At 47.5% G+C, this 43,702-nt stretch carries 35 protein-coding genes and 1 tRNA gene; 14 read left to right on the forward strand and 22 right to left on the reverse strand.

Annotated features, from left to right (window positions below):
• Positions 1 to 334: 334 nt before the first annotated feature.
• Entirely contained in the window at positions 335 to 1,315 is a 981-nt protein-coding gene (locus GGU45_RS01870) for a GlxA family transcriptional regulator (protein ID WP_435221498.1), read from the reverse strand.
• A gap of 161 nt (positions 1,316 to 1,476) precedes the next feature.
• Here GGU45_RS01870 and GGU45_RS01875 point away from each other — a divergent pair, with 161 nt between their 5' ends.
• Together GGU45_RS01875 and GGU45_RS01880 are read left to right on the forward strand one after the other, a co-directional pair.
• The gene (locus GGU45_RS01875; RefSeq protein WP_435221500.1) at positions 1,477 to 1,971 is read left to right on the forward strand and encodes an SRPBCC family protein; all 495 of its coding nucleotides are present in this window, start codon (positions 1,477 to 1,479) and stop codon (positions 1,969 to 1,971) included.
• Between the two features lie 185 nt (positions 1,972 to 2,156).
• Positions 2,157 to 2,606 (forward strand): SRPBCC family protein, encoded by a 450-nt coding sequence (locus GGU45_RS01880; RefSeq protein WP_435221502.1) that lies wholly within the window; start codon positions 2,157 to 2,159, stop codon positions 2,604 to 2,606.
• A gap of 8 nt (positions 2,607 to 2,614) precedes the next feature.
• Here GGU45_RS01880 and GGU45_RS01885 read toward each other — a convergent pair whose 3' ends face one another.
• Together GGU45_RS01885 and pncB are read right to left on the reverse strand one after the other, a co-directional pair.
• Entirely contained in the window at positions 2,615 to 3,301 is a 687-nt protein-coding gene (locus GGU45_RS01885; RefSeq protein WP_435221503.1) for a murein L,D-transpeptidase catalytic domain family protein, read from the reverse strand.
• Between the two features lie 280 nt (positions 3,302 to 3,581).
• Positions 3,582 to 4,766, reverse strand: coding sequence for a nicotinate phosphoribosyltransferase (pncB, locus tag GGU45_RS01890; RefSeq protein WP_435221504.1), 1,185 nt, complete (start codon positions 4,764 to 4,766; stop codon positions 3,582 to 3,584).
• A 273-nt stretch (positions 4,767 to 5,039) separates the two neighbouring features.
• On the opposite strand from pncB, the gene purE reads away from it, so the two are divergent.
• Entirely contained in the window at positions 5,040 to 5,555 is a 516-nt protein-coding gene (gene purE, locus GGU45_RS01895; protein ID WP_435221506.1) for a 5-(carboxyamino)imidazole ribonucleotide mutase, read from the forward strand.
• A gap of 185 nt (positions 5,556 to 5,740) precedes the next feature.
• Here purE and bshC read toward each other — a convergent pair whose 3' ends face one another.
• Positions 5,741 to 7,342, reverse strand: a complete 1,602-nt coding sequence (gene bshC, locus GGU45_RS01900; protein ID WP_435221507.1) for a bacillithiol biosynthesis cysteine-adding enzyme BshC — start codon at positions 7,340 to 7,342, stop codon at positions 5,741 to 5,743.
• A gap of 70 nt (positions 7,343 to 7,412) precedes the next feature.
• On the opposite strand from bshC, the gene purU reads away from it, so the two are divergent.
• The gene (gene purU / locus GGU45_RS01905; RefSeq protein ID WP_435221509.1) at positions 7,413 to 8,246 is read left to right on the forward strand and encodes a formyltetrahydrofolate deformylase; all 834 of its coding nucleotides are present in this window, start codon (positions 7,413 to 7,415) and stop codon (positions 8,244 to 8,246) included.
• Positions 8,247 to 8,410: 164 nt separating this feature from the next.
• Here purU and GGU45_RS01910 read toward each other — a convergent pair whose 3' ends face one another.
• From GGU45_RS01910 to GGU45_RS01945, 8 genes are all read right to left on the reverse strand, one after another.
• The gene (locus tag GGU45_RS01910; protein WP_435221510.1) at positions 8,411 to 8,674 is read right to left on the reverse strand and encodes a GlsB/YeaQ/YmgE family stress response membrane protein; all 264 of its coding nucleotides are present in this window, start codon (positions 8,672 to 8,674) and stop codon (positions 8,411 to 8,413) included.
• Between the two features lie 110 nt (positions 8,675 to 8,784).
• Positions 8,785 to 9,783, reverse strand: coding sequence for a chorismate synthase (locus GGU45_RS01915; protein WP_435221512.1), 999 nt, complete (start codon positions 9,781 to 9,783; stop codon positions 8,785 to 8,787).
• Positions 9,784 to 9,977: 194 nt separating this feature from the next.
• The gene (aroA, locus tag GGU45_RS01920) at positions 9,978 to 11,333 is read right to left on the reverse strand and encodes a 3-phosphoshikimate 1-carboxyvinyltransferase (protein WP_435221513.1); all 1,356 of its coding nucleotides are present in this window, start codon (positions 11,331 to 11,333) and stop codon (positions 9,978 to 9,980) included.
• Positions 11,334 to 11,380: 47 nt separating this feature from the next.
• Positions 11,381 to 12,397, reverse strand: a complete 1,017-nt coding sequence (gene aroB, locus GGU45_RS01925) for a 3-dehydroquinate synthase (RefSeq protein WP_435221515.1) — start codon at positions 12,395 to 12,397, stop codon at positions 11,381 to 11,383.
• A 148-nt stretch (positions 12,398 to 12,545) separates the two neighbouring features.
• A complete protein-coding gene (locus GGU45_RS01930; RefSeq protein WP_435221516.1) occupies positions 12,546 to 13,637 on the reverse strand; it encodes a chorismate mutase in 1,092 nt (363 codons plus the stop codon).
• 34 nt (positions 13,638 to 13,671) lie between these two features.
• Positions 13,672 to 14,523 carry a prephenate dehydrogenase gene (locus GGU45_RS01935; protein ID WP_435221517.1) on the reverse strand — a complete coding sequence of 284 codons (852 nt, stop codon included), beginning with the start codon at positions 14,521 to 14,523 and terminating at the stop codon, positions 13,672 to 13,674.
• A complete protein-coding gene (locus GGU45_RS01940) occupies positions 14,510 to 15,715 on the reverse strand; it encodes a pyridoxal phosphate-dependent aminotransferase (protein WP_435221518.1) in 1,206 nt (401 codons plus the stop codon). Before GGU45_RS01940 ends, GGU45_RS01935 begins: the two co-directional genes overlap by 14 nt.
• Positions 15,706 to 16,560, reverse strand: coding sequence for a prephenate dehydratase (locus GGU45_RS01945; protein ID WP_435221520.1), 855 nt, complete (start codon positions 16,558 to 16,560; stop codon positions 15,706 to 15,708). The genes GGU45_RS01940 and GGU45_RS01945 overlap by 10 nt, the downstream gene beginning before the upstream one ends.
• Before the next feature lie 459 nt (positions 16,561 to 17,019).
• On the opposite strand from GGU45_RS01945, the gene GGU45_RS01950 reads away from it, so the two are divergent.
• Both GGU45_RS01950 and GGU45_RS01955 read left to right on the forward strand, forming a co-directional pair.
• Positions 17,020 to 18,702: an OmpA family protein gene (locus GGU45_RS01950; RefSeq protein WP_435221522.1), complete on the forward strand. Its 1,683-nt coding sequence runs from the start codon at positions 17,020 to 17,022 to the stop codon at positions 18,700 to 18,702.
• A gap of 55 nt (positions 18,703 to 18,757) precedes the next feature.
• Complete coding sequence (locus GGU45_RS01955; protein WP_435221523.1) at positions 18,758 to 18,976, forward strand: hypothetical protein; 219 nt, start codon at positions 18,758 to 18,760, stop codon at positions 18,974 to 18,976.
• A gap of 59 nt (positions 18,977 to 19,035) precedes the next feature.
• Here GGU45_RS01955 and lipB read toward each other — a convergent pair whose 3' ends face one another.
• A complete protein-coding gene (gene lipB, locus GGU45_RS01960; RefSeq protein WP_435221524.1) occupies positions 19,036 to 19,776 on the reverse strand; it encodes a lipoyl(octanoyl) transferase LipB in 741 nt (246 codons plus the stop codon).
• 110 nt (positions 19,777 to 19,886) lie between these two features.
• On the opposite strand from lipB, the gene GGU45_RS01965 reads away from it, so the two are divergent.
• Positions 19,887 to 20,945 carry an RluA family pseudouridine synthase gene (locus GGU45_RS01965; protein ID WP_435221526.1) on the forward strand — a complete coding sequence of 353 codons (1,059 nt, stop codon included), beginning with the start codon at positions 19,887 to 19,889 and terminating at the stop codon, positions 20,943 to 20,945.
• Positions 20,946 to 21,070: 125 nt separating this feature from the next.
• On the opposite strand, the gene GGU45_RS01970 is transcribed toward GGU45_RS01965, so the two are convergent.
• From GGU45_RS01970 to GGU45_RS01980, 3 genes are all read right to left on the reverse strand, one after another.
• Entirely contained in the window at positions 21,071 to 23,485 is a 2,415-nt protein-coding gene (locus tag GGU45_RS01970) for a glycoside hydrolase family 3 N-terminal domain-containing protein (RefSeq protein WP_435221527.1), read from the reverse strand.
• A 340-nt stretch (positions 23,486 to 23,825) separates the two neighbouring features.
• On the reverse strand, positions 23,826 to 24,608 hold the full coding sequence (locus GGU45_RS01975) for a DedA family protein (RefSeq protein ID WP_435221529.1): 783 nt from the start codon (positions 24,606 to 24,608) through the stop codon (positions 23,826 to 23,828).
• Between the two features lie 9 nt (positions 24,609 to 24,617).
• Positions 24,618 to 26,090 carry a dicarboxylate/amino acid:cation symporter gene (locus GGU45_RS01980; protein ID WP_435221531.1) on the reverse strand — a complete coding sequence of 491 codons (1,473 nt, stop codon included), beginning with the start codon at positions 26,088 to 26,090 and terminating at the stop codon, positions 24,618 to 24,620.
• A 174-nt stretch (positions 26,091 to 26,264) separates the two neighbouring features.
• Between GGU45_RS01980 and GGU45_RS01985 the strand changes: the two genes are divergently transcribed.
• The 4 genes from GGU45_RS01985 (at position 26,265) to GGU45_RS02000 (ending at position 29,982) form a co-directional block, all read left to right on the forward strand.
• Positions 26,265 to 27,953 carry an amino acid permease gene (locus GGU45_RS01985; RefSeq protein WP_435221532.1) on the forward strand — a complete coding sequence of 563 codons (1,689 nt, stop codon included), beginning with the start codon at positions 26,265 to 26,267 and terminating at the stop codon, positions 27,951 to 27,953.
• Between the two features lie 96 nt (positions 27,954 to 28,049).
• Complete coding sequence (locus GGU45_RS01990; RefSeq protein WP_435221533.1) at positions 28,050 to 28,772, forward strand: YebC/PmpR family DNA-binding transcriptional regulator; 723 nt, start codon at positions 28,050 to 28,052, stop codon at positions 28,770 to 28,772.
• Positions 28,773 to 28,791: 19 nt separating this feature from the next.
• Complete coding sequence (ytxJ, locus tag GGU45_RS01995) at positions 28,792 to 29,124, forward strand: bacillithiol system redox-active protein YtxJ (protein WP_435221534.1); 333 nt, start codon at positions 28,792 to 28,794, stop codon at positions 29,122 to 29,124.
• A 21-nt stretch (positions 29,125 to 29,145) separates the two neighbouring features.
• Entirely contained in the window at positions 29,146 to 29,982 is an 837-nt protein-coding gene (locus GGU45_RS02000; protein ID WP_435221535.1) for an amidohydrolase family protein, read from the forward strand.
• A gap of 54 nt (positions 29,983 to 30,036) precedes the next feature.
• Here GGU45_RS02000 and GGU45_RS02005 read toward each other — a convergent pair.
• Positions 30,037 to 30,110: transfer RNA gene (locus tag GGU45_RS02005), tRNA-Met, on the reverse strand.
• A 529-nt stretch (positions 30,111 to 30,639) separates the two neighbouring features.
• Here GGU45_RS02005 and GGU45_RS02010 point away from each other — a divergent pair.
• Entirely contained in the window at positions 30,640 to 31,998 is a 1,359-nt protein-coding gene (locus GGU45_RS02010; protein ID WP_435221536.1) for a Gfo/Idh/MocA family protein, read from the forward strand.
• A 171-nt stretch (positions 31,999 to 32,169) separates the two neighbouring features.
• Here GGU45_RS02010 and GGU45_RS02015 read toward each other — a convergent pair whose 3' ends face one another.
• The 5 genes from GGU45_RS02015 to GGU45_RS02035 form a co-directional block, all read right to left on the reverse strand.
• Positions 32,170 to 32,826, reverse strand: a complete 657-nt coding sequence (locus GGU45_RS02015; RefSeq protein ID WP_435221538.1) for an MgtC/SapB family protein — start codon at positions 32,824 to 32,826, stop codon at positions 32,170 to 32,172.
• 100 nt (positions 32,827 to 32,926) lie between these two features.
• The gene (locus tag GGU45_RS02020; protein ID WP_435221539.1) at positions 32,927 to 35,440 is read right to left on the reverse strand and encodes a DNA gyrase/topoisomerase IV subunit A; all 2,514 of its coding nucleotides are present in this window, start codon (positions 35,438 to 35,440) and stop codon (positions 32,927 to 32,929) included.
• A gap of 32 nt (positions 35,441 to 35,472) precedes the next feature.
• Positions 35,473 to 36,327: a DUF1835 domain-containing protein gene (locus GGU45_RS02025; protein ID WP_435221540.1), complete on the reverse strand. Its 855-nt coding sequence runs from the start codon at positions 36,325 to 36,327 to the stop codon at positions 35,473 to 35,475.
• Between the two features lie 109 nt (positions 36,328 to 36,436).
• Entirely contained in the window at positions 36,437 to 37,594 is a 1,158-nt protein-coding gene (gene dnaJ, locus GGU45_RS02030; RefSeq protein WP_435221542.1) for a molecular chaperone DnaJ, read from the reverse strand.
• Position 37,595: 1 nt separating this feature from the next.
• Positions 37,596 to 38,150: a nucleotide exchange factor GrpE gene (locus GGU45_RS02035; RefSeq protein WP_435221544.1), complete on the reverse strand. Its 555-nt coding sequence runs from the start codon at positions 38,148 to 38,150 to the stop codon at positions 37,596 to 37,598.
• Positions 38,151 to 38,349: 199 nt separating this feature from the next.
• Here GGU45_RS02035 and GGU45_RS02040 point away from each other — a divergent pair, with 199 nt between their 5' ends.
• Complete coding sequence (locus GGU45_RS02040) at positions 38,350 to 40,752, forward strand: hypothetical protein (protein WP_435221545.1); 2,403 nt, start codon at positions 38,350 to 38,352, stop codon at positions 40,750 to 40,752.
• Between the two features lie 109 nt (positions 40,753 to 40,861).
• Positions 40,862 to 43,240: a hypothetical protein gene (locus GGU45_RS02045; RefSeq protein ID WP_435221546.1), complete on the forward strand. Its 2,379-nt coding sequence runs from the start codon at positions 40,862 to 40,864 to the stop codon at positions 43,238 to 43,240.
• Positions 43,241 to 43,702 lie beyond the last annotated feature (462 nt).

The raw sequence follows: 43,702 nt of genomic DNA on the forward strand, positions 1-43,702 counted from the left end.
GGAACAAGCGTGTTTTATTTCACGGCCAACTGGTACGCCAGAAGCAAGAATACTATGCTGTTGCTGCCACTAAGACACAAAGCATACACGAAAAAAAAAACAACCTTCCCTTGGTGTTTCTTAGTACCTCCTGTGTTTGCCACAGAAGCTCTGAGATTCTGAGGATTTTGGAACCTTTGTAAATAAAAAGGAAGGCCAGCGCCATACCATTAAGAACTTCTGTGTTTCGGTGTTTCAGTGGCAATGACACAGAATCTTTGTGGCAGGAAAACCACGATGCTCAAAGACCCGCACTATAAAGCCTGCTGCTGGATATCGGGCGGTACCGGCAGGATCATACAGAATACTCCGGCTTTTGATACCGGCTTTTGTAATCCTGCGGCAGCAGCCCTGTCACCTTCCGGAATACGTCCCTAAAGGTTTTATCATCGGTATAGCCTACATCCATCATTACTTCAAATACGGTTTTGCGTCCCCGTTCCAGTTCTTTCTTTGCGGCTTCTACCTTTACACGCTGCAGGTATTCTACGGGAGTATTGCCGGTTGCTTTGATAAACCGCCGGTCAAAATTCCGGCGGCTGGTCGCCAGTTGCAGCGCCAGCTTTTCGAAAGAGATCCGGGTATCCAGATGCTCTTCAATATAGGTTTGCGCATCGCGGATGAGCTCATCATCGTGCGTCTTCTGTACCTGGAAGATGGTAAACGGAGACTGCGTGGTGCGGTCCACATCAATCTGAAAAACCTTTGAGCAAAGGATCGCGATGGAACGATCAAACAGTTGCTCTACCAGGTACAGCACCAGATTCAAAAAAGAATAAGCCCCCCCATTGGTGTAGATACCATTTTCGTGCGTGATGATTTTACCGGTAGCAATGCGAACCTCCGGAAACATGCGCTCAAATTCTTCCTTTTTATTCCAATGGATAGAGCAGGCCCCATTGTTGAGCAGGCCCGTTGCGGCCAAAAGAAAGCCTCCCGAACACATGCTGGCTACTTCTGCCCCGGTTTTGTATTGCAGGCGGATCCAGCTAAGCAATTCCTGGTTTTGCCGCACGGCCTCTTCATAAGCGCCCAATACGGCAGGAATCAGCACGAGGTCCGTGTGCCGGATGGAACGGATATCGGTTGGCCGGATAGCCAGATAACCATTGTGCGATCGTACTTCGGAAACAAAGCCGGCAATATCAATGTTCAATAAAGACGGATGACCGGCGCTTTTCCAGTATTCGTTGGCGCGGTAAAGGATGTCATAAGCCCCGCCAATGGTATTCACATTGACCATGCAATCCGGCACCACGATTGTTACCTGTTTCATACACAACAATTTTTTACAAAAGTACTAAACCTTTATGTCCAAATCCCCCCGGATCAAAGTCTATTTTACACGGCTACAATATCCAATTAAGACAATAGCTTTGCCTTATGTTCAGCAACACGGAATCAGATCCGTTTATTTTTAAACCTAAAAAATCAGCTATGCAACAGAATGATTTTACTACAACGATACGGGTAACCGAAACACCGGAACAGGTCTTTAATGCCATAAATAATGTGCGCGGATGGTGGAGCGAAGAAATATTGGGACCAACCGCCCATTTACACGATGAATTTCTTTACCACTACAAAGACGTGCATATCTGTAAACTAAAGTTAATTGAAGTGGTTCCGGGCAAAAGAGTGGTATGGCTGGTACTGGACAACGCCTTTAACTTCGTCAACGATCAAAGCGAGTGGAACGACACAAAAGTAATCTTCGACATTACAGTTAAGGATGGCCATACAGAATTGCATTTTACCCATCAGGGCCTGGTTCCTTCACATGAATGTTATGCTATTTGTCATGATGCATGGACCAACTATATCCAAAACAGTTTGTACCAGCTGATCACAACCGGCAAGGGCGGGCCCAACGCCAGGGAAGGTGGCTTCAATGAGGAGTTGCTCAAAAAATGGAAGATGCAGGCAGTATAAAACAAATTCAGGCGCAGTATGTACCTTTAGTGACAAAATGCGCCTTTATTTCCAGCTGAATAAAATATAAAACGCAGCCGCGAACAGTTGCCCCTATGTAAAAGAGGCCCACAGGAACACGCAGCAAAAAACGCCTGCCAAACGAAAGGTTTCAACAATATCATACCAATAAATACATTTCTATTATGACTGATCATCATTTCTCCGTTTCCATTATAACGGATCAAACGCCGGAAACGGTATTTAATGCGGTCAACAACGTACGTGCATGGTGGACCGAAAATCTTGAGGGTCAAACCCTTCATAAAGACAATGTGTTTGAAGTACGCTTTGGTGATGTTCACTATTCGCGACAACAATTAACCGAAGTGATCCCTGGTAAAAAAGTAGTATGGCTGGTTACTGACAGCCGGCTTAATTTTCTGCAAAACCAGTCGGAATGGAACCAGACCCGGGTTTGTTTTGAAATTTCGGAGCAAAAAGGCCAAACGGAACTGCGCTTTACCCATGAGGGGCTGCAACCCGGTGTAGAATGTTTTGACGCCTGCTCCAATGCCTGGTCGGATTTTATCAACGGCAGCCTGCGTAACCTGATTACCAGTGGCAAAGGAAACCCTGCCCTGAAGGCAGGCTGATCTGTTTTTTAAACCGCCTCATAGAAGAACTTCGGGTGATAGCTGCTGTTATAAATAAACAACACGGAGCCTTCCTTGATCGTTTCAATAATCGGCAAATTGAGCTCAACCGGCACTGCCGGGCATCCAAAACTGCGGCCAAGATATCCCAGTTCATCGATGCTCGACTGGCTTACATAGCGGGCCCCATGCAGTACAATCGCGCGCTGCATGGCCTTGTCGTTTAACCCCGGCTCCATGCCTTTTAACTTTAATGAGTAGCCGTTACCTCCATAATACGGTACGTCCGTAAGATAAAAACCAAGGCTGCTTTTATTGGAAGAAAGGGTGTTGCTAAAAGAAGTAGCCATCAATGCACCGGACCTGCGGCCATGCGCTGCCCAGGTATTAAAGAGTAATTTAAAGTTTTTGAGATCGAGGATATACAGGCGCTTGTTCACACTGGGCTGATCAAAATCAACAATTGTAATAATAGAATCATTCCGTACCTGGCCCTCTGCTTTCAGCTCCTCCAAACCCTCAAGGGCATAGGCAAAGGCCTTTTCAGAAAGCCCCTTCAGATCCAGATGCAGGCTATCATAAACCAGGGCAGACCGGTTCGCCTTCCACCCCAGCGACATGGGGTACAACGTTAAAAAGCTCAAAGCTTCCTTTGCCGGTGCAACAGCGGGAGCATGCCACGAAATATTTGTCACAGCTACAATTAAAAACGCCAGTGGTGTTATTTTTTTTACAATAAAAGCCCTCATCATTAAAAAATTCCTTTTTTAAATCAAAAAAAAGATATGGGTTTAAAATGATCCTAAATGAATCATACGGCGGATGCAAATCCAGGCCCGGCAGTGACCGGATGTTTTGGAGTGTTCAAATAAAATTTCCTCACAAAACCAGCGCAAAGGTACAGTTGCAACAGCATTTTTCTGTTAGAAAAAGCTTAAATAAGACATTTAATATAATTAAATTTATATATTTCTGTCACTCAATATCTAAAACTTCTTTTGCCAGGCGGATCATGGCCGGTTCGCCACTATATTTCCCTTTTTCATCCGAAAGCTTAACAGTAGGCACCCATCTTTTTTCATCAAACTGAACAGCCGTTAGCTTCATTACAATATTCATTGGCTCCAATCCCACATCATTGGTAAGGTTGGTACCAATTCCAAACGAGATACCAATGTGGCCCTTTGTAGCCCTTGTAATTTCTGCTACCTTTTCTGTATTGAGTCCATCGGAAAAAATGATGAATTTATAGGCGGGATTAATGCCCAGTTTTTTATAATGAGCAATGACCTTTTCTGCGTAACCGATAGGGTCGCCGCTATCGTGCCGCACGCCGTCAAAAAGCTTTGCAAACTTTTTATCAAACTGCTCAAAGAAAACATCATTGGTATAGGTATCGGACAAGGCCACTCCCAGGTCGCCGCGGTACACATCCGCCCAGTGCTCCAGGCTAAGTGCATTGGCCATGGTAAATCCATACTTTGCCGCGTGAAACATAAACCACTCATGCGCATGGGTGCCTATAGGCTTTGTTTTTGAACGCATGGCAAGATAAACGTTGCTGGTGCCTACAAAACTATTTTCACCCTGCCGGCTCAGGGTATCTACCACCAGCTGCTGCACTTCGTAGGAATGCCGGCGCCGGGTGCCAAACTCGGCTACGGGCACATCCAGATCCTTATAGATGCTTATTTTTTTGGCAGTATTTTTAACCACCTGTTCATCGGTATCCCGCCGCTGTTGTGTAAGCTGGTAATACAGTTCGCTGACCAGGAACAGCAGGGGCACTTCCCATAAAATAGTACGAAACCAATATCCCTCCACGGCAATTTCCAGCCGTTCTCCTTCCTGCAGGATGTTCACCTCAGCAGGATTATATGCATATCCTGCCAAAAAATGGAGGTAGGCAGCATTCAGATAAGGACAGTTGACAGCAAGATACCGGTACTCTTCGGGGGTCAGCTTCAACGTTGCCATCCGGTTTACCTGTATACGCAATGCATCGCCAAACCCCGGGGGAAATACATGCGCGCCCCGGTTGATGAAGGTGTATTTTGCCTTTACATCGGGAAACAACTGCATCACCGCGCACTGCATAGTAAATTTATAAAAATCATTATCAAGGATGGAGGGGGAAGGAAAATGCGGTTCAATATTCATGTATCAAACCTACAGTTTAATTTGAAGATTTGAAAATGTGGAAATATGGAAATATGGAAATGTGGAAATGAGATTCGGGTAGTGACGGAGTTTTCGTTTTTTAGTTTGAGGTTAGGGATTTGAGGTTTGACGTTGGGTACTAACTGAATCTTTCGTATACTAAGGTTTAAAGTTCCAGGTTTAAGGTTGGGCCATTAACGGGTTTTTCGTATAGTTAGTAGGTTTGTCGAAATCAGAAATCAGAAATCAGAAATCTTTACCGTTCTTTGCATCATGGCTATACAGGTTGGTATTATTATGGGCAGCGACAGTGATTTACCGGTAATAGAACCGGCAGCTGCCGTTCTGAAAACATTCGGCATCGATTATGAGGTAACGGTGGTTTCCGCACACCGCACCCCCCTACGTATGGTGGAGTATGCTCAAAAGGCAAAGGAACGGGGTTTGAAGGTTATCATCGCCGGCGCCGGCGGGGCCGCACATCTCCCGGGAATGGTAGCATCCATCACCTCCCTGCCGGTAATCGGGGTGCCGGTAAAATCGAGTAATTCGATTGATGGGTGGGATTCCGTACTCAGCATTCTGCAAATGCCCAACGGCGTGCCAGTGGCTACCGTGGCCCTCAATGCTGCAAAAAATGCGGGGATTCTTGCCGCACAAATCATTGGTGCTGCGGATGAGGCCGTTTATCAGAAGATGGTCCATTACAAACAGGAAATGGAAGCTGAAGTACTGCAGAAGGTAGAGCGGTTAAAAGGATCCGGACAACCGAATACATTTGATTCCTGATGCTTGAAATTTTGTTTTTCAGCTATCAGTTAGCATTTTTTAGCTTCAGCCGGTCACTTCAGGAATTAAAGATTGGGTACCAAATATGGAACCGGAACCCAACCTGGAACTTTATCCCGATTCCCGGGAAAACCAGAAACAGGCTTTCGGCCTCTGGCGCTGCGCTTTGAGCACTTTGAAATACGCTATACCGTTTCCAGTACCACAAACTCCTGCTCCAGTCCCAGCGAGTGTTTATAAAGGGTGTCGATCAACCGGCTCCCATACCGTGCATAAAACGGGATAAAATTTTCGATACGCTCCTGCAGGTTATTCAATGGAAACAGCTGTTCCTTTAATTTGACTGCCTGGTTCATGGCATCCTGGTGATTCCTTTTTTCAGCACGGAGCATTTTCTTACCCAGCTCGGTAATCCGTTTTGTGGCCGTAGTTTCCAGCGCCTCTATATGCCTTAATAAAGTAGCATCAATGGGGCCTGCCTGCGCCTCAAGGCCCGCGTATAGCAGCTTTATACCTGCAAGCGCGCCTTCCATATCCAGGTCGTTTGCCGAGTGTGCCCTTATCCAGTCATTCTTCAGCTCATGCAGCGGCTTAAATAACTGCGGCGTCCCAAAGCCCAGTTTTTTTACAAGGGCCGCCTGCTTCCCGTTGAGCAGCAAAAATGAATTTCTCAGTACCAATAACGGGTAGGGCACTTTATAGTATTCAAATATTTTTTTTAGCTGAATCCAGTAGGCCAGTTCTCCACCGCCCCCTACAAACAAAAGGTTGGGCAGGATCATTTCCTGAAATACCGGGCGCAGGATCACATTGGGACTAAACCGCTCCGGGTGCGCGTCTACCTCCTGCATCATTTCTGCCTCGGAGAATATATAGGGCGTATCCACTACCTGCCACTGGTTGCCCGAACGCTCGATCCGGTGGCGTCCTTCATCGGTTAAATAAAAGAGATTGATATCGCGGCTATGGGCCTGCACTTTATAGCCGGCAGCCGTTAATTCTGAAGCCGTGGCCTGCACCAATGCCGCGGAACGGCTGTTTCTTAACTCATCTTTAAACAGGTGCGCCGCAACGGATTTCAACTCCGGATTGTCGGGTATTACCACGATCAAACCAAAACGCTCAAACAGAAAATGCACCAATCCAAAAGTAGCATCCTGTATGGAAGCGCCCGGCGTATAACAGGCTCGCAATACCGCTCCGATCTCCCTGCCATAAGGCTCCACGCCTGTTTGCGCTTCAATCCGGTCGACCAGCTCCAACAGGGCTTTATCTACCTTCATACGCCCTACAGCGCCGGCCTGGGCAGTATTCCAGGTCATTTTTTGCCCGTCTATAAAAAGATGTCCCAGCTCGTCAAGATCAGCATCCTCGCTTCCCATATAGTATACGGGCACAAAATCATACTGCGGATATAATGCTTTGCTTTGCGCTGCAAGCTTAATGGCGTGCAGGATTTTGTAAATGAAATAAAAGGGACCTGTAAAAATATTGGGCTGGTGTGCCGTAATGGTTGTAAACGTGGTTTCCTTTTCCAATAGGGCCAGGTTGGCCGTTACTTTATCCGACAATGGCACCGCGCTGTATTGCTGTTGCAGTGCCTGTACCAGCAACTTGCGGTTGGTGGGTACCTGCCGCCGCCGCTCAATAGCGTCTGCTATCGCCGGAGCCGAGGGGAAACCATTATAAAAAGGTTGTAATTTTTCATCTTTACTCAAATAATCCAATGCCAGTTTTGTAAAAAAACCGGTTTCTGCGTAAGAAAGATTTAGGGTCTTACAGTCCATACATTGATATTGCAATCCAAAATGAAAATACAATAACATTTTTAAAGTGAAATAGTTTTATTTTTAGCCAATGATCATTTTAATACAATGTACCGACCAGGTGGGGCTGGTAGCCGCTATTTCCAAAGTGATGGCAGACGCGGCGTTCAATATCATTTCCATGAGGGAATACGTGAATGTGGAGGCTAATCGTTTTTATCTTCGTGTGGAGGTAGCCGATCATAGTTTTAATACATCGCATATTGAGGCTGCGCTACAGCAGGTGCTCCCTGCCGGAAGTACGATCTTTATCAATACCGATGTTAAAAAAAAGGTGGCCGTTTTGGTAACCAAAGAATATCATTGCCTGGGCGACATCCTGCTGCGCAACTATTTCAATACCCTGGATGCTTCTGTTGCCTGCGTCATTGGCAACCACGAAACCCTGCGGTCGCTTACCGGGAAGTTTGATATCCCTTTTCATTATGTGGATCACCAGGACCGTTCAAAAGAGGATTTTGAAACGGCATTGGCGGGCGTGCTCAACCACTACCAGTTTGACTATATCATTCTTGCAAAATTTATGCGGATCCTGTCGCCGCAATTTGTAGCCGCATATCCCCACCGGGTGATTAATATTCATCACTCCTTTTTACCCGCATTTATCGGCGCCAGTCCATACCGCCAGGCTTATGAGCGGGGAGTAAAGCTGATTGGAGCAACGGCCCATTTTGTTACCGATGTACTGGATGAGGGACCTATTATTACACAACAGATCATTCCTGTTAACCATGCGCATTCGGTAAAAGACATGGTAACCCTGGGCAAAGAAATTGAAGAATCCGTTTTGGCAAAAGCCTTACAGCTGGTGTTGCAGGATCGGGTAATTGTAGATGGCAATAAAACCGTGGTTTTTGAGAACTAAAAAAGCAACGGTATCAAAGCTGAAAGCAAATCAATGCCGGGAAGGCGGAAATGCGGAAAGATATTGTTTTTCAAATGTCTTTAACTTACCGTATCGCCGTATTCCCGGCAAGGTATCATTTTTGAGCCCATGTTCTCCCGGGCATTAAAAACAACCACCCTTTATCAGGAGGCCTTCTTTACAAAAACCTTCTGGTAAATGAACAGCAGGACCACGGCTCCGCCGATGGCAAATAAGAAACCCATAAAGGACCAGTTGGCGCTAATGTCAATATTGAGCAACCCGGCAACGAATCTTCCCAGGAAAGCGCCGCCAATACCAATAAGGCTTGTAACGATCCAGCCGCCGGGGTCCTTGCCCGGATGAATGGCTTTAGCTATAAGACCTGCAATTAATCCAAAAATGATCCAGGAAATCAGATGACCCATAGTTTTTAAGTTTTAATGATAGAAAATTAAGTTGCGACACTTAAAGTTACTACAAAAAAACATGCCAAAGAAGAATTTACGCTTAAGGGAACAGGGTAGTTATCAACAGGTTACCCCCCAATAACACGTTCTATTTTTCCTGCCTGCATCATAAAATCAGCCAGGGCAATGGCCGTAACCGCTTCCACAATTACGGGCGCACGCAGGGCTACACAGAGATCATGGCGGCCTTTGACGGAAAAATCTTCCATCTGGCCTGTTTCCCAGTTTAGGCTGTGCTGTGGCTTGGGTGTGGATGCCGTTGGCTTTATGGCGATGCGAAATACCAGCTCATTCCCATTGGTGATACCGCCAACGATACCTCCTGCGTGATTGGTTGTGGTTTTCCCATCGTTATTTTCGATGGGGTCGTTATGTTGTGAACCGAACATTTTTGCTGCGGCAAAGCCCGTCCCAAACTCCACTCCTTTTACCGCTGGAATAGTAAACAGCAAATGCGCCAGCACCGATTCAACAGAATCAAAATAAGGTTCACCCAAACCTACCGGCAATCCATTTACACGGCATTCGATCAGGCCGCCCACTGAATCCTTGGCTTCAATAGCCTTTTGTAATCCGCTTTCGGGATCGGGGTCGCCGCCTATTTCGGTAATCCTTGCTTCAATGGAAACATCCCTGAGCAGTTTTTTGGCGATGACGCCGGCTGCCACCAGTCCTGTGGTTAAACGGGCACTAAAATGCCCGCCGCCACGGTAGTCCTCAAACCCGCCAAATTTTTTATGGGCCACAAAATCTGCATGTCCGGGCCTTGGAAAGCTTCTTAATTTTTCATAGTCACCGCTGCGGGTATTTTTATTTTCAAAATAGATCATTACCGGAAATCCGGTAGTTTTTCCGTTAAACACACCGCTTTTAAACATCGGTATATCGTCCTCCTTCCTGGGTGTAGCGCCTTTTTGGTTGCCCCCTTTCCTACGTTCCATATCCGGAAGAAAATCCTCCACCGGCACGTCCAGTCCCGCAGGGATCCCGTCCAGCACTACACCTACACATTCCCCGTGGGATTCGCCAAAGATCTGTACCCTGAATAATTGTCCGAATGCATTCATTGTTTTTAGATTTGAGATTTGAGCGCGCTGCTATTATACTTCTTACCGGATGGATTTGTGCATTGATTTTCGCGCGAAGACGCTATGGAGCAAGGACGCAACGATTTTTACTGGACATTTTACCCGGTACGGAGTATAGCAACACCCATTTCTTATTAACTACTCCCTATTAACTACTAACTATTATCCATTGACTATTGCCCGTTTTTATCCGAATAAATTTCGTTCAGCGCCTTCCTGTACTCCAATCCACCGGTAACCGTTGCTCCCAGTTCCTTTAAATGATCATAGAAATCGGGATACGATTTATTGATAGCCTCTGCATGTTCAATCGTTACCGGGCCATCGGCTTTTAATGCCGCTGTGGCACAAGCCATCGCAATCCGGTGGTCATGGCGCGAATGTACTTCGGCTCCTTTAACCGGTCCTCCATGCACGCGCATGATATCGCCATCCAGGTCAACCCGGATGCCCATTTTACCAAACTCCTCCTGTAGGGTAATACCCCGGTCGCTTTCTTTATGCGCCAGCCGGCTCACCCCTTTTATGGTAGTAACTCCTTCGCAATTGGCCGCCAGCGCCACCAGCGGAGGAAAGAGATCGGGGCAATCCGTGGCGTCAAATTCAAACGCCCGCATTGCCGCTGCGTGCAACACAATCCCCTTTGCCTCCATAGCCATACCCGCTCCGGCAGCCATTAAGGCTTCTATGATTTTTTTATCGGCCTGGGTGCTGGTTTGCTGAAGCCCCTGCACACGGATATCTCCTGCAATAGCCCCTGCTACCAACAAAAAAGCGCCCCCGCTCCAGTCGCCTTCTACGGTGTAGTTGATTGTTTCAGGTTCCAGGTTTAAAGTTTCAGGTTCCCTGCCGGAAAATGTGAACGTTTCATAATTGTTGTTTTCCGGCACCTGCAAGCCAAATTGCTGCATTACGTTTAACGTAAGATCAATATAAGGTTTGCTTTTGAGATCCTTTACCTTAATGGTAACGGGTTCTTTTACCGGAACAGCGGAAAATGCCATCAGCAAGCCCGTAAGAAACTGCGAACTAAGCGAGCCATCGATCAGGATCTCTTTGGGTTGTAAGGGACCATTGACTTTTAACGGCAACTTACCGCCGTTGGAATGAATGGAAACGCCCAATTGCGGCAGTATCTGATCAAAAAAATCCATAGGCCGGGTTACCAGGCTTCCTTCTCCGTTAATGGTCACCTCATTTTTGCACAGTGCCACAATGGGAGTAAACATCCTGATGCTTAAACCGCTTTCGCCGCAATGGACCGCCGCTTCTTTTGATACAATAGCGGCAGGGTTGCTTAAAAAGGAGCTTTCAATTTCAACGGTATCACGGTCTATTTCCTTAATGGTTGCCCCTAATGATTTGATGATGCCCATAGCGGCAATATCATCATTACTATGCCCGGGATTTTTAATTACCGCTTTTTGCGTTGAAAGCAGCGCTGCTGCGCAGGCCCGTTGCATGGAGCTTTTGGACGCTGCCGCATAAATGTTGCCCGACAATTTTGAAGGATGTATCGTTATATTCATTTATTCGAGATTTGAGCTATCAGCATTTAGCTTCCAGCGTTCAGCATTTATAGTTTATTGATCATTTTTTCCAGCTGCTTCATCGGGATAGCTTTTATAATGCCCTTGCCAATTTTATCGAGCAATACAAAATTCATTTCTTTCCGTTCCCGTTTCTTATCCATTTTCAGACTGTCAAACACTTTTTTGCGGTCAAAATCGGCATAAGTCGGCAACCCGTATTGTTCCAGAAGGGTTACCACAGCCGCCGTTTGCGTAAAACCGGTCAGCGCCTCAGAGATCTGGCAGGCATAGGTGGTGCCGATGGCCACGGCTTGTCCATGCATGAGTTCATACTCTTTTTCCAGGGCATGCCCAATGGTATGTCCCAGGTTCAGCAACCGGCGATCGCCTTTCTCAAACTCATCCTTCTGTACCACTTTGGTTTTTATCAGTGCATTCCGCTGAATTAAGCTGCTCAGCTTCTTCTTATCTTTTTGATAAGACGAAAGTGACTCCTGCTGAAGCTGCTTAAACATGGGTGCATCTTTGATACAAGCGTGTTTAATGATTTCTGCAAAGCCATTCTCCCATTCATTCTGAGGAAGCGACTGTAAAAAAGCCACATCATGCAGGATAAAAGAGGGTTGCCGGATGACGCCTACCAGGTTTTTATACCGGTCTACATCAATACCGTTTTTCCCCCCAATGGATGCGTCTACCAGCGCCAGTATGGAAGTTGGTACAAAACCAAAACGGATGCCCCGCATATAAACGGAAGCTATATAGCCCGTAAGATCGGTGATCACGCCTCCTCCAACACCTACCAGTACCGTTTGCCGGTCGGCTTCCATTTTTATAAGGGTGTCAATCACTTCATCTACCGTAGCCTGCACCTTGTATTCCTCGCCCGGCTTCAGCACAATTACGTTCAGACCTTTAAAAACAGCCGGGTGTGCCTTAAAAATGTTTTCATCGGTAATGATCACCAATGATTTTTTATCTGCGATCCTGGTTACCTGCTTCAAAGAGCTGTCGAAATAAAAATGCGTGGAAGCGTTTGAAAATTTAATGACTTTTTCCATTTCTTTTGTGGGTAGTGAAATATTTTTGGTGAAATGTCTTAAGTGAGACGTTTTAGTGAATGAGTGTCATCAATATGAAGGGGATAGTTCATAGTTCACGAAGCAGCTACTGCCGGGCATGAACTATGAACTATGCATGATTGATCCGTTATTGCGCGTCCATTATATTTTTCTGATGATTGATGCTTTCCAGGTGCACGGCATCCAGGTACTTCATGATAAAGTCTTTGCTCAATCCCAGTTTTTCACCTTTCGCCATCATCTTATCGAGGATCTCCTGCCACCGGTTGGTTTGCAAAATGGTAAGGTTATTTTCCTTTTTGTACTGACCAATCTTATCAGCGATCTTCATACGCTGGGAAATGATCTGCAGCATTTCATCATCGAGATGGTTGATCTGCTGACGGAGTTTTTCCAATCCGCCCTGCAATTCAGAATTGTCTTTGCTCTCTTTTCTCCATACAATTGCCTCCAGCATCTCTTTCAGGCGTTCGGGTGTTACCTGCTGCTTGGCATCGCTCCAGGCGTTGTCCGGATCGATATGCGACTCAATCATCACACCATCATAATCCAGGTCAATCGCTTTTTGCGCAACATCGAACAGTCCATCACGGTTACCACAGATATGCGAAGGATCGTTAATGATCGGAAGGTCGGGGAAACGCAGTTTCATTTCAATGGCCAGGTGCCACATGGGTGCATTACGGAACTGTGTATTACCATAAGAAGAAAATCCACGATGGATCAAACCGATGTCTTTGATACCGGCACGGGCGATTCGCTCCACACCTCCACCCCAGAGCTCCAGATCGGGGTTAATCGGGTTTTTCACCAGCACAGGTACATCCACCCCTCTTAATGCATCGGCCACTTCCTGCACGCTAAACGGGTTTACCGTGGTACGCGCACCAATCCAGAGGATATCCACATCAAAAGTCAATGCGGCTTCTACCTGTTTGGCAGTAGCTACTTCCACCGCAGTGGGCAGCCCGGTAGCTTTTTTTGCCGCCTGCAACCAGGGCAGGCCTTTGGCACCGATGCCTTCAAACATTCCCGGCTTGGTTCTGGGTTTCCAGATGCCGGCGCGCAGCGCATCTACTTTACCGGTTGCAGCCAGTCGCTGTGCCGTAGCCAATACCTGTTCTTCTGTTTCAGCGCTGCAGGGCCCGCTGATAACGATGGGGCGTTTTGCCCATACCTGTTGTGTTTTTTCCTTATCCGTCATTTCAAGAGTTTTCATTTTTCCTGTGATTTTTTGAATGTTTATGTTGTTCTTATTTGATGATGCGCCTTATCTTGTTAGCATCCGCAATCAATGCCTGTAAGCGGCCGCTGTTATCTGTTTGTATGGATTCTTTAAATTTTGTAAGCTGGTCGATATGCTCCGTCAGCACATCAATGATATTCTCCTTGTTTTGTAGAAAGATGGGCACCCACATATCCGGGTTACTCTTGGCCAGCCGCACGGTACTTTCAAAACCGGCAGAGGCAATTTCAAAAATGGCGCTCTCTACTTTTTCTTTTTCCAGCACGGTATTGGCCAGTGCAAAGGAGGTAATATGACTGATATGGCTTACATAAGCTACGTGAAGATCATGGGCCTTCGCCTCCATTTCCACCACCCGCATCCCGATTTTGGTATACATCTTCTTAACCCACTCCAGGGCATCCGCATCCGATTCATCGGAGTTGCAGACAATCACCGCCTTTCCTTCAAAAGCGCCGCGCACGGCCGATTTGGGACCGCTGTACTCCGTACCCCACATCGGGTGGGTGGCTACAAAACGGCCGCGTTTGGGATGCTTTTGCAGCACATCAATCACCGATCCTTTTGTAGAGCCCATATCCATTACGATCTGGTTTGTCACCTTATCCATGATCTGCGGAAGCAAGTGCACCATTTTATTTACCGGTATGGCCAGGATGACTACATCCGCCGCGGCAATCGCTTCATCGAGGGGTAATAATTCATCCACCAGTTCATACTCCAGCGCCTGCGCCGCGTGCTCCATACTGGCCTCCACACCAATAAGCCGGGAAGAGAGTTTCTTCTCGTGCAGCTGCAACGCTATTGAGCCACCGATGAGGCCCACTCCAATAATTGCCACTCTTTTACGATTGTCCATTGGTTCCGCTCATTTCTGATTTCTCATTTCTGATCTTCCCTATCTGCGCACTTATGCGGGTGATGGCTGTATCAAACCGCTCAATAGAACCGCATAAGCTGATCCGGATATACCCGTTGCCCGCCGCCCCAAAGATACCACCCGGAGTTATAAACACATCTGCATTATATAATACGGCATCTGCCAGCTCATAGCCATCTTTATATCCTGCAGGAATGGCCGCCCACATAAACAATCCTACCTGCTCCTTTGAATAGGTGCAACCCAGGAGGTTCAGCAGTTCATACACTTTCTCGCGCCGTGCCCTGTAAACGGCATTTACTTCATCATGCCAGTCCTGGCCCAGGCTTAAGGCCGTTGCCGCCGCCAGCTGCAGGGGCAAAAACATACCGCTGTCCATATTACTTTTAAAACGCAGCACTTCATTAATACGGTCCGCGGCCCCGCAGAGCACTCCTACGCGCCAGCCCGCCATATTATGCGACTTACTGAGCGAGTTGAGCTCTACAGCCACCTCTTTAGCCCCTTCAATAGCCAGGATGCTTGACGGGTGATCGTTCAGAATAAAGCTATAGGGATTATCATGCACCAGCAGTATATGATGCTTTTTTGCAAAAGCGATCAGCGCCTTCATTACTTCCGGGCTGGCCTGCTGGCCGGTAGGCATCTGCGGATAATTAACAAACATGAGCTTTACACAGGAAAGATCGTTTGCCTCTATCGCAGCAAGATCGGGCTGATAGTTATTTTCCTCCTTCAGTTCATAATCCATACACACACCTCCGGCAATGGCTACATTGCTCCGGTAGGTTGGGTAGCCCGGGTTGGGCACCAGGGCGGCATCACCCTCATTAAGATAGGTCATGCAGATGTGCATAATACCTTCTTTACTTCCGATGAGGGGCAGTATTTCGGTATCCGGATCCAGCCTTACACCATACCATCGCTGGTACCAGTCTGCAAAAGCCTGACGTAAAACCGGACTGCCTTTATAATTTTGATAACCGTGTACATTGGTCTTCTCCGCCTCTTCCTGCAGGGTCTTAATCACCTCCGGGTGCGGCGGCAGGTCGGGGCTGCCAATACCCAGGTTAACGATGTTTTTACCCTGTTGATTCAGGTTGTCGATTTCTCTCAGTTTTTTAGAGAAGTAGTACTCCCCTATGCCTTGTAATCTTCTTGCTATTTCCATGAGCCTCTTTTATAAATGCCATAAACTTTTAACCCGGTAGTCACAGGTTTAACCTTGTCCATCACTTTTTCAAAGTCTCTTATTTGCTCAAACTCCATATCGGCATGAAACTGGTACCGGAACTGCGATCCCGGAATGGGAAAGCTCTGCAGTTTGGTCAGGTTTACTTCTTCTTTTGATATAATGGAAAGCACTTTGGCCAGACTTCCCTTGGAATGATCCGTATGAAAATTGATGGAAGCCTTATCACCTTCCACGGCTGTTGCCAGGTCTTCTTTACGCCGCAGCACAAGAAAACGCGTATAATTATTTTTTAAGGTTTGAATTTTGGGAGCGATGATCTTTAGCCCGTAAAGCTCCGCGGCCAGTTTACTGGCAATGGCGGCAATATGCCGGGCCTTATGCTGTGCAATATGCCGGGCGCTCAGGGCGGTGTCGTCCGCATCCACCAATTTCCACCGAAACTGGTCGAGGTATTCATAGCACTGCTGCAGGGCCATGGTATGCGAATGCACTTCCTTAATATCCTCCAGCTCCACATCCGGGTTTACCAGCAAGTTCTGGTTGATCTGCATATATACTTCACCAACAATCTTCAGATCGCTGCCCTGCAGTAAATTATAATTTGGTAAAATGCTGCCTGCGATCGAATTCTCGATTGCCATTACACACCCGTTTGTACGGCCGGGATCCTTTGCCGCTGCAATCACCTCTTTAAAGGTATCGCAACATTCAACCGTCACATTTTTTTTAAAAAACTGGTTGGCAGCCTCCTGGTGAAAACTTCCTTCGTAGCCCTGTATGGCCATGTGTACTGTGCTGCCTGGCGTTGCATCTTTTGTCATTGTTGCTCAACTATTACGATTACAAAAAAATCCCGGCCTTTTTCGCCGGGATCCTCTTTTATTCTGAATGATTTTTGTTACAAAATTATTTCGACAAAAGCATACCCGGCTTCCCGCTAAAAAAGAAGAAGCTAAAATAAAACCAGGTATAGAATTTTGTTGATTTCATAAACGAGGCTCAAAGATAAAACGAAAATTTAAATTTCAAAATAAATATTTAAAAAATATTCTACAACTAACGATAGTTTTTGATAAAGTTCTATTTTGAGGGAACTCACCCAAACCGCCGGGGGAAACCAAACGCCAGCAAAGTATACAGAAATTGTTTCTTATTATTTTTTTAACAAATTGACCATAAATCATATATTTGCATGTCACTATATATTTGTAGCTGTTTCTGTATACCCTAAATGGGGTAGCCCGTCAGTTATAAAGTTATATATCAAAACCCAAAAAAATATGAACCATTCCAAAACCCTTCTTTTAGCCTTGGCTATCTGCTCCTATGGCAGCTCAAAAGCCCAGGTTAGCGGAACCCATCCTTACACAGCGCCGCACCCCATTTACGGGCCGGTTTCTGTTACCGATTCGCAGTATTATTCGAAGAAAAAGCAACAGCAGTTCCGCGATTTTGTAACGGGACAAACCGATTTTCCTCCCAAACCAAGAGATATGTGGGAAATTGGTATTAAAGGCGGTCTGTTCAGTGTTAATGGTGATGTACGTTCAGAAAAGCTGAGCCCCGGTTTTGGTCTCCATGTTCGCAAATCTTTGGGGCATACCCTTTCGCTGCGATTGGAATATATGTATGGCATTGCCAAGGGACAGGACTGGCGTCCATCTTCCGGTTATAAATTTACCGGCATGAACAACCCCTGGTATTATCGTTATCAGCGCAACAGCGTACTGCCCGGAGGTGATGTTTGGAACCCGATCAACTTCCCCAAAGTTTACTACAACTATAAGACTACAGTACAGGAGTTGAGCCTGCAATTGATTGCCAATCTTCATAATATCCGTTTTTACAAAGCACAAACAGGCGCTACCTTCTATGCATTGGGCGGTGTGGGCGTTACTACCTGGGACGGTCGTGTAAACGCGATGCATGAAGTACGGGGCGATGCAGAAAGCGCTGCATACGATTACAGCACGATTACGGCTACCGGCAAGAAAGATGTGCTGAAGCAGCTGAAAGACCTGCAGGATGATATGTATGACACGCCTATTGAGGCGGACCCCAGCATTCGCTATTCTCATGTATTTGCCGGCTCTGTTGCCGCTTCTGTTACAGGAGGTGCGGGTGTAGCCATTCGTTTGAGCCCCCGCTTTAATATCGCACTGGAAGACCGGGTTATCTTTAACGGATCGGATCTGCTGGATGGTCAGCGCTGGACGGACCAGGGAACTTTGACCCCCGATAAAGATTTCATGAATTACCTTACTTTAGGTCTTAACTATAACATCGGCTCCAAAAAGAGAAGGGTAGAGCCTTTATACTGGCTGAACCCGCTGAATTATGCTTATGGCGAGCTGCGCCGTGTACCGGAGATCGTGCTGCCTGATACTGACGGAGATGGCGTAACCGACCAGTTTGACCAGGAACAAACTCCTGCAGGCTGCCCGGTTGACACCCATGGTGTAAGCCGCGATACGGATGGCGATGGTGTTCCTGATTGTAAGGATAAAGAACTGGTTACTCCTACTTATTGCCAGCCGGTTGATGCTGATGGCGTTGGAAAATGCCCCTGCCCCGATGATTGTAAAGTGGCAGAGCCGGAATGCGCTACCCTCCTGGGTGCCTTACCCGGTGTAACATTTAAAGCCAATTCCAATACGCTTTCTTCCGATGCTACCGCCTCACTGGCAGTTGTAGCAGCTAAATTAAGAGCAAATCCGAATTGTAAAGTAGTGGTTGTTGGTTATTGCGCCGCTACCAAACGCCAGCAGCAATTAAGCTGGGACCATGTAAATAAAGTAATCACCCATTTACAGGAAAAAGAAGGCATCAGCGGAGACCGTTTCATCTTCTCCTCTGGCCAGGAAGGTGGCGACTGCAACGCGGTAGATATCCGTGCAGCAGCTCCCGGCGAGGACGGACCCAATACTGTGGCTCCTCCCCACCCCAACCTTCGCAAAAAATAGTCACTTTTTGCTATAACAAATACGTCCCTGCCCATTTGGGCGGGGATTTTTTTTGATGAGATTAGAGGCTGGATACTGGATGCTGGATACTGGATACTGGGTACTGGATGCCGGATGCCGGATACTGGATGCCGGATGCTGCCGGGAATGCCTCATCGCCTGCTCGGACCGGTACCGACAGGAGTGGCATACCAGTAACTATTGCGGTTTGTACAAGCCCGGCGTACGAAATTACCGCCGCGCTGCGGCTACGGGAAGTTTGGGGCGCTTATAGCGTTATAAGGGTTAACGGCGCGCTGCGCCTATTGTGCATTCTAAACAGTTTCTTGCTCCTTACTTATGCAGGAGGCGGATCTCAAATACCTCCTCGAAGTTGTTCCTTAGTTGTTGTTTTACTTCTTCCATATCCAGCTCCCTGCCCAGTTCTTTTTGCAGGGAGGTAACCTGTTTGTTTTGGATACCGCAGGGGATGATGAAATTAAAATATTCCAGGTCGGTATTTACATTCAGCGCAAAGCCATGCATGGTGATCCACCGGCTGGTGCGTACCCCGATAGCGCAGATCTTCCGCTCCCTTCCTTTTAAGAAGGGATCCAGCCAAACCCCCGTTTCGCCCGGGGAGCGCTCTCCTTTTAAACCATAACCGGCAAGGGTGCGGATCACTACTTCTTCAATATTCCGCAGGTAACGGCCAATATCCGTATAAAACCGTTCAAGATCAAAAATGGGATACCCCACCATCTGTCCCGGCCCGTGATAGGTAATATCCCCGCCCCGGTTGATCCTGAAAAATTCGATTCCCCTTTTTGCCAGGTGTTCTTCACTCAGCAGCACATTTTCTATATGTCCGCTTTTGCCCAGGGTATACACATGCGGATGCTCCACAAACAGTAAATGGTTTGAGGTTTGCCCCGATGGTAATCGGGAGACGCTTGATGTTTCGCCCCTATCCAACGCCTCACGCAACGCGGTTTTAACCGCCACATTTTCCTGCAATAATTGCTCCTGGTAATCCCATGCATCTTTATACCGCATGGTACCCATATCCTTAAACAATACTTCCTGATGTTTCATAATCGATAGGCAAAATTACCAAAGAAAAGCGGATGTCTTACATTTGCAGGCAAGACAGTTTTCCGGTTGTGCCGGAACAACCTCTTACGGGTCTTACTAAATTTGAAGCAATGGCAATGAATGAAACCGAGGCGCCGGATGATTTTTTGACGGGCACAGATAGCAGTGACGAACTATACGAAAAGTTTGTATATAAAACTGATAAAGGACAGGAGCCTTTCCGGATTGATAAATACCTGATGAACCGGATAGAGGGCGCTACCCGCAACAAGATCCAGCAGGCCATCCGTAACAATATGGTACTGGTAGATGGTAAGGAGGTAAAACCCAACTATAAACTAAGGGGTACCCAGGAGATTGTTGTGTATACCGATATGGCCCCGGATGAAAATGAAATCATCCCGCAAAACATCCCGCTCAACATTGCCTATGAAGATGCGGCGGTTTTAATCATCAATAAAAACCCCGGCATGGTGGTGCATCCCGGATCGGGCAATCCCGATGGTACGCTGATCAATGCGGTAGCCTTTCATTTACAACAACAAAATGCGGCCATTACTGAAGAATCTCTTCCCCGGTTTGGGATGGTGCACCGGATCGATAAAAATACCAGCGGACTTTTAGTGCTGGCTAAAACAGAAAAAGCGATGCGCTCGCTGGCAAAGCAGTTTTTTGATCATACCGTAAGCCGGAAATACATTGCCCTGGTTTGGGGGGATGTGGAGGAAGACGAAGGTACCATTATTGCTCATGTAGGCCGGAATCTCCGTTTCCGCAAACTGTTTGAGGCCTATCCTGAAGGCGATCACGGCAAGGAGGCGATCACACATTATAAAGTGCTGGAGCGTTTTGGCTATGTAACCCTGGTGCAGTGCATTTTGGAAACCGGTCGCACTCACCAAATCCGCGTTCACATGAAATACATCGGGCATCCCCTTTTTAATGACGACTTTTATGGTGGCGATAAGATTGTAAAAGGGACAGTATATGCCAAATATAAACAGTTTGTAGACAATTGTTTTGAGCTTTGCCCGCGGCAGGCCCTGCATGCCAAAACACTGGGCTTTGTACATCCGGATACCAACGAGGAGATCCTTTTCGACAGCGCCCTGCCCCAGGATATGGAAGCTGTGATCGAAAAGTGGCGACGGTACACAAACCGACTTTAGTAATTTGAAAATGTGAAAATGTGAAAATGTGGAAATGTGGAAATTAGGGAATGAGATCGTACATCGAGTATAAAAACGGATCCAACGTGAAGCTTTAAACCTTGAACCAAAAAACGCCTCCGGCGTTATTCCAGTTCGATCCGCTTTTTAAGCCGGATATCTTCAGACGAGCTGCCCACCATAATATCGAATGCCCCCGGTTCTACTACAAAGTTCATATTCTTATCGAGCAGCGACAAATCATCGGGGCTGAGTTTAAAATGTACCGTTTTAACTTCTCCGGCATTTAAAGATACCCGTTCAAATCCCCGCAGGATCGATTCATAGGTAGTAACACTGCTCACAATGTCTTTTACATACAACTGCACTACTTCGTCTCCCCCGACAGCTCCCGTATTTTTTACCTGTACCGAAACCCGGATATCGGATTGCGTTTTACCCCTTTCCGGCGACACCTGTAAGTCTGTATACTCAAAGCTGGTATAGCTGAGGCCATAGCCAAAGGGATATAAAGGGCCCACAACCGCTGTTTTGCCATAACCATTGGGCCCATCGCCTGGCTGGCCTGCATGGGATGCCGGTTTAAAGGGAAAGTTCAATTCAATTTGCCCGGTTGTTTTCGGGAAGGTCATCGTTAACTTTCCGCCCGGATTATAGGCCCCAAAAAGCGCTTCGGCAACAGCTGTCCCTCCCTGCGGGCCGGGAAACCATGCTTCAAGAATCGCATCGATGTAGCGGTTTTCCCAGTTAATTGTCAGCGGCTGGCCGTTGATGAGTACCATCACCACGGGTTTGCCTGTTTGCTTCAATGCCTGCAATAATTTCAGTTGCCTCCCGGGCAGGTTCAGCCCGGTACGGGACAGGCTTTCGCCTACCCGTTTATCATCTTCCCCCACCACAGCTATCACCACATCGGTTTGTTTTGCCGCTTCCACCGCTTTGTTGATCGCCGCTGTTTCTTCGCTGGTCAGGGAGGTTTCGATGATCTCGCTCTCCGGCCAGGTAGCATCTGCCACCTCACATCCCTTTATATATTGTATAGCCGCCTTATCACCCACATAATTCCGGATCCCTTCCAGCACGGAGGTCACTTCTTTATTAGAGGGGCCATAGCGGCTGATGGCATGACTTTTTTCATCGGCCAGCGGCCCGGTCACCAGGATCTTTTTATACTGATTGACGGAGAGCGGCAGCAATGGTTGTGTTTGTCCCCTGGCCGGTGCATTTTTGAGCAATACCAGCGACTCCCGGTTTAGCTGTAATGCTACGGCTTCCGATTCCTTTGTAGCAACAGTCCGGTCTGCCTGCTTTGGATCATTCACGTAGGGATGATCAAACAAACCCAGCCTGAATTTTACCCTCAGCACTTCTGCCACACGTTGGTTCAGGGTTTCCATGGACAGGCTTCCTTCTTTTACCAGTTCGCGCAATGGCCGTATAAAGGTTTCGGGCGGATCAAATTCCGTGCGTACATTCAGCCCGGCTTCCATCACCATCTTTACCGCTTCTTTGTAATCCTTTGCCACATGGTGCTTTTCCGATACGAACTCCACCGCCCTGCTGTCGGATACCACATAACCATTAAATCCAAATTGCTGTCGCAACAGCTCCGTTAAAAAATAATGGCTGGCCGTTACCGGCATGCCGTCCCAATCGTTATAACTGCTCATAATCCCCATCGGGTGTGCATTAGCGATCACTTTTTTAAACGGGTACAGGAATAGCTGGTGCATTTCCCTGGGTGCCACGTGCGGGTCGGTACGGGCATTGCCATCGCGCCCGCCCTTAGGAATGCTGTATACGGCAAAATGTTTTAAGGTAGATGCCACACCGTTCTCCTGGATGCCGGCGGCCATTTCCGTTCCCAATTGGGCCACCAGAAACGGGTCTTCCCCATAGGTTTCCACCACCCTTCCCCAGCGCTGATCGCGGGCTACATCCAGGATGGGCGCATACACGTTGGTATAGCCCAACGCCTTTGCTTCTTTCCCCACGATCTGCCCCATTTGCCGTACCAGGTTCCGGTTCCAGGAGGACCCGATTCCGATGGGCGCCGGAAAAGCGGTAGCATGGTCGTGGTTCAAACCATGTATGCCTTCATTGGTAAAATCTACCGGGATCCCCAGACGGGTTTCTTCGATAAACCATCGCTGTACATTGTTGATGGCTTCTGCGTGCCGGCTAAACGGATAAGAATATTTTGTCTGCGCCTTTTTGTTACGGGCCAATCCGTTCAGCATTTCATCAATATTGGCAATCCCATCCTTCCAGATCTCGTTTTTCCAGCCGGGTGTGGGTTGCTCATCTTTTAAAACCCTGCCAAAACCATATAAGGTAGCCGTTTGACAGGTTTTTTCATCAACGGTCATCCGGGCCAGCAGGTCTTTTACCCTTGTCTCCAACGGGGCAGCAGGGTCTTCATAAACATCCTTTTTCCCGTTTTTATTAAAATCGATCCAGTCTTTATGGTAAATGCTTTTTTGCGCAAACAACGTGGCAGATGCCGCCAGCATTGTAAAGGCCGTAACAATATATTTCATCAAATAATTTTTGCAGTAGTGCAAGATAAATAATCCGGGTAAGCAACAAAACCGTTCGTCATTCTCTTTCTGATTCGTGAGGACATGAATCAGGGCGGGAGACCGGGGAAACTTTATGAAGTGTTAGAAACTCAGACAAATGGGAACAGCATTGCGCAAAAGAATGAGGCTGTCTCAAAAGTCTTTATTTTGTCATGCCGTCCCGATAACGATCGGGATTGTTTCGGTATCTAATAATAATTATCTATCAATAGATTCTGAAACAAGTTCAGAATGACAACACACTATTAAGTGACTTTTGAGACAGCCTCTTCTTTATTTATATGCTATAGGAATGCAATTATTCAACATTTTCGGCGGCGGAATCCAGCGCCCTTTTTGCGGCTGCAGCAGCTTCCTTTTCCTTTGCCTTTTTCTTGCCGCTCATCAGTTTAAGGATCACCGGTGCGGTGGTTACCACTACAATTCCTAATACAATGTATTCCAAATGCTGCTTCAGATCGAACTGGAACGCGCTCATCAGCCATTTTTGCAGAAAATGCCCGGCAAATAACATGGAAAACACCCAGGCCACACAACCTACAATATTATAAAAAGTAAACTTGGCCCTGTTCATACCAACGATACCTGCAATGATTGGTGCAAAAGTGCGGATAAAGGGCAGGAAGCGCGCAACAATGATCGCCCCGCCACCGTGTTTTTCATAAAAATCGTGTGCCTGCTCCAGGTAACGGCGTTTAAAAAAGAAATTCTCTTTCCAATGGTACATGGCCGGCCCTACTTTGCGACCGGTCCAGTAGCCCACCATATTACCCACAATCCCGCAAAAAGCAATCAGCGCCCAAAGCACAACCAGGTCAACCCATTCGTTCTGGACATGTCCTAAATTAAATAATTTCAGGAACTGATATGTCAGCCCCGGTTCGGCAGTAGCTCCTTCTCCTATTTTATGGGCGTAGATCCCTGCAATAAATAAAAGCGTGTCTCCCGGAAGAAAAAATCCGGCAAACAGGCCGGTTTCCGCAAACACCACAAAAAGTAACAGCCACAGACCACCATTTTCAATATACCACTGCGGTTGCAACAAATCCGTCCAGCTAAAGCTGTTTAAAAGTTCGATCATTATTTGGTTTTAATTATCCTCTACAAAATTCAGGGCTTTTTGTTCATCAAATTCTCCTTCCCATCGTGCAATTACACAACTTGCCAGGGTATTTCCAATTACGTTAACAGATGTTCGGGCCATATCCATCAGCTCATCAATCCCATAAATGGCCATGATCGGCCACAGGGGTAAATTAAAAGTATGCGCCGTGGCGATCAGGATCACCAGTGAAGCGCGGGGCACAGCGGCCACCCCTTTACTGCTCAGCATCAGCGATAAGCCGATCATCAGCTGCTCGCCAAATGACAGATGAATACCTGCAGCCTGGGCTACAAAAACCGAGGCCAGCGACAGGTACAGCGTAGTACCATCCAGGTTAAAGGTATATCCTGTAGGGATAACGAACGAAACTATTTTTCGAGGTACCCCAAACTTCTCCATGTTTTCCAGTGCTTTAGGCAATGCAGAATCGGAGCTGGTTGTGGCAAATGCAATAGACACAGGTTCTTTGATTGCCTGTATAAACCGTTGCAACGGGATCCTTGCTACAAACAAGGCAATGGGTATTAGCACTACCAGGATAAACGCGAACAACGCCAGGTAAAGCGTAATAAGAAGCATACCCAGGTTCTTTAAAATATCAATCCCCAGGTGACCTACGGTAACCGATATGGCCGCGCCTACTCCAAAAGGTGCAAAATGCATGATCAGGTTGGTAAACTTGAACATCGTTTCCGATAAACTTTCTGTAAAGTCGATGAGCGGCTTTTTCCGCTTTTCCGAAAGCATGGCCAGCGATATTCCAAAGATCAGGCTGAACACCACAATGGGCAAAACGTTGCCCTCATAAACCGATTTAATGATATTCTCCGGGAAAATATCCACGATATGATCCTGCCAGGTTTTTGCCGATGGATCGGGCAGCTTTTCGATCAAATGCGGGGGCACTGCTACCCCGGCGCTATCCATAATGGTGATTACTTTTTGCTGAAATATTTTTTCCTGTGAGCTCGGCAGGTCTTTTAAGAGGGCCTCGGGCACTTTAATGCCGGTTCCGGCCTGGGTTATATTTATAAAAACCAACCCAATGATGAGGGCGAATGTTGTTACCAACTCAAAGTACAGGATCGACTTCCACCCCATCCGCCCCACCTGTTTCAGGTTGCTATGGCTGGCAATGCCTACTACCAGCGTTGAAAACAACAGAGGGGCCACAATGGTTTTGATCAGCCGGAGGAAAATGGTACTTAAGAATTTGAGATTCTGGGAAAACGCCGGATAGTCGACCCCGATCTCGACACCAATTACCATGGCCACGAAGATCCAGGTGGTCAGCGATCGTTTGTATCCGGCAAAAAAAACCAGGCTGGCGATCACCGTCCACCTCAGGCCAAAAAGCAACGCCTCCGGCATTGGGGTCCATTCTTCATGTACAAGGTGAAAAGCAGCAGCAACTGTAAAAAGTATAATAGAAAGAAACCCGGCTTTTCTTTTATTCATAGTCGAGTGGTTATTTGCCAAAACTAAAGGTTTAGCCTGAAAAAGGCGGTTCCTCTTTTAATAATTTTTCAAAAAAATAGAATAAGTTTTATCCGGGAAGCGTATTATTGCTTACTTTTCACTGCCATATAAATTTTATTTAAAAAATCAACTATTCATTAAAGAAGCAATCTTATGGGATTATTTGTTAAAAAACCACTGCATTCCTTATTAGCCGAAGCGGAGGAGTCGGAAAAGGGGCTGAAAAAAACACTTACCTCATGGTCATTGGTGGCTTTGGGGATCGGTGCCATTATTGGGGCCGGGTTATTTTCGATCACCGGTATGGCCGCTGCCAATTATGCAGGACCCGCCATTATGATTTCCTTTGTGGTGGCAGCGCTGGGTTGTGCCTTTGCCGGTTTGTGCTATGCAGAATTTGCTTCAATGATTCCGGTTGCGGGCAGCGCCTATACCTATAGTTATGCTACCATGGGTGAATTTATTGCCTGGATCATTGGCTGGGACCTGGTGTTGGAATATGCTGTAGGTGCGGCCACTGTTGCATCAAGCTGGTCCGGCTACCTGTCAAAATTATTTGCTTCTTTTGGGGTGTCGCTTCCGCAATACCTGATGATGACCCCCTTTGATACGGCCGCGGACGGAACACATGGGCTTATGAACCTTCCGGCTGTATTTATAGTGGTAGTCATGTCGCTTGTTTTAATAAAGGGAACCAGTGAGTCTGCGCTGGTGAACACGATCATCGTAATATTAAAAGTGGCCATTGTGATCACTTTCATCTTTGTTGGCTTTAAATATGTACGCCCCGAAAACCTGCAGCCGCTGATCCCCGAAAACCAGGGTGAATTTGGTAAGTTCGGCTGGTCTGGTATCATCCGGGCAGCTGCGGTGGTCTTTTTTGCCTATATCGGGTTTGATGCGGTATCAACGGCCGCACAGGAAACAAAAAACCCAAAAAAGGCCATGCCCATCGGCATCATGGGGTCATTGCTGATTTGTACCGTATTATACATCATCTTTGCTTACGTGATGGTTGGGGTGGCCCACTATACCGAATTTGGACAGGGATCATCCAGCGATCATCTTGCCCCGGTTGCAACGGCCATTGATCACATGGGCGTTGCCGATGCAAGTGGTAAAATACAACCGGCCTATCCCTGGCTCAACAATACCATTATTATTGCCATCCTGCTGGGATATGCTTCGGTAATACTGGTAATGCTGCTGGGCCAAAGCCGCGTGTTTTATTCAATGAGCAGCGATGGGTTATTGCCAAAATTCTTTTCAGTAGTGCATTCCAAATACCGCACTCCTGCCCGTTCCAACCTGTTTTTTATGTTTTTTGTAAGCCTCTTTGCAGCCTTTGTACCCGGGCGGGTTGTAGGTGAAATGACCAGTATCGGCACCCTGTTTGCGTTTATTCTTGTTTGTATCGGGGTAATCATCCTCCGAAAATCGAACCCTGATGCACCAAGAGCATTCAAAACCCCGCTGGTTCCCCTGGTTCCTGTTTTGGGGGTAATTGTTTGTTTTGGGATGATGGCCTTTCTTCCGTTCGATACCTGGATCCGACTGATCGTGTGGATGCTGATTGGTATGGATGTATACCTGTTCTTCGGGCTCAAACACAGTATCCTGAATAAGGGCAAACATGATAACAAGAGCTACCGTACCGTTTCCAATACAGGATTGGTGATGGCGGTGATACTGGCCATTGTTGCCTTTGCACATCATACTACCACCAACGTTCCGGATACGGGCCTGTTTTATTTCTCAGTGGGCTTTGCGATCCTGCACCTGGTCATCTTCCTGACCAACCGGTCTGCAAAAACAACAGCAGCTTCCGGAACCGGTCAATAAATAATGTTCAAAAATTTGTAACAGCCTGCTTTAAAAGCAGGCTGTTTTTTTATACTTCGTTGAAGAAGCCGTAAATTTGCCCCCTAATAAATTTTTATGGGAAGGATATTCGAAGTTCGTAAAGCCAGCATGTTTGCCCGTTATGACCGCATGGCAAAGCAATTTACACGTATTGGTAAGGAAATTGCCATTGCCGTTAAGGGTGGCGGTCCGGACCCGGCAACCAACGCTGCATTGCGGCGCTGCATGCAAAACGCCAAGAGTGTGAATATGCCGAAGGACCGTGTGGAAGCTGCGATCAAACGGGCCCAGGGCAAAGAGATGGAGAATTACGATGAAATTCTTTATGAAGGATATGGCCCCCATGGAGTGGCCATCCTGGTAGAAACGGCTACGGATAACCACGTACGTACGGTAGCCAATGTAAAATCTCATTTTAATAAAGGCGGCGGCACACTGGGAAACAGTGGCAGTGTTGCTTTTCAATTTAATAAAATGGGGGTGTTCAAATTAAGCCCCGAAGGATTGAATGCGGAAGACCTCGAACTGGAGCTGATTGACGCCGGTTTGGAAGAGTTGGGAGAAAGTGCCGATGACAGTGGCAAAGACATCCTGGTAGTACGTGTGGGCTTTACTGATTTTGGCAACATGCAAAAGGCATTGGAGGAAAAAAACATCACCCCCATCAGTGCCGAAGTGGAATGGATTCCCTCCACCACGGTTCCGGTAACGGATGAGCAGGCCGAAGATGTGAGCAAGCTGATCGAGCGCCTGGAGCAGGATGAAGACGTACAGAAGGTTTTTCATAATATGCAATAGCCCCCGAAGTTTATTTCAAATGGATTGGATTATTTTGGAAAATGAAGCGCAGCTGGAGGCCATTGACCAGGCTTCGGAAAGCCGGCCCCAGTTAATTTTCAAACACAGTACCCGCTGCTCCATCAGCAGTGTTGTCAAAAGCAGGCTGCACAAAGGCAAATTGCCGGATACGGTCGACTTTTACTACCTGGACCTGATTGCCTACCGGGCCATTTCCAATGCCATATCGGACCGCTATGGCATCCGGCATGAGTCGCCCCAGGTATTGCTGATCAAAGACCGCAAATGCGTTTATCATGAAAGCCATAGCGCCGTTTATATGGAAGACATTCTGGATGCCGCGCAATTATAAAGCATAAGAAATAGGATAAAGATGAAGAGCCCCATAGCGGGGCTTTTTTGCAACAGCCAACCGGACAAATTTCAAAACAGCGAAAAAACGATGCAATTATTTGACGCCCATTTCCATATCATCAACCCCAGGTTTCCGCTGGTAGCCAATAACGGCTATTTGCCGCCGGAATTTACAACAGAAGATTATATCACAGCTACAAGCGGCTATACTATGACCGGCGGCGCAGTTGTTTCAGGTTCCTTTCAGGCGTTTGACCAGGAGTACCTGGTTGATGCGCTAAAAACACTTGGAAGTAATTATTATGGTGTTGCCAATATTCCCGCTACTATGCAAAAGGATGAACTGACCCGATTGGCCAGCGCCAACGTAACAGCGGTTCGTTTCAACATAAAAAGAGGCGGTTCAGAAAAAATAACGCACATCGAAAAACTGTCCAATGACCTCTTTGATCAATATGGCTGGCATACGGAATTGTATGTTGACAGCAGGGACTTAAGCAGCTTAAAAGCTGCTTTGCAAAATATTCCGAAGTTTTCTATTGACCATTTAGGCCTATCAAAGGAAGGGCTTCGTGATTTATATTTTTGGGTGGAGAAGGGCGCAAGGGTAAAAGCCACCGGTTTTGGACGGATTGATTTTGATCCGATCCCTGTAATGAAAACCATCTGCCGGATTAACCCAAGCGCTTTAATGTTTGGTACCGACCTGCCGTCTACCCGCGCTAAAACTCCTTTTTCAGACAGGGATGTGCGGCTGGTTGCGGATCATTTTTCGACAGAGGAACTGGAAAACATTTTTTATAAAAATGCCAGTGAATGGTATGGGAGCGTTTTTAATAAAAAGCCAGGCCAGTAATTATATATGGTGTAAATCACAAGCACAAAAAAAGCTCTCTAAGAGAGCCTTTTGTAGCGGGATCGGGAGTTGAACCCGAGACCTTTGGGTTATGAATCCAACGCTCTAACCACCTGAGCTACCCCGCCATCACACATTTCAAAATTTGCCTTCTTTCAGAAGGGGTCTTTATCAATGGGCGGCAAAAATAGAGATTATTGGCGAAATTTGGAAATCATTTTGAAGGTTTTCTTAAAATTTGTATGGGAGCAGCCTTAAACGTTGTACATTCAAACAAAATCATACAGACAATACAGCAGTAGTTAAACTATCGGGATTATTGTTCTCTTTAGTGATTTGCGGCGGTACTGATGTGTAAATATTCAGTACTTCAGCGGCATAAAACGGGCAAAAAAATAAGAGGGGGTACGATGATCTGAAAAGATCCTGTAGCCCACTCTTAAGCCCTCTAAACCGGGATAAAAATAGGACGCTTAAAATTCAGTTTTAAATTTATTCGGTGAAATGCCCGGTTTGGAAGCCAGGATCATTAAAACGAAGGCTGAACAAAAGGGCGGTACCATGCACCCACGAAAACGTTATAGAAAAAACCAGCGCTTTATACACTATTATTCAGCTTTGTTAGCTAAATTTAAACCTGCATTAAAACAACGCCATATGTCCGATTCAAGAAGAAACTTTATTAAGAAGGCTGCGCTGGCCTCAACCGGAACCTACCTGGCCTCCATGGGCTTTTCTGCAAAAAGCTACGGAAATATCCTGGGTGCCAATGACCGGGTACGTGTTGGGATTGTAGGGTTCTCCGACCGGTTTCGAAGCTCCCTTTTTCCTTCTTTTATGAACCATTATAAAAAACTAAACTTTGATATCACCGGCGTATCCGACCTGTGGAATTACCGCCGCGACCAGGGAACGGGTTTTTTATCAGAAAAACTGGGGCACCCTGTAAAAGGGTTTCGGAACAATGAAGAGCTTTATTCCGCTAAAGATGTGGATGCAGTGATCATCAGCACGGCCGATTTCCAACATGCACTATGCGCCATTGAGGCCGTAAGCGCTCATTGCGATGCCTATGTGGAAAAGCCCTTTGCAGAAACCATGGCCGACAACCGCGCTGCATTAAAAGCAATCAAGGCCTCCAAACAAATTATCCAGATCGGCTCTCAACGCCGTAGCGGCTCCAATTATATGGCGGCGGAGGAGTTTATCAAATCCGGCAAGTTTGGCGATATCAATATGGTAGAACTTACCTGGAACGTAAATCAGCCGGGACGCTGGCGCCGGCCGGAGCTTGTTGCCAAATTAAAAAAAGAAGATACCGACTGGAAACGTTTTTTGATGAACCGCCCTTATGAAGACTGGGATCCGCGCAAATACCTGGAGTATCGCCTGTTTTGGCCATACTCATCGGGGGCTTTTGGCCAATGGATGAGCCACCAGATCGATACCGTGCACTGGTTTAGCGGGTTAAAACATCCCCGCAGCGTAACGGCCAATGGTGGTATTTACCAGTGGAAGGATGGCCGCCGCAATTGGGATACTACCACTGCGGTATTTGATTATGGCCCGGAAAACGATGCAACAAAAGGATTCCAGGTGGTGTTTATGAGCCGCATGACCAATGGGGATGAGCGGCCCGCCGAAGTATACTATTCCAATGGCGGTGAACTAAACCTGATCACCAACAAAGTATCTCCAAACGGCGGGCTGGAAGAAAAGTTTGCCAAACCCATGGGCATGAAGGCCAACCTGCTGCCGGAATTTTCGCTCACCGAAAAAGCCGTAAAGGTAGAAACCTCGGCCAATACCGGGGCCGACCCACTCACCAGCAGCCACATGCTTAACTGGATGGAATGCGTGCGCAGCCGCAAGCAAACCCACGCACCCGCCGAAGCCGGCTACATGCACGCCATTGCCAATATTATGGCTACAGCAGCTGCCCATACCGGCATGAAAGCCACTTTTGACGAAAGAACGCAGGAAGTAATGGCGGGAGGAAAGGTGTTTCAATATTGAATCAGGTTCGTGAGGACACGAACCCGGGCAACGGGCGATCAGACACGAACCTGGACGATCGGACGCGAACCCGGGCTCAAGGTTCAGACACCACACATGTATGCATTCCGGGAATGGAAACAGCAAACGGATCCAACGTGAAACTTTAAACCTTGAACCTGAAACATATCCTCACCCCCACAACTCAAACACCTCGATCCGGTGTTCGTTGACCAGGTATTCTTCCAGCCTCTGCAGTTCTCTAGTGGGGATCATCAGGTTTAGTGACACAATCATTTTTTCCGGGAAGGATTCCAGCTTTACCTGCTCCAGCCGGGAGGTATAGGGCTTCAGTTGTTGAATGATCTCGTTTTTGAGGAGGGTATTATTGTGCAGCAAAACCATTCGGAGCATCCGGCTGGTCTTCCCCGAAAAAAAAGCCCGGTTCAGATAGCGGCCGGTATAAACAATCAGCAAACAGGTTGCTAAAAAAATAGCGGCCAGGTAAATCTTCCCAAAACCGATCGACATGCCCACCGCCGCCGCCATCCAGATAATACTGGCCGTGGTAAGCCCCGATACGCTGATGCCGTCTTTAAAGATCACTCCCGCCCCCAGGAAGCCGATGCCACTGACTACATAAGATGCAATCCGTGCGCCGTCGGCATAAGGTCCCGTGATCTTTAAGGACAACATAGAAAACAAGGCAGAGCCCAGGCAGATAACGGAGATCGTTTTCAAACCCGCGGCCTTGTCCTTCAGCTCCCGCTCCATGCCCAGGATGCAGCCCGCCAGCAACGCCAGCAATGCTTTATACAGATCTGTTATTTCAAAAATGTCGGTCATCATACGTTTTACGTTCTGCGAAGCTTGAAATGTTCTGAGGCAGTATCAAAAGTCGCTATAGCGATAGATAATCTGTTCGAAACTACAAGTTTCGAACAACCGGTTAAAACAACTCCTGCTGGTTGGTGGGTTTCTCGTGCTCTACCCATTCCATCACCACCGATTTATTATAATCCGTTAGCTTAGCGCCTATGGCCTTCCAGCCCATCACATCGGTTATCTTAGCCAGTTTAAATTTTGCGCTCCTGATCTGGCTGCCTTTTCCGCTCTGCACCATCAGCACCGGCTCCTCCATCGTAGTTGCACATTCCAGGTAGTTACCTTCTCCCTCTTTTATAAACAGGAATTTATTCTTTAGTGTGGAGGTTTCAATCTTAAACCGCTTTACATTAAACTGCAGCAATTTTTGATCCACATATACTGCCGTAATGATCTTCTCCGGATCATACCGCTCAATAAGCAATACTTTATCGGCATCCAGTTTCTGGGTCATTTCCTGGTCTGTAATTTCATAATGCCCATCCGTGTACAGCACCAGTATCCGGTCGTCCGGTTCAAACATGCCCAGGTACTGCCCTTTTTCCTCGGCGCTCAGCCTTCCAAATTTATCATCAAACCACAGCTTTCTTCCGCTCAGCGTAGCCCTGCCGGCCTCTTTGAATTTAACCGACCGGATGGGGTACTTGGTTACCTGGTTGCCCATACTGCTACGCCCCTTAATGGCCAGCTCTTCAAAATAAAAATCAAGGTCCTTAATACGGGCCGATGAGCTGGGACTCAAGGTGATCTTCACCACTTCCGCCTCGCCATTTGGGTTGATGGTAAAATAATGCACTTTACTTTTATCATCACCTTTGGTAAGATCATATACCTTATCCCTCGTAATACCGGTAACATTGAACCGTTTTGCATAGCTTACCCCGGTTTTTCCATCTACATAAATCATATTATAGGTGGTACGTTCGTCATTCTTCAGAAACACGGCTGCATGCAGGATATCTTTGCCCACAAAGGTTTTGTCCGAAACCTTGATCACTTTCATAATCCCACGCTTGGTAAATACAATAATATCATCCAGGTCTGAACAATCAAGGAGGAACTCTTCCTTCTTCAACCCTGTGCCAATAAATCCGCCGGAACGATCCATATACAGCTTGGTGTTTGCGATCACCACATTCCGGGCCTCAATTACCTCAAACTGCCTGATCTCGGTTTTGCGCTCGCGGCCCTTGGCAAATTTCTTCAGCAGGTTTTCAAAATAAGCTACGGCATAATCCACCAGGTGCTCCAGGTCGTATTTCACCTGTTTAATTTCCGCTTCCAGCCCTTTGATCTGGGCATTCAGCTCGTCAATATCAAGACGATAGATCCGGCGCACGGGTTTTTCGGTCAGCTTCAGAATATCTTCACGGGTAACATCCCTTTTCAGTTGTTTCTTAAACGGCACAAAGGCCTTATCGATCGCATCAATCACCTTATCCCAGCTCTCATGCTTCTTCTCCAGTTCTTTATAGATCTTTTCTTCAAAGAAGATCTTTTCCAGCGAGGTATAATGCCATTTTTCATTCAGTTCAGCCAGCTTTATTTCCAGTTCTTTCTGCAGCAGGTCCCTGGTATTATCGGCCGAAATCCGCAACAGCTCGGATACGCCCAGGAATCGGGGCTTTTTATCCACGATCACACAAGCGTTGGGCGAAATAGAAATTTCGCAAGAGGTAAACTTGTACAGCGCATCAATAGTAATGTCCGGTGAAATACCGGGCGCCAGGTCTACCTGGATCTCCACATTGGCAGCGGTGTTATCGGTAACCTTTTTGATCTTTATCTTTCCCTGGTCATTGGCTTTTACGATCGATTCGATCAGCTGGTCGGTGGTTACGGCATAGGGAACGCTTTTGATCAGCAGCGTCTTTTTATCAAACTCTTCAATATGCGCGCGTACTTTTACCTTACCGCCTCTTTTTCCATTGTTATAGTCCGCTACATCAATCATGCCCCCGGTTTGAAAATCGGGGTAGAGCTCAAATTTTTTACCCCGCAGGTATTTGATCGATGCTTCTACCAATTCAATAAAGTTATGCGGCAGGATCTTTGTCGACAAGCCCACCGCAATCCCCTCCGCCCCATGGGCCAGCAATAACGGAAACTTCATGGGCAGCGTAATGGGCTCGTTATTGCGTCCATCGTAGCTCAGCTGCCAGTTAGTGGTTTTTGCATTAAACGCTACTTCCAGGGCAAACTTGCTCAGCCGGGCTTCAATATATCTCGAGGCTGCTGCATCATCGCCCGTTTCAATATTACCCCAGTTACCCTGGGTGTCTATGAGCAGGTTTTTTTGTCCCATGTTTACCAGGGCATCCCGGATGCTCATATCGCCGTGCGGGTGATAGGACATCGTTTGTCCTACGATATTGGCCACTTTATGCAAACGGCCGTCATCCATCTGCTTCATCGAATGAAGGATCCGCCGTTGTACCGGCTTCAACCCGTCTTCAATGGCAGGCACCGCCCGCTCCAGTATTACATAGGAAGCATAGTCCAGAAACCAGGTTTTAAATTGCCCCTGGAGTCCGCTTGCTTCATTATATGTTCCATTGTCCACTACGTCTTCTTTCATTATTCGTTAACTTTTTCAAAATTTCTTTTCCTCTACAGTGGCGTTGTCGCCGCAGAATTTTCCTCTGCCGTTTCTTTCTTTCCCGCCAGCCGCACATCAAAGCTTTTCCAGTCTTTATCCACATCGCCTTCGGACTGCACTTTACCCGCTGCAACCAGTTCCTTCAATCGCCACATAATAAAAATATCCCCGGTTTTGATCTTCATGCGGTTGAGTGTGTTCGACAAAACCCGGGTTGCTTTCTGCCATTCGCCGGTAAGATTCTTTAAAATTTCATCATCATAAAAAGTTACATCCCTGCCGGCAATTTTCTTTCCTCCCTCCAGCATGCGCACCAGGCTGTTTTCCTGCACCAGTTTATTCCACTCATCCGGATCAATTTCAAACTCGCTCAGCGTTACCGGCCGGGCCAGCTTTTTGGCTTTGAGGAATTCTGCGGGCCTGATCTCCCACAACCAGGAGGGATAAAAGATCAACCCCTTTTCATTAATAAACGGAAGGTTATTGAGATAAAGCACCATTACCCGGCCCTGAAACTCCTTCAGTTGCGGAATGAGCCAGTAATAGCCGGTAACATCGTGCTGGTTTTGCCCCATCCATATCCAGAGCTGCTCCTCCGGTTCTGCTGTAAGCTGGGCCTTTAAGGCCGCCACGGTCCTCCGGTCATCAAAGCTGCCCACTTGGTCCTCCGGATAGGGAGACCCCTTCGAAAGCCCACGCCACCAGTCCAGCCGGGCCAGCCATCCTTCCTCCGTATCCAAACCGGCAAGGGGGCCCACCGCAAAATCATCCCGGATCTGCACCACGGGCCCCTGCAGGGTTTCATCCAATGTGGTCACCTGCTGCAGCAGGTCTACCTCTACCTGGTTAAATACAATATGGATCATCTCTTGTGTTTTATAGTGGCGCAAATCTAAAACAAAACAGCCTCAAACCCAAGACGGTCTGAAGCTGTAATAAAAAATTTCCGCGTTTTATGATCAACCCGGTGTATCGTTAACTAAACAGGTCTCTTATTTTCTCAAAAAAGCCCTTTTCAGCCTTTTCAGGCTGGGGTTTCAGGTTGGGTGCATCCACCAATCTCTCCAATATTTCTTTTTCTTCTTCGTTTAGCTGCTGCGGTGTCCACACATTTACCTGGATCAGCTGATCGCCTTTTTCGTAGTGAGAATGAACATTGGGAAAGCCTTTTCCTTTTAGCCGGAAGATCTTACCGCTTTGCGTACCGGGCGGAACTTTGATCTTTGCCCGCCCATCGATGGTAGGCACTTCCAGGGTGGTTCCAAAAACCGCATCGGTAAAGGATATGTGAAGGTCATAAGCCACATTAAGCCCCTCGCGGTGCAGCTCTTTATGCGTCTCTTCTTCTATCAGTACAATCAGGTCGCCCGGCATACCGCCCCGCTCCCCGGCGTTTCCCTTTCCGCTTACGCTTAATTGCATACCTGCCTGCACGCCTGCCGGCACATCAATGGTAATGGTTTCTTCTGCATAAACTCTACCCTCCCCTTTACAGCTGCCGCATTTTGCAGTAATCGTGGTTCCTTCTCCATTACAGGTGGGGCAGGTAGTTACCGTCTGCATCTGCCCCAGGAAGGTATTTTGCACCCGCCTTACCTGACCGGATCCCTGGCAGGTGGCACAGGTTTGCACACTGCCTTTATCTTTTGCCCCGCTGCCGCCGCAGGTAGTGCAGCTTACATATTTTTTAACCTTGATGTTTTTGGTAACGCCTTTGGCGATCTCCTCGTAGCTCAGCTTCAGCTTCACGCGCAGGTTACTGCCCCGTACGCCCCGGGCCCGCTGCCCCTGGCGGCTGCTGCGGCCGCCTCCAAAAAAACTCCCAAACAGGTCTTCGCCAAATACATCTCCAAACTGGCTGAAGATGTCGTCCATATTCATTCCTCCGCCAAAGCCGCGCCCATTGCCGCTTACACCGGCATGACCAAACCGGTCATACTGCGCCCGCTTGTCGGTATCACTGAGTATTTCATAAGCTTCGGCGGCTTCCTTAAACTTGTCTTCCGCTGCCTTATCCCCGGGATTACGGTCGGGGTGAAACTGCATAGCCACCTTACGATAGGCTTTTTTTATTTCCTCCGCTGAAGCAGATTTTGAAACTCCCAGGACCTCGTAATAATCTCTTTTTGACATGTTATTTACCTACTACAACTTTTGCGTGACGGATAATTTTATCATTCAGATAGTAACCCTTTGTTACTTCATCTACCACCTTGCCTTTCAGATCCCCGGTAGGTGCAGGAATTTCGGTAATGGCCTCAAAAAGATCCGGATCAAAATCCTTCCCGATGGCTTCCATAGGCTTCAGTCCCTTTGATTGTAAAATGTTCCGGAGCTTGTTAAACACCAACCGCACTCCTTCTGTTGATGTGGTGCTATCGGCCGACTTCTCAAACTCGGCCTGTGCACGGTCCGCATCATCCAGCACATCCAGCAAATCGGTGATCACATCCCTGCCGGCCGTCTGGAACAACTCTACCCGCTCCTTTGCGGTCCGCTTCCTGAAATTGTCAAATTCAGCCGCCAGACGGATATATTTATCCTTACTCTCTCTTAATTCAGACTCCAGTGCCTCCTGGTCAGATTCCACCAGGGGGTCTGTCAAATGTTCCGTTCCGCTAACATTTTCATCAGCATTGATATTCAAACCATTATTCTCTTCCTGCGGAAGTTGCGTATTTTCATTCATACTTTTTTCTTATTTAGTTGGCAAACCTATGTTGTCAATAATATTGCCAATACGATTATATAGACAAAATGGCGGGTTTTTCATTATCCCCGCCCTCAAAAAGGGGTTTTCTAAAAAAACTCATTCGGATTTAAGCTTTTATGCAATTTATAAGTCAAAAAATCAGTAGTTTCAATTCCCAAAAATAACACGAATCTCAATGATACTCAAAAAGCTGATCATTTTGACCATTGCCCTGGGCGGCCTGCTTACTGTAAATGCGCAAACACCTGAACAAACACTCGATAGCTGGGCGCAAAAAAATACGATCGAAAAACTATACCTTCACCTGGACCGCGAAACCTATATTGCCGGACAATCGATTTGGTTTAAGGGGTACCTCATGAACGATTACCTCCCCAGTTTCAAAACCTCTACGGTCTATGTAGAGCTGCTCGATAATAAATCGACCATAGTCATACGCAAAATTTTTCCTGCCTACCAGGGTGTTTCTTTAGGGCAAATAGAACTGCCCGAAACCCTTGCTACAGGCACCTACCAGCTAAGAGCCTATGCCCCGCTGATGCTGAACCAGCCGGGGTTCGTATACAGCAAAAGGGTGGTGGTTTTTGGCGCCACACCCAAAGATGCCAAAACAAAAGAAAGCAGCAACACCATCGATCTGCAGTTTTTTCCGGAGGGCGGCAATCTGGTTGGCAGCCTGCTTAACAATATCGCTTTTAAAGCCGTAGACCGCAACGGCTACCCTGTTTTTGTTTCGGGCCAGCTTAAAAACAATAAGGGAGAAGTTGTCTCCGCCATTACGACTCAGCACGATGGCATGGGCAAATTTAACCTGGTACCGCAGGCCACGGAAACCTATTATGTAGTGCTGGACCAGGACCCGGCCAAACAATTTCCGTTGCCTGCAGCCACCAGCAAGGGTATTTCTTTCAGCGTATCCAACACACCCAAAGGCAAGCAGTTTAAAATAGAGCATCCCGCCGGACTTCCGGCCGAGATGCATGCAGCTTACCTTATTGGGCAGATGGGTAACCAGGTGCTTTTTAAACAGCCGCTGCAACAGGGTAAGGACCTCACTGGCGGGGTCATACAAACCAGCGGCCTGCTTTCGGGCATCCTTCACCTTACGGTATTTAACAAAGACAATATGCCGCTGGCAGAGCGGCTTACGTTCGTAAATAACAAGGAATACATACTGCCGGGCGAGCTGGTAGCAGATACGCTCAATACCACCGCCCACCAGCGCAACCGTTTCAGTATTCATTTAAAAGATACCGTCATCGGCCATTTCAGTATTTCTGTTACCGATGCAGACTATGAAACCGAACCCTATCGCCCCCTCAATATTTATTCGTATTTCCTGATCAACAGTGATCTTAAAGGATACGTTCATAACCCGGCCTACTATTTCCTGTCGGATGCCGAATCCGTAAAAAACGAGCTGGACCTGGTGATGATGACCAACGGCTGGACCCGCTTTAAATGGAGTGAGGTTGCCAGCAATACCCTTCCTGCCGTCCAGTACAAAGACCCGGGATACATCAGCCTGAAAGGCCGGATAACGATAGAAGGCACCCGCAAGCCGTTTGCCAACAAAGATGCCATGATGATGATCCGCCCGGTTGATACCCTGCAGGGCAAAGTGGGTCCCACCAAAATCATTCACACCGATTCTACGGGTGGCTTCCGGATTGACACTATGTTCCTTTATGAAAAAAACCGGATTCTTTTTGCCGATATCAAGGGATCTAAAAGCAAATACATTAAGGTAAAAATGGATGGAGACTCGCTCAACCGGAATTACAAAATGCCGGCACTTCAAATACCCTTTAATGATACGGCCACCATGCAAACCGAGGCCAAAATGCAAACCGCCTATGACGATTATTTAAAAGCCGAAGGGCTTACGCTTAAAAACGTAACCGTAAAAGGCCGGCAAAAAACAGACCAGGAAAAACTGGAAGATGAATATACCAGCGGACTGTTCACCGGCGGCATTAACTCCCGGATACTGGACTTGCGGAATGAACCCGGCGGCGGTATGAATATTTTTGAATACATACAGGGAAGAATACCTGGCGTAACCGTTTCCAGGGATACTGAAGGACAGTATGTGGTCAAATACCGCGATGCCGGACTCGGCGGCGGCAAGATGGCACTCTATCTTGATGAAATGCAGACCGATCCCACTTTTATCGAATCGATCCCCGTAAACCAGATTGCCTTTGTAAAAGTAATGGGCAACTTTGTGGGCACTATGGGCGGAGGCAGTGCGCTGGCCATTTATATGAAGAAGGGGGCCGACCTGGCGGCGAGTACCGAAGCGGCAACAGATATTATCATTTATAAAGGATATTCGATCATTAAGCAGTTTTATGCCCCGGACTATGATCTCAATAAAAACATAGATCCCACCAAACCAGATGAGCGGCTTACGCTGGCCTGGCTCCCGGATATCTACCTGGCAAACATCAGCCCCAGGGTTCCCGTTATTTTTTACAATAATGACCGTACCAAGCGCTTTAAAGTGGTAGTAGAAGGGCTTACCAACGATGGCCGGATGCTGATGATCGAAAAAACCATCGGAGGAGGACAATAATCTGCAGTGCCTGTTGTGTAATAAATAAGAAAAATACATCCTTAATAACAACTGCATATACAGAACCATTTGCAGATTCATTTGTAATTTTCTTATAAAACATCCGGTAATGACGCGCTTTTTAAAATTTGCTGCAGCGTTGTTTACAATCATGAGCGCTGCCCCCACATCCGGCCAGGATTTTACACAAGGGCTGGAAACCTGGAATAAAAAAAATCCGATTGAAAAAACCTATCTCCACCTGGACCGGGACGCTTATTTTTCGGGGCAAACGATCTGGTTCAAGGCCTATTTCATGTCCGGCTTTCTACCCTCGGCGGCCAATTCCACTCTTTTTGTTGAACTGCTGAACAACCAGTCGGCTCCCGTTATTAAAAAAACCGTTCCGGTATTTGGCGCCCTCTCCTATGGCCAGTTTGATTTACCCGACTCGCTCCCCACCGGCTCCTACCAGCTAAGGGCCTATACCCCCCTGATGCTGAATTTTGACAGGGCCTATCTTTTTTCCCGCCGGCTCATGATCTATGGGCGCAATAAAATGCGCACAGCACCACCGGCTGTTGTGGCCGTTGCCAGCCTCCGTTTTTTTCCAGAAGGCGGCAACCTGGTTTCGGGTATTCCAAATAACATTGCCTTTAAAGCCGTTGATCCCAATGGGCTGCCAATCAGTGTTTCCGGCGAGATCAGGGACCAGACAAACAAGACAATCACCAGCTTTTCCAGCAGTCATGATGGTATGGGGCAGTTTATACTCACGCCCTCTGCAGGAATGCCATACCATGCTTTAATAAAAGGGCAATCTTTTGAGCTGCCGCAAAGCAGCGCCGAGGGGTTGGCGCTCCGGCTAACCAATAGCAATAATGCCAAAGCGTTTACTGTCAGCTACCGGGGCAGCCGGCAGGTGCCCGCTTATATGGTGGGGCAAATGCAGCACCACATTGTATTTAAACATCCCTTGAATGGCTCACCGGGCAACCCGGTCAGGGGCATCATCCCAACAGCAACGCTGCCTTCGGGAGTATTGCAGGTTACCGTTTTTAATATAGACGGCATGCCCCTGGCGGAGCGGCTCACATTTATCAATAATAAAGAGTATATCCTGCCCGCAACCTTCAGCACAGATACGCTAAACAACGGGGCACGCAAAAAGAATCATTTCAGCATCAGCCTTCCGGATAGCATCACCGGCAACTTTTCCGTTTCGGTTACGGATGCGGATTATGAAGCCGGTTCCTGCCGTCCTCAAAATATTTATAGTTCCTTCCTGCTTACCAGCGATATTCCCGGTTATGTACACCAACCATCCTATTACTTTAGCAGCGATGCCAGTGCCGCAGACGATGTTGAGCTGGTAATGCTCACTAATGGCTGGCGGCGGTTTAAATGGACGGATGTAGCCGCCCATACCCTGCCCGCACCCCGGCATAAAGATCCCGGCTTTATCAGCCTTTCGGGGAAAGCAACCATCGCCGGCTCGGGCAAATCCTTTGCAGACCGGGATCTGCTTATTTGGGTGGCTACCGATTCGGGACGCAACCTGCAAATGGTTAAAACCGACCCGGAGGGCCGGTTTAAAATGGATTCGATGATCTTTTTCAATAAAGCAAAAGTCCTGTTCAGCGATGTGATGGGAAAGAAGAACAAGTTCCTCACCATTAAGCTGAATACCGATTCCCTCGCCCGTTCCTACGCATTACCGCCGCTGCACCTGCCGCAAAATCCCGCTATTGGTGCCAGCGGCGCCCTTCCGGCAAGAATGAACGCCGCCTATGGTGATTATATCCGCGGCGAGGGCGTTATGCTGGATAGCGTGGTGATACTGGGCACTAAAACAAGACTGCAAAAACTGGAAGAACGCTACATGAGCGGATTGTTTGCCGGCGGCATCAATGCCCGCACGCTCGACCTTACCCGGGAGTTTATTCCCAATATGAATATCTTTGATTACCTGCAGGGGCGCATTCCCAGCCTCACTGTTGAGCGCGGCGGTTCGTTTGACAGCTACCGGCTCTTTTACCGGCAGGGCGGCGCCCGCCAGCCGATGCAGCTCTACCTCGATGAGGTACCTGCGGACGCAGGCATGATCGCCGCCATTCCGCCCTCTGACATCGCACTGGTAAAAGTATTTCCCAATTTTATAGGCGCCCCCGGAGGAGGGGCCAACGGCGTGTTGGCCGTGTATACCAGGAGGGGTGACGAGCTCAACCAGGCCATGGAATCCTCCGCTACCATCGTGGATTATGAGGGCTACAGTATTATGAAGGAATTTTATGCCCCCGATTACTCCACGCCCGCAGCAAACGCCTATAATGATTACCGGCTTACCCTCGACTGGAAACCGGAACTATTTGTTTCCGGCAGCAACCCGCGTATCCCCATCATTTTTTACAATAACGACCGCACCAAACGGTTTAAAATCGTAGCCGAAGGCATCACCAGCACAGGCAAATTGCTGATGCTGGAACAATATGTAGAACCGGGCAGGTAAATATTGCATCCTCAAATATTACCGGTGCGCTGCACCTTTGGTTCAATTGCCATGCGCGTGGCTATTAGTATGAACGCCGCTATGCGGCTAAAACAAGTTTTCTTCCCCGCTAACGCCTCAAATATTAGCAAAGATGCAAAGCACCGGTAACCTTTATAGGTGCGGAGCACCGTTAATCTTTGTAACAAAAGCCACCATCCCAGCACAGAGCCGCAGAGCGGCGGTAATATTCAGAATACCCAAAAAATCAGGACGATCATGGTTAGTGGCCGCCCATTCAGCTAAAACAAGTTTTCTTCCCCCCCAACGCCTCAAATATTAGCAAAGATGCAAAGCACCGGTAACCCTTATAGGTGCGGAGCACCATTAATCTTTGTAACAAAAGCCACCATCCCAGCACAGAGCCGCAGAGCGGCGGTAATATTCAGAATACCCAAAAAATCAGGACGATCATGGTTAGTG

Origin of the sequence: Niabella hirudinis (assembly GCF_051201075.1) — a bacterium.
GTDB classification, from domain to species: Bacteria; Bacteroidota; Bacteroidia; order Chitinophagales; family Chitinophagaceae; genus Niabella; species Niabella hirudinis.

What these genes read in the sequence shown, in the direction of transcription:
- pncB (WP_435221504.1), bottom strand. Translation starts at nt 4,766, where the DNA reads ATGAATATTGAACCGCATTTTCCTTCCCCCTCCATCCTTGATAATGAT.
- GGU45_RS01880 (WP_435221502.1), top strand. Translation starts at nt 2,157, where the DNA reads ATGACTGATCATCATTTCTCCGTTTCCATTATAACGGATCAAACGCCG.
- GGU45_RS01940 (WP_435221518.1), bottom strand. Translation starts at nt 15,715, where the DNA reads ATGGAAATAGCAAGAAGATTACAAGGCATAGGGGAGTACTACTTCTCT.
- GGU45_RS01970 (WP_435221527.1), bottom strand. Translation starts at nt 23,485, where the DNA reads ATGAAATATATTGTTACGGCCTTTACAATGCTGGCGGCATCTGCCACG.
- lipB (WP_435221524.1), bottom strand. Translation starts at nt 19,776, where the DNA reads ATGAAACATCAGGAAGTATTGTTTAAGGATATGGGTACCATGCGGTAT.
- GGU45_RS01875 (WP_435221500.1), top strand. Translation starts at nt 1,477, where the DNA reads ATGCAACAGAATGATTTTACTACAACGATACGGGTAACCGAAACACCG.
- purE (WP_435221506.1), top strand. Translation starts at nt 5,040, where the DNA reads ATGGCTATACAGGTTGGTATTATTATGGGCAGCGACAGTGATTTACCG.
- GGU45_RS01965 (WP_435221526.1), top strand. Translation starts at nt 19,887, where the DNA reads ATGGCAATGAATGAAACCGAGGCGCCGGATGATTTTTTGACGGGCACA.
- ytxJ (WP_435221534.1), top strand. Translation starts at nt 28,792, where the DNA reads ATGGATTGGATTATTTTGGAAAATGAAGCGCAGCTGGAGGCCATTGAC.
- GGU45_RS01975 (WP_435221529.1), bottom strand. Translation starts at nt 24,608, where the DNA reads ATGATCGAACTTTTAAACAGCTTTAGCTGGACGGATTTGTTGCAACCG.
- aroB (WP_435221515.1), bottom strand. Translation starts at nt 12,397, where the DNA reads ATGGAAAAAGTCATTAAATTTTCAAACGCTTCCACGCATTTTTATTTC.
- aroA (WP_435221513.1), bottom strand. Translation starts at nt 11,333, where the DNA reads ATGAATATAACGATACATCCTTCAAAATTGTCGGGCAACATTTATGCG.
- GGU45_RS01870 (WP_435221498.1), bottom strand. Translation starts at nt 1,315, where the DNA reads ATGAAACAGGTAACAATCGTGGTGCCGGATTGCATGGTCAATGTGAAT.
- GGU45_RS01990 (WP_435221533.1), top strand. Translation starts at nt 28,050, where the DNA reads ATGGGAAGGATATTCGAAGTTCGTAAAGCCAGCATGTTTGCCCGTTAT.
- GGU45_RS01980 (WP_435221531.1), bottom strand. Translation starts at nt 26,090, where the DNA reads ATGAATAAAAGAAAAGCCGGGTTTCTTTCTATTATACTTTTTACAGTT.
- GGU45_RS01985 (WP_435221532.1), top strand. Translation starts at nt 26,265, where the DNA reads ATGGGATTATTTGTTAAAAAACCACTGCATTCCTTATTAGCCGAAGCG.
- GGU45_RS02035 (WP_435221544.1), bottom strand. Translation starts at nt 38,150, where the DNA reads ATGAATGAAAATACGCAACTTCCGCAGGAAGAGAATAATGGTTTGAAT.
- GGU45_RS01945 (WP_435221520.1), bottom strand. Translation starts at nt 16,560, where the DNA reads ATGACAAAAGATGCAACGCCAGGCAGCACAGTACACATGGCCATACAG.
- GGU45_RS01915 (WP_435221512.1), bottom strand. Translation starts at nt 9,783, where the DNA reads ATGAATGCATTCGGACAATTATTCAGGGTACAGATCTTTGGCGAATCC.
- GGU45_RS01910 (WP_435221510.1), bottom strand. Translation starts at nt 8,674, where the DNA reads ATGGGTCATCTGATTTCCTGGATCATTTTTGGATTAATTGCAGGTCTT.
- GGU45_RS02045 (WP_435221546.1), top strand. Translation starts at nt 40,862, where the DNA reads ATGACGCGCTTTTTAAAATTTGCTGCAGCGTTGTTTACAATCATGAGC.
- GGU45_RS02040 (WP_435221545.1), top strand. Translation starts at nt 38,350, where the DNA reads ATGATACTCAAAAAGCTGATCATTTTGACCATTGCCCTGGGCGGCCTG.
- GGU45_RS01950 (WP_435221522.1), top strand. Translation starts at nt 17,020, where the DNA reads ATGAACCATTCCAAAACCCTTCTTTTAGCCTTGGCTATCTGCTCCTAT.
- GGU45_RS01930 (WP_435221516.1), bottom strand. Translation starts at nt 13,637, where the DNA reads ATGAAAACTCTTGAAATGACGGATAAGGAAAAAACACAACAGGTATGG.
- GGU45_RS01935 (WP_435221517.1), bottom strand. Translation starts at nt 14,523, where the DNA reads ATGGACAATCGTAAAAGAGTGGCAATTATTGGAGTGGGCCTCATCGGT.
- GGU45_RS02020 (WP_435221539.1), bottom strand. Translation starts at nt 35,440, where the DNA reads ATGAAAGAAGACGTAGTGGACAATGGAACATATAATGAAGCAAGCGGA.
- dnaJ (WP_435221542.1), bottom strand. Translation starts at nt 37,594, where the DNA reads ATGTCAAAAAGAGATTATTACGAGGTCCTGGGAGTTTCAAAATCTGCT.
- GGU45_RS02015 (WP_435221538.1), bottom strand. Translation starts at nt 32,826, where the DNA reads ATGATGACCGACATTTTTGAAATAACAGATCTGTATAAAGCATTGCTG.
- GGU45_RS01955 (WP_435221523.1), top strand. Translation starts at nt 18,758, where the DNA reads ATGAGATTAGAGGCTGGATACTGGATGCTGGATACTGGATACTGGGTA.
- purU (WP_435221509.1), top strand. Translation starts at nt 7,413, where the DNA reads ATGATCATTTTAATACAATGTACCGACCAGGTGGGGCTGGTAGCCGCT.
- bshC (WP_435221507.1), bottom strand. Translation starts at nt 7,342, where the DNA reads ATGGACTGTAAGACCCTAAATCTTTCTTACGCAGAAACCGGTTTTTTT.
- GGU45_RS02000 (WP_435221535.1), top strand. Translation starts at nt 29,146, where the DNA reads ATGAAGAGCCCCATAGCGGGGCTTTTTTGCAACAGCCAACCGGACAAA.
- GGU45_RS02010 (WP_435221536.1), top strand. Translation starts at nt 30,640, where the DNA reads ATGTCCGATTCAAGAAGAAACTTTATTAAGAAGGCTGCGCTGGCCTCA.
- GGU45_RS02025 (WP_435221540.1), bottom strand. Translation starts at nt 36,327, where the DNA reads ATGATCCATATTGTATTTAACCAGGTAGAGGTAGACCTGCTGCAGCAG.